Genomic DNA, 57,671 nt, shown 5'->3' on the forward strand with positions numbered 1-57,671 from the left:
CGACTATGATGCCGAGCTACTGGGAGCCGTGGAAGCGGTCAACAACCGCCAGAAGCAGACGCTGTTCACCAAGTTGTCGAATGCTTTCGATGGCAATCTGAAAGGGCGCACCATCGCCGTCTGGGGATTGTCATTCAAGCCCAATACCGATGATATGCGTGATGCCCCAAGCCGCACTCTGATGGAAGCCTTGTGGCAAGCGGGCGCGAAGGTTCAGGCCTATGACCCGGAAGCGATGCGCGAGTGCCGTCGTATCTATGGCGAGCGTGATGATCTTGTACTGGCCGGAGATCGCGTCCAGGCCGTCAAAGGCGCGGATGCCCTGGTGATCTGTACCGAGTGGAAGGAGTTCCGTTCCGTCGATTTCCATTGGCTCAAGGAGCAATTGGCCATGCCGGTGATCGTGGATGGACGCAACCTCTATGATACCGAGGCAGTTCGCGAAGCAGGGCTCATGTATTATGCCGTCGGCCGGGGAGATTCGTTAAGTATAGATGCCTGAGCATTAAATTAAGGCAGATATACGGGGCAAGATTATTAATTGATTCCTCCTTACCCTTTGGATGATGGTAAAGTTTATTATCTTGGCATGGACTCCAATGCAGGGTAAGGGGGAATATCACCATATGGCGTCTTAATTAATATCGGTTTTTTGGCAAGTCTCTAATTGATTGTTGATGAACCTATTATCGATATTAGAAATATACTGAATGTTGAGAGATTACCTATCTCTGGTTATCGTGGCATTTTCCTTTTTAGTATAGAAAATGCAGTTTGATGGAATATCTTTATTGACAAAGCTCATTGCTCCTATAGTTACATTATCGCCAATAAATAAATTGTTTCCGATTATACAAGAGTTGGCTCCTATGTCGACATTGTCTCCAATAGTAATACAATTTTTTTTCTTTATTGATGTGATGTCCTTTATTCCAATGGTGGTATTTTGTCGAATCAATAAATTCTTGCCTATTCTACAGTATTTTGCTATTACAATTCCATTGTAATGTATGATGCGAAGTCCCGGCTGTATCTGGGCTGTTAGTGGGATTTCTGTATTGTATTTTTTGATTAAATTTCTGTTTATTTTTTCAGCTATTTTCTTTACTTGACTATTTTTTTTGTATAAAGGTAGGATGCTATTCTCCACCAGAATAAAAAGCGACGTCTGGGATGCTTCCAAGCACGGGTAATGGTTCTTCCCCATGAAAATTTTTTATTTTTACTATTTATGACTTCAGAGAGAAGGCATTCTTTTAAAAACTCGAGACTCATGTTTCTACCTTGTTGAGTTGAGCTATCAGTTATGCTGATAGGTTTTAATGATCATTTGTATCTTCAACACTATCGGCGAAAGGAACTAACTCGTATGGGACTCTGGTATCATTGGATAGATTGAATACCTTCATTTTTGAAAAGGTTTTCATCCAGTTCAGGCCATCGAGAATGTTGTCCAGGTCTTCGTCCAGAGAAGTCTTCTCTAGTCGGGAGCCTTTCTGTTCATAGAAACGACCTTTCGAACCAGTCATGTCCAGGCCAGAAAAGCAGACAGTCTTGTAGCCTAGGGTTTCGGTCAGTTGGATACCTGCATAAGCGACCGTTCTAGTATGGAAATACCCCAGTCGTATATCTCGACTGTAGCCTTGGATGGTTCCTTTCTTACTGAGTGGAGCGGTGTAGCTGATCATGTCGCAATTTCGATACTTGAGCTTGAGTTTCAGGTAGTTCTTTAACCCGCCTTTCTTGCTCTTGCATGCTCGATGAATGATGATTGGCTGCAAAGCTGAAAGTCGTTCTGAATAGCGGTGTTTGGCGACATCATACAACTCCTTCGATACAACGACATGTCTAGCAGCCTTGGCTTGATGAAAGAACGACTCTGTATTTCGAATGAAGTAATTATGATCAGTTACTAAGTAAATGAATGGAGTGATATCATTAATTATCAGATAGTCCGCTGAACCATTTACACAGATAGTGTCATACTGTCTCAGTGTTGACAGCGGAGTGTTCAGAGAGGTAGGCCCAGAGAGAAAAATGATGGCCACATCTCCGTTCCTTGATGCAATCAGTCGATCGATCTGGTGTTGATTACCGGTATCCATTTTTTACGTTTGGTTGGAGAATAGCGACGTAATAGAGAGTCTTGTCGCGAAGAAGGAACAGTACGCTCTAAGACATGTCTGCATGAGCATTTTCACCCCATTGTCTCAGCGCTGAAAAGAGAATTATTGACCTGGGTCAATAGCCTGCTCGATTCGAGTTAGCCTGCCTGGCACCAATGCATCTTCAAGTGCTGTGATGCGTAGTACATGCCCGAGAGCAGGGTGGGCGGCACGCGCTACCAGTTTGCCTTCTTGCAGCAAATCGGCCTGTACCTGGGAGGCAAGGTCCGCATTTGCCAGGCGGATGCCAATAAAGTTAGTGGCACTGTCCAGGACGTTTCCACCGAGTCTGCGAAAGTGTGCTGCCAGCTTTTCACGGCGGTCCATGACATCTTGGATATGGCGGCGAGATTCTTCAGGATGGTCGAGTACCACTTCGGCGGCAGCCAGGCTGAGAGCAGATACCGCATAGTGAATGCGGACTTTCTGCAGCATGGCGATGACATCAGGCTGAGCGATGGCAAAACCGACACGCAAGCCGGCCAGGCCATGTGCCTTGGATAATGTTCGGCAGCGAATCACTCCGGGAAGTGCACGGCGAAAGTCGGGGTGATCTGCATCATCGCGGAAGTCATGGTAGGCCTCATCCAGCAACAACCAGCAGTCCTTTGGAAGCTCTCGGCGCAAGCATTCAATACTGTCCGGGGCATGCAGGTGGCCTGTGGGATTATCTGGATTGGCCAGATAGACGAGACGTGCCCGATGCTGATGAGCGGCCCGGGCCAGAGCATCGAGGTCGGGGGCCAGCTGTGAGGTGCTTTCCTGGTAATCCACTTCGACCAGCCGACAGCCTTGGCCCTTGGCGAAATAGCCAAAGGTAGGGTAAGTGCCTGCGGAACTGATCACTGTAGTACCGGCAGGCGCTGTTGCACGCAGAGTGAGGGCCAGGAGGCTATCGCAACCAGCATCGACCAGCAGGTTGTCCAGTTCAAAGCCATAGTGATGGACGAGTCGCTGGCGCAGGCCAAAGGCTTCAGCATCGCCATAACAGTAAGCATGTTCGACCATGACATCGCCGAAGTGCTGGCGAAGTGCCTGGTGGGGCATGTCCAGGCCCTCGTTGGATCCCAGACGATGGGGGATGGCATGACCAAGGCGTCGTTGCAGAGCCCAGATACCTGGGAAAGGGTTGTCGGGGCCTGGGTGATAAAGATGGTCTGCGAAGCGTGGCTTGGTTTCTCTTTGCATGGTCCTTGTCTGCCTGGCATCTCTTGACATGATGTCTCCTGTGGTTGCCGCCAAGATAACATTTTGCAGGCAGGCGTCGCTTGTTTGGAGCCGTTCCGGGCGGCGTGCTCAGGCCTTTAGATAGACCAGTGAACAGGTCATCAACCAGCGCCAGGCTAGGCCTGCCGTTGGCGCAAGAAGTCGACATGCTCCTGCACAAGGTGAACCATGTTGGCCAGTATTGGTGAATCGTTGTCCTTGCTCCAGGCAAAGCGCAGAGGCATATCGCAGGCATCCAATTCCGGAAGGCGCAGGAAGCATACTCCGGGGGCTGGGTTGGCACTGGCCGAGTCAGGTACGATGGCAAGCCCCAGACCGGCGGATACCATGCTGAGAATAGCGGAGTTATCAGCACCATACTGCACCACCTTGGGCTGAAATCCCAGGTGATGGAAGTGTTCTGTCATGCGGTCGTAATAGGAAGGTGAGGCCCAACGGAAGCCCCATACGAAGTCGGCATCACTGAGCTGAGAAAGGCTGTCGGGAGGGTTTGAAACCCACTCGGAATCCTCAGGCATCGCCAGTATCAAGGTGTCTCGATGTACTTCCATGCTACTGATGCCTGCTTCGTCATCATGGTGCAAGTACATCAGCCCTGCATCCAGGCCGTCATCACGCAGACGTTCCAGCTGGGGGCCGGAAAGGAGGGGAAATATCTCCAGCGCAATACCTGGATAGTCTCGGCGGAAGTGTCGCAGCAGAGTTGTTGCCCAGGATTGCCAAAGATACGTCGGCGTAATACCGATGCTTAACCGGCCAACAGTACCGCTCCCCAAAGACGCCAGGCGTCCGCGTAGTTCATCGCGCTTGGTGAGCAACTCCTTGGCTTCTTCGACCAGAGCGCGGCCAGCCATGGTCAGTACCATGCCGCGGGCATGACGTTCAAACAGTCGGGTATTCAGGTCCTCCTCAAGCAGCTTGATCTGTCGGGTCAGCGCTGGTTGCGCCACATGTATCCTGCGGCTGGCCGCAGATACCGAACCCGCTTCCACGATAGCGAGGAAGTAACGCAATTGACGGAATTCCATGGTGCCATACCAAAATGTTATCGATGTCATCGATTATAAATATTTTTGCTATGTGTGGAACGCCACCATAGTGATAGGACCCTTCTTCCAACTCCAATAACGTAATGGGGTAGCCTATGAGCAAGACGTATCACTTCGGTGTGGCGCTGCACTTCCTTGTCTGTGTGCTGGCCATGATCTGGCCGGGCGCATGGATCGCCAACCGCATCGAGCCCTATGTGCTCGGTCTGCCGTTTTTCTTCTTCTGGTATGTGCTGTGGATGCTGGTGCTGTTTGCCGGCATGTGGATCGCCTATGTGATTCGACATGGAGGCCAGCAGAATGACTGATTCCATCCTGGTCACGGCAATCACCCTGGCATATCTGGCCGTTGTGCTATGGGTGGGTGTGCGAGCCAAGAGTAAAGGGCCTTCCAATCTGGAAAACTACGTCGCCAGTGGTCGCCACGTCGGTGTGCTGATTCTGTTCTTTATTCTCGGAGCTGAAATTTTCTCTGCCTTTTCCTTTCTTGGGGCTCCTGGTTGGGCATACAGCAAGGGGGCACCATCGTTTTATATTCTGGCCTACCTGGGACTGGTGCCGATTACCATCTGGGCCTTGGGACCCAAGGTGGCACGCATTGGTCGTGAGCGTGGTTATCTGACCCAGGGGGACTTGATTGCGGATCATTATCGCAGTCGACCTCTGGGTATCCTGGCAGGTGTCATCGGTGTTCTGGCCATGGTGCCTTACCTGACCGTACAGATTGCCGGTGCAGGATTGTTGTTCCAGGCGGCGACAAATTCTCTGGTGCCATTCTGGCTGGGAGCATTGCTGGCTTTCGTCGTTGTGGCCATCTATGTATTCACCAGTGGTCTCAATGGCATTGGCTGGACCAACCTGGTACAGGGCGTGATGATGATCGTCGTGGCCTGGGGCCTGGGATTGGCAATTCCGACTCATGTCTACGGTGGCGTGCAACCGATGTTCGAGCAGATCGCCGCCAAGGCACCGGAATACCTGACCATGCCAGGTGCCAATGGCATGGGCTGGGGTGCCTTCAGTACGGCGATACTGGTCAGTGCCTTTGGTGGAGCCATGTGGCCCCATCTATTCATGAAGTTCTATTCGGCTGACAGTGGCAGGAGCCTGCGCAAGGTCAGCGTATTCTACCCGCTCTATGCCTATCTACTGGTGCCACTGCTGTTTATTGGTTTTGCCGGCATCTTGACATTCGCCGATGATCCGCTGGCGAGTCCCGACCGTGTCTTGCTGGAAATGGTCATCAACGTATCTGACTTCCCGGCATGGTTGGTTGGCCTGATGCTCTCTGGTGCGCTGGCTGCGGCCATGTCGACGGGAGCCAACCTTGCACATACCACGGCTGTTGTACTGGCCCGTGATGTACTGGGCCAGACAGTGATGCGCAATGCCAGCGATGCCTCCTCCGTGAAAACGACCAAGCTCTGTGTGTTGCTCGTTTGCCTGATTGCCTATGTCTGTGCGCTGGCCAATCCCACCTCATTGGTGACGTTGCTGCTGGGAGCATACGGCATGATCGTGCAATTGATGCCGATGGTGCTGGGGGCGCTGTTCTTCCCGGCCATGACACGACGTTCGACCTACCTGGGTGCCATCGCCGGCAGCCTGGTGTTCCTGCTGTTCCAGTTCGTCCTGCCGACGCCCCCATTTGGCTGGCATGCCGGTTTCTGGGGACTGCTGGTCAACGTGGCAGTACTGCTGCTGTGGCAAAGCATTCTCGATAGACACTCATCTCAGGCCAAGGCCGCTTGATTGGGACCACGATAAAGGAGAAATCTTCATGTCTCAGACCATTGCCGAAGACTCGCTGAAGGTGCTGCTCGACAAGGCAAGTGAAGCGCAGCTTGAGAGGGTGGCTGCTTTGTATCAGGACCTCCATGCTCATCCAGAGCTGCCGTTTCATGAGCACCGGACTAGTGCTCAGGTGGCGGATGCCATGGAAGCACTGGGGTTGGAGGTTGCTCGTGGCGTGGGAGGAACTGGCGTCGTCGCGGTTATAAAGAATGGTAACGGCCCTTGCGTGATGATGCGTAGTGACCTGGATGCCTTGCCGATCAAGGAGGAAACAGGTCTCGAATATGCCAGTACCAGAAAGGAAGAAACGGAGGATGGTCGCCAGGTTCCTGTCATGCATGCCTGCGGCCATGACCTGCACTCGAGCTGTCTGGTCGGGGCGGCAGGGGTCATGATGTCACTGCGTGAGCATTGGCAGGGTACGGCGATATTCATTGCCCAACCGGCAGAAGAGATTTTTGGTGGTGCTCAGGCAATGTTGGCGGATGGCTTGTATGAGCGCTTCGGGCGACCAGATGTTGTGCTGGGACAGCACAACATGCCGGCATTAGCCGGAACGGTAGGGCATATAGAAGGCAGTGCCATGGCAGCGGCCTCGACCCTGGCGGTAACCGTGCATGGTGCGGGCGGGCATGGCTCCATGCCCGCCCAGACAGTCGATCCTGTCGTTATCGCTGCCCATATCGTTACCCGTCTGCAGACCATCGTATCGCGTGAAATGCCCCCGACAGAAACCGTTGTGGTGACGGTTGGCAAGCTGCAGGCCGGTACCCAGGGCAACATTATCCCGCACTCGGCAGAGATGGAGATCAACATCCGCACCTTTGATGATGATATTCATGCCAAGGTGATCGAGGCGATCAAGCGTATCGTGAATGCCGAATGCGAAGCTGGGCGCTCTCCCAAGCCACCGGAGTTCAAGGTGCTGTCAGAAACCATCTCCCTGTACAACGACCCTGTCAGCACGGCCCGTGTCCGAGCCAGGCATGCAGAGTTGTTGGGAGAGGAGGCGCTGTATGACATGTTTCGCCTGGGGGGGAGTGAAGACTTCCCCTACTATGGCGATGCGACGGCGGGAGGCTTTGGTGGCGAAGATATTCCCTGCGTCTATTGGTTCGTCGGCGCGACGCCGGCTGAGCGCTGGGCACAGACACCTGGCACCAGCGTGAGTGAAAAGATGAGTCAACTGGAGATGCCGCATTCTCCTTACTATTTTCCGGGCAATCCGGTGACCATGCGTACCGGAGTCAAGGCGCTGGCAGCGGGGGCACTGGCCTGGCTATCTCGTTAATCGACTGTCCTGGTCGGTAGACACGGCCTGCATCAGTGCAGCCGATCATGAAAATAAAGGGCTCCGATTCATTCGTGGCCCTTTTTTGCCTGGGTGGACATCCCTGGCAGTGGTGTATCTGATGCCCTGGCGTGATGCAACTAGGGGCATGGCCAGGAGTAATAAGAAGGGTGATGAGCAGGAGGCTTTAATCTCGGCGTCGTAATCCGGCAAGGAAGATGGCAGTACAATTGCGCGCACGTTGATCACGGAGTTCGTCGGTCAACTCGGGAAAGCGGCCAGCAAGGCCGTCGATCAACCACTCGCCTGCGACCATGCCAGTGAACATGCCAGCGGCTTCCTTGGGGTTATCCACCTGCAGGACCCCGGTTGCGTGTTGAGTCCTGAGGTACTCGGCCAGTTCCCGGCGCGTTCGATCCGGACCGCGTTCCAGAAACATTTGACCCAGTTCTGGGGTGCGTTCGGCTTCGGCATTGATGCCGCGAATCAAGCGTATCTGGGGAACACTGATGACCAGGTCAATCAACCCTTGGGCAAGCTCGAACAGGACCTCTTCAGGTGGCTTCTGATGAGATTCCTCCAGGCGAGTCCAGACAGTGGATGCATGAGCTTCCAGAGCGGCAATGAATAAGCCTTCCTTGTTGCCGAATTGCTTGTAGAGCGTGCTCAGGGACCCTCCGGCCCGGGCAACGATGTCGCTGACACTGGCCCCTGCGTAGCCTTTCTCCAGAAAAACATCGCGAGCAGCGCAGAGCAGCCGTTGGCGGCGCGCTTGGCCTCTTGGGGTCAAGGAATTGGCTGTTGCATGGGGGTCGTTCATGAGTCTGGCTCGTGATGATATCTCTGTCACCGACACTTGCATGGCTTCATGGTACCAGTGTGACCGATGTGACGAGTAGGAATGGATGTGTAATTCACGGTAGTGTAGCATACATTACACTTTCTTGGATGAATACTCTCCAAGGTGCTCCGTGAAGAATATATGAGTAGCCCGTGGAGACTCTCCCGATACTCCTCATGAGGATGAAATGATGGCAAGCAGGAAAGCCATGGTGCTGGGTGGTGTGGTTGTCATTGCCATTGCGGCGGGCGTATGGGAAGGCGTTGACTGGTGGCGCCATGGCCGCTTTGTCGAAGAGACTGACAATGCCTATGTGCATACCGATAGTGTAACAGTGCGCTCGGAAATCTCCGCGCGTGTCATGTCAGTGCCTGTGGCTGATAACCAGCAGGTGGAGGCTGGTGAGTTATTGGTGCAGCTCGATGACAGCAGCGCACGTAACGAACTGGCTCAGGCTATAGCCGAACGCCGGGCGCAGGAAGCCAAGGTAGTGCAGGCTGAGCGGCAGATCGACAGCCATCAGGCAACGATTGCGCAAGCTCAAGCTGAGGTGACGGCTGGTGAAGCACAGGTTGCTCAGGCACAGTTCCATCTGGAGCGCTCCCGTTCCCTGGAATCACGTCAGTATGCCTCACAGCAGCAGCGCCAGGATGATGAAGCCACTCTGCGAGTTTCGCAGGCTAATCTGGCGGCCAGTCAGGCGGCTCTGGTCAGCGCCCAGCGACAGCTTGATGTGGCGCAGGCGGATGTGGACGCGGCAAAGGCCAACCTGGTATCTGCTCAGGCAGCGGAGGAGATTGCCCGTCACCACCTCAGCAAGACACAACTTGTTGCGCCGCGTGCCGGCGTGGTTGGAGCCATTGATGTTAAGGAAGGCGATGTGGCCCAGCCATCGCTCACACTGATGCATCTGGTGCCGGTGGAGTCCGCATATGTGATCGCCAATTACAAGGAAACCCAGACTGAGCGCATGCGTATCGGTCAACCGGTCAAGGTGCACGTGGACGCCTATCCCGGTGTCGAGTACGAGGGGAGGGTCGACAGCATTGCACCCGCAACGGGAGCGCAATTCAGCCTGTTGCCTCAGGATAATGCCACGGGCAACTTCAACAAGATTGTGCAGCGAGTCCCTGTCAAGATTCGTCTGACTGGTCCCGAGGAAGCCTTGGGAGCCTTGCGTGCAGGTCTCTCTGTCGAACCAGAAGTCGATACGCATGATCTTTCTGGTGACCCACTGGCGGCGCATGCCCGTGTCGCTGGAAACAATGATGCCCCCTCCAGACACACGGCATCCGTGAACATGAAGGCAGGCACTGAGCAATGAGCGGGGCGAGCCAGGAGGGCGTCATGCCGCCACAGGGCAACATGGAGGAACAGACGTTTCCTCCATGGCGGCAACGTATCGGCTTTATTGCAGCGGTATTCGGGATGTTCATGGCCATCCTGGATATTCAGATCGTGGCCAGCTCACTCAATGAAATCCAGGCCGGGGTTGCTGCCAGTGCCGAAGAGATTTCATGGGTACAGACATCCTATCTGATTGCGGAAATCGTCATGATTCCGTTGTCGGGCATGTTGACCCGAATTTTCTCGACTCGTACGGCATTTGTCATTTCGAGCGCAGGCTTCACGTTGGCCAGCCTGGGCTGTGCGATGGCCACTACGCTTGAGCAACTGGTCATTCTAAGGGCTATTCAAGGATTCATGGGTGGGGCCATGATCCCCATTACGCATGCCATCAGCTTTTCCATCTTTCCGCGTCGCTCCATGGGCGCCGTGCAGGCGGTGATTGGCATGGTGGTGACCATGGCACCATCCATCGGTCCTACGGTGGGCGGCTACATCACCGAGATGCTGAGCTGGCATTGGCTTTTCCTGGCCAATGTCGTGCCAGGCATCTTCGTGACCTGGGCCGTATGGAACTTCCTCGATATCGATAAGGGAGACCTGCGTGTTGCCAGGCGTCTGGATATCTTGGGACTGGCCCTGATGGCGGTATTTCTCGGCACCCTGGAATATGTGCTGGAAGAAGGGCCGGGCGATGACTGGTTTGATGATGATTTGATTCTGGGGCTGGCTCTGTTGTGTGCGGTATCGGCTGTGGGCTTTTTCTGGCGGACCCTGAAGCATGATCATCCCATCGTGGATTTGCGTGTCTTTACGGATCGCAACTTCTCTCTGGGGGCCTTGCAGGGGTTCGTACTCGGCATCGCCTTGTATGGGTTGGTCTACCTGATGCCACAGTTCTTCGGTTATGTGCGGGGCTTCTCGAGCTTGCAGATTGGTCAGGTGATGTTCGTTACGGGCGTGACCATGTTCTTTACCGCCCCCGTTGCCGGGCGCCTGACCAATATCGTCGACCTGCGCCTGTTGATGTTCATTGGTTTTATTCTGGTAGGCATTGGTTCGGCACTGAATGCTCAATTGACCTCCCAGTCGGGTTTCGATGAATTTTTCCTGCCTCAGATGATTCGTGGCGTGGGGCTGATTTTCTGCTTGATTCCTGCGTCACGCATTGCGCTGGGCACCTTGCCGCGGGAAGAAGTGGGCAATGCCAGTGGTCTGTTCAATGTGATGCGCAACCTTGGTGGTGCCCTGGGCTTGGCATTGATGGATACCATTCGGGACTGGCGCCAGGATTATCATTGGAACCAGTTGCTTCCGGCCATCAACCAGGGGCGGGAAGTGGTGCTGGAACGGTTGAGCGGCTACGAGTCCATGTTGACGGGACACGTGGCTGATCCGCAACAGAGTGCCTTGGTCATGCTGTCCCAGACCGTTGCCCGGGAAGCCATGGTGTTATCCTTCAATGATATCTTTCTGTGGCTGGGTCTGCTCTATCTGGTCTGCGCACCGATGGTGCTGCTGGTCAAGAAGATTGAAGCTTGAGCAAGGATGGCAGAGCTAGGACTTGACGACATATAGGCCAAGAGACGCGATGCTGACAAAGGCCAGGAAGGCAGCCAGTCCTAAGCGCCCCCAGGGAATGTGGCCGGCACCAAGGTGCATGACATGCGGATCTCTCGGTGAAATCCGTACTGTGATGATTTTCCCTACGGGATAAGCGGAAAGATAGGATTCGGCAGCTTCACGACTGGTGAAAGAAGGAACGCCATCAAAGCCTGAGTTGTCGGATGTGACAGTGACGCCTTCCACCGTGGCGGATAGCGCAACATAAGCCAGGTAGCGCTTCGTCTGTTGATCTCTTTCACGCTGGTGTTGCTGGGCCTGAGCCAAGCGTACCTCGTTGTGGGTGATGGTAGCCTCATGTGTGGGCCAGTCGTTCAGGTCCCGGACTTTCCAGGCACCTGCTGCAGCAAGAATGGCTCCGGCCAGGGCGACGATGGAAACGATCAACAGAGGGTGAGGCATGATAAAACCCTTGAGGAAACTGAGATGTCGATGATGGCTTCCCTGCAGCGCTGGATCAATGATGTCACCCAGTCAGACGTGCAGAGACAAGCACCCGATGTGGCATTGGCAACCGCCGTGCTGCTTTGCGAGGTCGTGCGTGCTGACTATCAATTGGATGATGCCGAGATCGCCTTGATGCGCAAGCAATTGCGTGAACGTTTTGATCTCGATGACAGTGCTCTGGATGAGCTGATGACACTGGCGCGCCAGGAAGCGGAAAGTGCCGTGGATCATCACCGTTTTGTACGTGAGTTGCGTGATCGTTGCAGTTATGACGATCGAGTGGCCCTGGTTCAGCAGATGTGGGCGTTAGCCTATGCGGATGGCGAAAAGGATGCGCTGGAAGAACATCGCATTCGGTCCCTGGCCGAACTGCTGCATGTCAGCCACTCTGACTTCGTACGCACTCGAATCCTGGAGCAACATCGTGTCGGGCAATGACAACCATTGCATGGAACGCTATGGTCACCACTGGCGGATCTATCCAGCCAGTCTCGATTGGGTATAGGATGATGAACTGGTCATCAGGCTGATGGCCTTCATATTTTTCTATTATATGGCTGCTTTTGCAGTCATCCCATCTGGGAGGAGCGAGATGTCGCGTCAAGTCGTGGTAGTGGGCGCTGGGATGGTCGGAGTTTCTGTAGCCTGGCACCTCAGGCAGCGAAACCATAAGGTGACCCTGGTCGATCGCCGCGAACCTGGACGTGAAACATCCTATGGCAATGCCGGCATCATCCAGCGTGAAGCCGTGAGGCCTTATCCCTTTCCCCGGGACCTCTCCAAACTGATGCGAGTCATGCCCAACCGCCAGGTGGATATCCGTTACCGCACCTCGGCAATGTTGGCCAATGCCGGGCCGCTATTCAAATACTGGCAAAACTCGGCACCTGCCCGATATGACCGCATCGTGCCGGAATATGCCGCGATCATTGGTGAGTGCCTGAAGGCCCATGGCCCGATGATTGAGGCTGCTGGTGCCGATCATCTGGTGCGCCGAGAAGGGTGGTTCGAGGTCTACCGTACCGAGGAGGCTCTGGCCGAGCGCCTGCAGACAGCACAGGAAAATGCCGAGCGATTTGGTGTGCGTTTTCAGCCATTGTCGGCCACCGATCTAGCACGTGAAGAACCGCATCTGTCGCGAGAGTTGGTGGGAGGGATTCATTGGCAGGACCCCTGGACAGTGGCCAGTCCCGGAGATCTGGTGGCAGCCTATGCCAAGGCCTATGAAAATGCAGGTGGCCAGATTCTGCAGGCTGACGTGCAGCATGTGCACAAGGAAAGCGAGGGTTGGTGTATCAAGACTTCCAGCGGAGATCTCCATGCCGACACTCTGATAATGGCTCTGGGCCCCTGGAGCCAGGATTGGATGAAGGACCTGGGGCTTTCCATTCCACTGTTCGTCAAGCGTGGCTATCACATGCACTATCGCAATCCCGAGGACAAGCGGCTGGGCCATTGGGTCATGGATGCGGAAGTCGGCTATCTTCTGGCGCCCATGCGTGATGGCATTCGCTTGACCACGGGAGCAGAACTGGAACACCTGGATGCTCCGCCTCATCCTGAGCAACTGGCTGCCGCCGAGCGCAAGGCTCGTGGCCTGTTTCCGTTGGGGGAACGGCTGGAGCAACAGCCGTGGAAGGGGGCTCGTCCCTGTACACCGGACATGAAGCCTGTGATTGGTCCAGTACCGGCCCAGAAAGGGTTATGGCTCGCTTGCGGGCATGGTCACCAGGGTTTCACTCTGGGGCCTGCTACCGGCAAGTTGCTGACGCAGATGATCGAAGGTGAAGCGACAGATATCGATATGGCGCCATATCGGGTGGATCGCTTTTAACCTCGGTGCATTACGCTAGTGCACAACAAACCCACCGATCATGATTCGGTGGGTTTGTTGTTTGATGCGCCATTGTCGCTTGATGAGCCATTGTTGCGGCGCTCAGCAATGGCACGAATGGCGAGCTTCATCAACAGGGTGACGACGAAAACCAGCCAGCTTGCCGTCGCCAGCACGTTGAACAGCAGCATTTTCTGTGCCCCGCTCATCGGTGTGATCAAGTGATCGATGGCAATGGCAAACAAGAATGCCAGGGTCAGGGGCAGGGCAAGAATATGCATCCACATTTCTGTACGACGCTTGCGCACGTGATAGCGGCTCAGCAATACGCGAATAGGACGGTGAACGAAACTGATGAGGATCATGCTGGCCAATCCCAGCAATGCCGCCATCGCTGGCTCCGGGCTGTCGATATACAATGAGATACTGATCGACCAGTACAGCGCGAGCCACATCAATCCGGCCAGACTGGCGACGAGATCGGCATAATGACGTACCTTAGGCATGAATTCCCCGCATGAAACGATAAGCGCCCCGATAATACGCGAAAATAGTCCTGGAGGGGCACTATCCTGTCCAACGGATCATTTTGTATTGGGGCATACGGTATACTGCGATGGCTGAATCTCTTCATGCATGCCGAGAGCTGCTGATTTAATGCTGCTGACAGCATTTCCGCAGTGTTTCTCTCCAAGGCCCTCCGTGGGCTGCAACCCAGACAACAGGACTGCTCGTGACTGCGATTTCCTTGACCCGGCCCGATGACTGGCACCTCCACCTGCGGGATGGCTTTGCTCTTCAGGCGGTGGCTGCCGATACTGCCCGCCAGATGGGGCGTGCCATTGTAATGCCGAATCTCAAGCCCCCGGTGACGAATCTTGAGCAAGCACTGTCCTACCGTGAAAGGATTCTGGCTGCATTGCCCCAAGGCACGCATTTCGAGCCGCTGATGACGTTGTATCTGACGGACCGGACGACTGTCGAGGATATCGAGACGGCATGGGCCAGTGGCAAGGTCCAGGCAGTCAAGCTGTATCCTGCGGGCGCCACGACCAACTCCGACTCTGGTGTCACTGATCTACGTCACTGCGACGCCGCTATCGCTGCCATGGCTCGGCTTGGTATGCCGCTGCTGGTTCATGGAGAAGTCACTGACACCGATATCGATATCTTCGACCGTGAAGCGGTGTTCATCGAGAAAGTCATGAAACCGCTGTTGTCACGCCACCCTTCTCTGAAAGTGGTGTTCGAGCATATCACCACTGCGGACGCGGCACGTTTCGTCAGCGAAGCGCCAGGCAATATAGGGGCAACCATCACGGCCCATCATCTGCTCTATAATCGCAATCACATGTTGGCCGGTGGCATCCGTCCACATTATTACTGCCTGCCGATTCTCAAGCGCGAGCGTCACCGGGAAGCGCTGGTTGAGGCTGCGGTTTCTGGTAACCCAAGTTTCTTCCTGGGTACCGATAGTGCACCTCATGCTCGTAACGACAAAGAGAGCAGTTGCGGCTGTGCTGGTGCCTATACGGCGTTTGCGGCCATCGAGTTGTATGCCACGGCCTTCGAACAAGCAGGCGCACTGGACAAGCTGGAAGGGTTTGCCAGTCACCATGGGCCGGATTTCTATGGTCTGCCGCGCAATGCCGATACCATCACCCTGGAAAAGGTCGAGTGGCAAGTGCCTGCAGAGCTACCGTTCGGAGAAGGGAACACCTTGGTTCCGCTGTGTGCTGGGGAGAAGCTTTCCTGGCGTATGCGTGATGCCTGATCCGCTCGATAGCGTATTCAGAGATTCCCAGGAATCTTTCTGAAGTGCTGCTTTTCTGAAGTGCTACCGGCCTCGCTGTGCCGTTGTCACAGCGAGGCCGGCGAGTGATTTACCGAGCTGCTGATGCGCAGTTGATCACCGGGTTGGCGTACTGACGCAGCCACCAGTGGTGCAATGCCTCGGGAACCGCTGCCAGGCGTTCATTGAAACGCGTGCGGTCAGCTTCAGTGACTTCCTTCATGTCGAGCAGTTCTGGGTGTTCTCCCAGGGCTTCCAGTGCCAGATAGTGGCTGGGGAACAGGTGGTAATCACTGAGTACCTGGCGGTCGATCTCTGCAGCAACAGCCTCTGGCGTGTCAAAGCTGGCGTCAAGCGGTGTGCCAAAGCGTAGATGGACACGACCCTTGTAGCCGGTAATCCCGGCGACAATGGAACTTATATCCTCGAATTCGCTTTTCTTGTAACCGCCTTCTTCGCAGGTGGCCTTCAACTCGCGGGCCTTCTGCACATCGCAGGGATCGTACTCATAACTGATCGATACCGGCACCAGACGCAATTCTTCTATGGCGGCTCCGAGGCCAGCATCACGATGATGCATGCGATGTGCCATGGTCATCATCTTGATGATGGCTGGGTCGGTACGGTCGATGCCGTCCTTGGCGCGTCCTTCGCGCTGGGCCATCCAGATGGAGTGATTATCGCTGCATATGGAGTGGCGAATATATCCAGATAGTTGCTGATAGGCGGCCAGCATTGCCCGTTTTCCTCGCGCGCTGCGGGGCACGATGAAGCTCTTGTTGAGGCGCATCAGATCAGTGACGTAAGGCTTCTTGAGCAGGTTGTCACCAATGGCGATGCGCACTGTGTCTCGCCCGGCCAGGTAAAGGGCATAGTTGACGAAGGCAGGATCCAGAGAAATGTCGCGGTGATTGCCAATGAACAGATAACCTGTATCGGGATCCAGGTTTTCCACGCCATCGACACGAAAATCGTCGGCAGAGTCGCGCAGCATGCGTTGCATGTAGCTGGCAATACGATTCTGGAAGCCGCGGATGGTATCGACTCCCTTGACCTCACGCTTGATCACCCAGCTGGCCAGGGTCCGCGACAGCCTCGGCATGAGCCGGGAAAGCCGCGGCAGCCGATAGCGGGTCAGTGCATCAAGCAATTCCGGATCCTCACTGAGGCGGGCCAGAGTGGCTGCCACCTCATGGTCCTGGTAGGGGCGAATATCGTGCCAGGGATCCAAGGTTGCGTCAGAAGTTGCAGTCATGAGGTGGTGGTCGCAAGATCAGGGGAAACAACGGAAGAGGGGCTCTGGGCTTCGCCGCCAAGCCAGTCGAGCAGGCGATCCACTGCATCACCAAGAGCCTGGGTCATCAACAGGAAATCGGTTTCCAGGCGGACTAGAGCATCGTCTCCATCCTCGCTCTGGTTGGCTTCTTCGACCAGCGCATCGTCGAAAGACAACGACTTCACTGCCAGGTCGTCGTGGAGCACGAAGCGCAGGCGGCCTTCTAACCCCAGAGCCAGCTTGCTGGCCTGGCGGTCATGCTCCAGCAGACGCTGGATGTCGTCGCTATCGAGGTCCACTTGCTTGGCCCGTAGCACGCCGTCATCGCCCTTGGCCTTGAGCTCGACCTGGTCTCCCATCACCATGTCAGAAGGGCGAGTTCCCGGGTCGGTCAGCCAGGTGGTCATGGCGCGGATCGGCAGGGTCTGGGCTGCCAAAGGCGTCACCTTGAGGCTGCCAAGGGTTTCGCGCAACAGGTCGAGGAGCTCTTCTGCACGCTTGCGACTTGAAGTATTGATGGCGATCAAGCCACGTCGGGTATCCCACCAGAGGTCCGTCTTCTGGCTACGTACGAAGGCGCGGGGTAGCAATTCCTCGTAGACCTGCTCCTTGATCTCCTGCTTCTCCTGCCGACGAAGCTTGCGGCCCTCCTGGGTCTCGATGGCTTCGCTGCGTTCCTCGACTTCTTCTTTTACCACCGATGCCGGCAAGATGCGCTCCTGGCGCAGAGCCGTCATCAGACGTTGCCCTTGCAGTTCGTGCAGATACTGCACGCCCGCACGACCCGCCGGAGTTGTCCAGCCGATGCGGCGTGCTTCAGCGCTTCCCAACGGGCGAAAAGCTTGTTCAGACAAGGCGGTTTCCAGCTGTCCAGCGTCGATGGACGGTCCGTCATGCAGGCGGTAAAGGTGCAAGTGCTTGAACCACATGAAGCAAATCCCAGGGTCAAAAAGGACGCACATTATGTCTAATGGCTGCTTCCGGTGCTAGTTGGACATTCAGGGAATACGTTCGAAGCAACGCACCTATCGCCGATTGGCCATTGAGGCTGTTATGTTAGATTTGATCTCGTTATATCGTTTCTGCATAGCTACTTCTACGCAGTCTTCTGTGTAATGTTCCGAATAATAGTGTTCCAAGTAGCTGTCGCGGCTCGATAGTTGTTGCGACTCGATAGTTGTTGCGGCTTGGCTGCTTTACCTGCACAAGGGAATGTTCATGAACACCACAAGCATTGATCTTCGAGTAAGAGGCTTTCACCTCGATGGCTATGGTCATGTCAATCACGCGCGCTATCTCGAGTTCCTCGAAGAGGGGCGCTGGGATTACTTTGATCGTCATGCTGGGCTGATGGGCGTGCTGTCGCGTGGTGATGTGGCCTTCGTCGTGGTCAATCTCAACATCGATTACCGCACGGCAGCGGTTGCCGGTGATGACCTTGAGGTTCGCACGCATCTTGCAGACCTTGGCTCACGCAGTGCGCGGATGTCCCAGCAGATCACTCGCAAAAGTGATGGGGCCTTGGTGGTTCGGGCAGTATTGACCTTTGTACTGCTCGATGTGGCCAACAACAAGGCGGCGAGCATAGAAGGCGAGCTGCGTGAGGCGCTGGAACCCCTGCTGGTTTCCTGACGTGTGTTAAACGCTGCGCGGGTAGTCCCTTAAGTGATATGCTAGTGCGCTGTATTTGTGTGCTCTGTCACGCTCCCTGCGGTTCAACAGAATAGTTCAATGGAATGGTTCATTGAAGAAGTTCGTCGGGAGTTTATCGTGACGTCAGTGACGCACTGCCTGCTGCTGTACCTATATCAGCTGTACCAAAGGATTTGACGACCCATGGGTGACATCGCCAGAGAGATTCTGCCAGTCAATATCGAGGACGAACTGAAACAGTCGTATCTCGATTACGCGATGAGCGTGATCATCGGCCGTGCACTGCCTGATGTGCGCGATGGCTTGAAGCCGGTTCATCGGCGTGTGCTGTTCGCGATGCACGAACTGGGCAATGACTGGAACAAGCCGTACAAGAAATCAGCCCGTGTGGTGGGCGACGTGATCGGTAAGTACCATCCTCACGGGGATAGTGCGGTCTATGACACCATCGTGCGTATGGCTCAGCACTTTTCCATGCGCCATGTGCTGGTGGATGGTCAGGGCAACTTCGGCTCCATTGATGGCGATAGTGCTGCTGCCATGCGTTATACCGAAGTGCGCATGGCCAAGCTGGCCCATGAACTGCTGGCGGATCTGGAGAAGGATACTGTCGACTGGGTCGACAACTATGACGGTACCGAGCGCATCCCGGATGTGCTGCCGACCAAGGTCCCCAACCTGCTGGTCAATGGTTCGTCGGGTATTGCCGTGGGCATGGCAACCAATATTCCGCCACACAACATGGTGGAAGTCATCAATGGCTGCCTGGCGCTGATCGACGATTACAGCCTCACCATCGATGACCTGATGGAATATATCCCGGGTCCGGATTTCCCCACCGGGGGCATCATCAATGGCCGGGCAGGTATCCTCGAGGCCTACCGCACCGGGCGTGGCCGTATCTATGTGCGTGCCTGTCATACCATCGAGCATGACGACAAGACTGGCCGCGACCATATCATCGTCACCGAACTGCCGTACCAGGTGAACAAGGCGCGTCTGATCGAGAAGATTGCCGAGCTGGTCAAGGACAAGAAGATCGAAGGCATCGCTGAGCTGCGCGATGAGTCCGACAAGGACGGCCTGCGGGTAGTGATCGAGGTCAAGCGCGGCGAAAGTGGCGATGTCGTGGTCAACAACCTGTTCGCCCAGACCCAGTTGCAGAGCGTCTTCGGCATCAACATGGTTGCCCTGGAAGATGGCGAACCGAAGATAATGAACCTCAAGCAGGTGCTTGAGGCGTTCATTCGCCACCGGCGCGAAGTGGTGACCCGGCGTACGCTGTTCGAACTCAAGAAGGCCCGCGAGCGTGGCCATATTCTTGAAGGCCTCGCCGTCGCCATCTCCAACATCGATGAGGTCATCGAGCTGATCAAGGCTTCACAAAGTGCTGCCGAGGCCAAGGAACGTCTTCTGGCCCGCTCCTGGCAGCCTGGTCAGGTTACCGGAATGCTTGAGCGTGCCGGGGCTACGTCGTGCAAGCCGGAAGATCTGGATGAAGGCTTCGGTCTGCTCGAAAGTGGCAGTGAGTACCGCCTGTCACCGGCTCAGGCCCAGGCCATCCTGGAACTGCGCCTGCATCGCCTGACAGGGCTCGAGACCGAGAAGCTGTTGGATGAATACCTTTCCATCCTCGAGCGCATCGCGGAATTGATGGCGATCCTGGCCTCTTCCGAGCGCTTGCTCGAAGTTATCCGCGAAGAGCTGGAGGCGGTTCGTGACCAATTTGGTGACGAGCGTCGCACGGAAATCCAGGTCAGTCGACTGGACTTGTCCATTGAGGATCTGATCGCCGAGGAAGACATGGTGGTGACCGTGTCGCGCAGCGGTTATGCCAAGACGCAGCCTCTGTCTGACTATCAGGCCCAGCGTCGTGGTGGGCGTGGAAAGTCGGCGACATCGATGAAGGACGAAGACGTTATCGAGCACCTGCTGGTTGCTTCGACTCACGATACCGTGCTGCTGTTCTCCAATAGGGGCAAGGTCTACTGGCTCAAGGTCTATGAGATGCCTGCGGCCAGCCGCGGCTCTCGCGGCAAGCCACTGGTCAATCTTCTGCCGCTGGATGAAGGCGAAGCGATCAATGCCATCATGCCGGTGCATGACTACGACCCGGATTGCTATATCTTCTTCGCCACTGCTCGCGGAACGGTGAAGCGTACCAGTCTTGAGCAGTTCTCCCGTCCACGTAGTGTGGGACTGATTGCCATCGACCTGGAAGAGGGTGATCGCCTGATCGGCGCCGCCATCACTTCTGGCAGTGACCATGTCATGCTGCTGTCGTCCAATGGCAAGGCAATTCGTTTCGAGGAGACTCAGGTTCGGGCCATGGGGCGTACGGCCCGTGGTGTACGCGGTATGCGTCTTCTCGATGAGGCGGAAGTGATCAGTCTGATCATTCCCAAGAGCCTCGAAGTGGATGCCGAAGAAGAAGACGGCGAGGTGGGTGGCGATGCAACGAATGTTGATGCTGTCGCCAAGGATGGTCAGATATACATCCTTACTGCCAGTGAGAATGGCTATGGCAAGCGCACTCGTCTCGAGGAATTTCCTCTGCGCGGTCGTGGCGGCCAGGGTGTGATCGCCATGCAGACCAGCGATCGTAATGGTGGCATGGTTGCCGCGATGCAGGTCTACTCGAGCGACGAGATGATGCTGATCACTGATCGCGGCACGCTGGTGCGGACCCGTGTCGACGAAGTTTCCATCAGCTCGCGTAATACTCAAGGTGTTACCTTGATTCGTCTGAGTGAAGAGGAATCACTGGTCAAGACCGTGCGTATCGAGGAACTGGAAGAAGACGACAGTGTCGTGGAGGAACTGGAGGATGGTGAAGGCGTCGATGTTGATGCTGCCACGGATGCCGCTTCCGAAGACGCTGCTTCTGGAGATAGCACCCCAGCTAATGATGCCCCTACTAGTGACCCAGAGGGCGGCAATGCTGACCCGGTCGGCGATGACGATGGCCAATAATGAACGGTTCTAGTCCTCGTAAGAAGGACATAGGCTGAGACCCCTGCCTGCGGCCCATCTAGTGTCGCAGGCTTCTTGCTTGAAGTGCTGGGTGCCTTCATGCCATGCGGGACATGATGGTGTGAAGGCCAAAGCAAAAGACGGATACTGGACACCAATGACACGTCACTTCAATTTCTGTGCAGGCCCTGCTGCCTTGCCTACTGTTGTTCTCGAACGTGCTCAGCAGGAAATGCTGGACTACCAGGGCCGCGGCCTCTCGGTGATGGAAATGAGCCACCGCTCCAGCGAATATGTGGCGATTGCCGAGAAGGCCGAAGCCGATCTGCGAAGCTTGCTGGCGGTGCCGGACAATTACCGCATATTGTTCACCCAGGGAGGAGCGACCCAACAATTTGCTGCTGTACCTTATAACCTGCTGGGTAACGGTGGCACGGGGAATTACTTCGAGACAGGTATCTGGGGCAAGAAAGCGGTCAAGGAAGCCCGGCACTTGTTTGGTGCTGCGCATGTTGCTGCATCCAGTGTCGACTCTGGTAATACCGAAGTGCCGCGAGAAGAGGATATCCAGCTCTCCGAGGATGCGGCTTACCTGCATATCACCACCAATGAAACCATTGGTGGCCTGGCCTTCGATTACACGCCTCGTGCTGTGCGCCCGGATGGCGTAGAAGTGCCGCTGGTAGCAGACATGTCATCCAATATTCTATCTGGACCGTTGGATGTATCCCGTTATGGGGTGATCTATGCCGGCGCTCAGAAGAATATTGGACCGGCCGGACTTGTCGTGGTGATTGTACGTGATGACCTTCTCGATCGTGCAAGAAGTGACATGCCGACACTGTTCAGCTATCGCGAGTTGGCCGAGGCGGGTTCCATGATCAACACGCCTGCCACTTATAGTTGGTATCTGGCCGGGTTGGTATTCGAATGGCTCAGGCAGGATATCGGTGGTCTCGAGGCCATGGCAGCCATCAATGCACGTAAAGCGGCCAAGCTTTATGCCACTATTGATGCAAGTGAGCTGTTTAGTAATCCAATCGTAGAGCGTAATCGCTCGCGGATGAATGTACCTTTTGTCCTGGCGGATGATCGTCTCGATGCGGATTTCCTGCGTGAAGCGGATGAGGCAGGGCTGTTGAACCTCAAGGGGCATCGCAGTGTTGGCGGTATGCGCGCTAGTCTCTATAACGCAGTGCCAGAGGAAGCGGTGGATGCCCTGGTCACCTTCATGAATGACTTTGAGCAGCGGCGCGGTTGAGTCAAGGCGCAGTTGAATCAGGAAGGAAGCGAGAGGCAAAGATGAGTGATTCCAGCAAGCAGGATCTATCCGCGTTGCGTGAGCGCATTGATGATATTGATGGTGAAATACTGCGCTTGATCAGCGAGCGTGCAGAGTGCGCGCGTGAAGTGGCAGAAACCAAGACCGCCAGTGACCCCAAGGCTGTGTTCTATCGTCCTGAACGTGAGGCGCAGGTATTGCGTCGAGTAATGGAACTGAACAAGGGACCTCTGGACAGCGAAGAGATGGCACGCTTGTTCCGAGAGATCATGTCAGCCTGTCTGGCGCTGGAGCAGCCGATCAAGGTGGCGTATCTGGGGCCGGAAGGGACCTTTACTCAGCAGGCGGCGCTCAAGCACTTTGGTGAAAGTGCCTTGACCCAGCCAATGGCTGCCATCGATGAAGTGTTCCGTGAAGTGGAAGCCGGGGCGGTAAATTATGGTGTGGTGCCGGTCGAGAATTCCACGGAGGGGGTGATCAACCATACCCTGGATTCGTTCATGGACTCTTCCTTGCACATTTGTGGCGAGGTGGTGCTGCGCATCCACCATCACTTGCTGGTGGCTGATAATACGCTGAAGGATAAGGTGTCGCGTATCTATTCCCATCCGCAGTCCTTTGCTCAGTGCCGCAAGTGGCTTGATGCCCACTTTCCACATGCGGAGCGCGTGCCGGTATCATCCAATGCCGAGGCCGCGCGCCTGGTCAAGTCCGAGTGGCACAGTGCTGCCATCGCGGGAGATATGGCGGCCAAGCTCTATGGGCTGAGTCACATTGCCGAGAAGATCGAGGATCGCCCGGACAATTCCACTCGTTTCCTGATCATCGGCAACCAGGAAGTCCCCATGTCCGGTACCGACAAGACTTCCCTTGTAGTGGCCATGCGTAACCAGCCAGGGGCGTTGCACGACCTGCTCGAGCCGTTCCACCGTCACCAGATCGACTTGACGCGCCTCGAAACTCGTCCATCCCGCACCGGGGTGTGGAACTATGTGTTCTTCATCGACTTTGCCGGCCATATCGACGAGCCGCGGGTATCGGCAGTGCTTGAGGAAGTGCGCTTGCGTGCTTCCGAAGTCAAAGTGCTTGGTTCATACCCGCAAGGGGTGCTGTGAGAGTGGGGGGGCATCAACAGGCTATACAGGAATCATCGTCTCACCAGTTGCCTCCGGCATTTCGACTGCCGCGAGCGTCGCGTATCGTGATCGTCGGTCTGGGCCTGATCGGTGGCTCTCTCGCTGCTGCTCTGCGCCAGGCGGGAGTGGGGCAGCAGGATGATGATAGTGTCATCCTGGCTTGTGATCCCGATGCTGGTGAAATTCGTCGTGGCATGGACATGGGCCTGATCGACAATGGCTCCACGTGCCTCGGCGATGTGCTGGACGGTGCCACGCTCGTGGTGCTGGCAGTGCCGGTGTTGGCCATGTCTTCAGTGATGAAGGCATTGGCAGGTTATCTGTCGCGCATGGCGCCGGATGTGGTCATCACTGATGTGGGCAGTACCAAGGCGACCATTCGTGAAGCTGCCATCGAGGCATTCGGTAAGTTGCCGGAGCGTCTTGTACTGGGCCATCCCATTGCCGGTTCCGAGAAAAGTGGTGTGGCAGCATCCAATCCCGATTTATACCGTGATCACAAGGTCATTCTGACGCCGGAACAGGATACGGACGAAAAGGCACAAAAGCTGGTCGAGACCATGTGGTGCATGACCGGCGCCGAGGTGCTGTACATGGGAGTGGAGCGCCACGACCAGGTTTTGGCCCGCACCAGTCATCTACCGCATCTGCTGGCCTTTTCTCTAGTGGATACTCTGGCGCGTCAGGACGAACGTCTGGAAATCTTCCGCTATGCCGCAGGAGGGTTTCGCGACTTTACCCGAATTGCTGGCAGCGACCCGGTCATGTGGCGCGATATCTTTCAGGCCAATCGTGATGCGGTGCTCGATGCTCTCGATGACTTCGAGAACGGCCTGGCGCTATTGCGCGAGGCCGTGATACAGGGCGATGGCGATGGCATGCTCGCTACTTTCGACCGAGCTCGTCATGCACGGCACTATTTCGAATCCTTGCTCAATCAGACCAGTTATCAGGCGGAATACCAAATGCAAGAAACAGCCAAGCTGCGTTACCGGGTCGCCCCTGGCGGTAGTGTGACCGGCCGTATTCGTGTACCGGGAGACAAGTCCATTTCCCATCGCTCGATCATGCTCGGCGCCCTTGGTGAAGGGGTGACAGAAGTTTCCGGTTTCCTTGAGGGCGAAGACAGTCTGGCCACACTGCAGGCCTTTCGTGAGATGGGGGTGGCCATTGAAGGTCCGCACCAGGGGCGAGTGACGATTCATGGTGTTGGCATGCGCGGGTTGAAGAAGCCAGCGGGCCCACTTTACGTAGGTAATGCTGGCACGGCGATGCGTTTGTTTGCCGGACTTCTGGCGGGGCAGGATTTTGATACCGAACTGACGGGAGATACTTCCCTCACTCGTCGTCCGATGGGGCGTGTGGCTGATCCGCTGCGCCTGATGGGAGCGGTCATCGAGACCAGTGAAGGCGGGCGTCCTCCGCTCAAGATCAAAGGGGGACAGCGCCTCAATGGCATTACATACGATATGCCCATGGCCAGTGCCCAGGTGAAGTCTTGCCTGTTGTTGGCCGGCATGTATGCGGATGGAGAAACCCGAGTCCGTGAACCGGCACCTACCCGTGATCATACCGAGCGCATGCTGAATGGCTTTGGCTATCCCGTCGAGCGGGAAGGTGACACCTGCTGGTTGCAGGGCGGTGGTAAATTGGTGGCAGCGCCTATCGATGTGCCTTCCGATATTTCTTCGGCGACCTTTTTCCTGGTTGCTGCGGCCATTACTCCGGGATCCGATCTGCTGCTCGAACATGTGGGGATCAACCCGACGCGTATCGGCGTGATCAATATTCTCAAGGCCATGGGGGCCGATCTGCAATTGGAAAACCCGCGTGAAGTTGGTGGGGAGCCTGTCGCAGATCTGCATATCCGCTATGCGCCGCTTAAAGGTATCGATATTCCGCAGGACCAGGTGCCATTGGCCATTGATGAGTTTCCGGCACTATTCATTGCTGCTGCCAATGCGCAGGGCACCACCCGTTTGCGCGGAGCTGAAGAGTTGCGTGTCAAGGAGTCCGACCGCTTGCAGTCGATGGCAGATGGCATGACGATCATTGGTATCGATAATACGCTTTATGATGATGGCATCGATATTGTCGGCAAGGGAGGCGAGGGTGCCAACTATGGCGGCGGCCGTGTCGACAGTCATGAAGATCATCGCATTGCCATGGCCTTTACGATTGCCGGTCTGCGGGCCAGCGCTCCAATAGAGATCGATGACTGTGCCAATGTGGCGACGTCGTTCCCGACCTTTGTCGAATTAACCCAGAAGGTAGGGTTGAGCCTCGAAGAGGTTCGCTATGACTGATACCCGATCCTCCATTCCAGTGCTGACCATTGATGGTCCGGGGGGGGCAGGCAAGGGCACCATCAGCCGCTTGATTGCCGAGCGTCTTGGCTGGCATCTGCTGGATAGCGGCTGTCTGTATCGTCTTACGGCACTGGCTGCGCTACGCAAGAACGTTGCCCTGGACGATGAGGCGATGCTGGCACAGCTCGCTACTGGCCTGGATGTGGAATTTCGGGTGGCAGGAGCGGTGACCGAGGTATTGCTTGAAGGAGATGAGGTCGGCCAGGACATTCGCACGGAAAAGGTGGGTGACTGTGCTTCTCGAGTTGCTGCTTTGCCGGCAGTGCGTACAGCGCTGCTGCAACGCCAGCGCGACTTCCGCCTCTCTCCAGGACTGGTGGCAGATGGGCGTGATATGGGGACCGTAGTGTTCACCGACGCCACGCTGAAAATCTTCCTGACAGCCAGTGCCGAGGAAAGGGCCCGTCGCCGCCATCTCCAGTTGCGAGAAGCCGGCGTGGATGCTAGTCTATCGAGTCTTTTAAGGGAGATTCAGGCCCGCGATATGCGTGATACACAACGCAGCGTGGCTCCTTTGGTAGCAGCCGATGATGCCATCGAGCTGGATACCACTAGCCTGAGCATACCGGAAGTGGTTGATCGGCTTGAGGAATTGCTGGCCCAGAAAGGGCTGGTCTCGAGCACCTGACAACCCTTGCGGAGTCCCCGGTCAGATGTCACGGCGTGCCCGAGTCCTTGGATAGTCGGAAAGCTCGGTCAGGTCCAACCAGCGTCAACGTCCCCGGGGGTTATCGGAAAATGGCCCGCACTCGCTGGTGGTGCGGAGAAGCGGCCCTGCCGCACTCAACGTTGATCTCGTAGGAACATCATGAGCGAAAGCTTTGCTGAACTGTTTGAACAATCTCTCCAGGACATCAACATGGAGCCGGGCGCCATCGTCGCGGCTACTGTTGTCGATATTGAAGGTGACTGGGTTACCGTCAATGCCGGCCTGAAGTCCGAAGGTCAGATCCCTGCTGCGCAATTCCGTGACGACAGTGGTGAGCTGACTATTGCCGTTGGCGACGAAGTGCATGTTGCGCTCGAAGCTGTGGAAGACGGCTTTGGTGAAACCCGCCTGTCTCGCGAGAAGGCCAAGCGTGCCGAAGCGTGGAAGGTGCTGGAAGCTGCCTTCGAGAAGGAAGAGATCGTCAAGGGCGTGATCAACGGCAAGGTCAAGGGCGGCTTCACTGTTGATGTCGACTCCATCCGTGCTTTCCTGCCGGGTTCCCTGGTCGACGTTCGTCCGGTTCGCGATACTGCGCATCTGGAGAACAAAGAGCTGGACTTCAAGGTCATTAAGCTTGATCCGAAGCGCAACAACGTCGTGGTTTCCCGCCGCGCGGTTCTCGAAGCCGAGAACAGTGCCGAGCGCGAAGCGCTGCTGGCAACTCTGCAGGAAGGTCAGCAGATCACCGGTATCGTCAAGAACCTGACTGACTACGGTGCCTTCGTTGATCTGGGCGGTGTCGATGGCCTGCTGCACATCACCGACATGGCTTGGAAGCGTATCAAGCATCCGAGCGAAATCGTTGCCGTTGGCGATGAGATCAATGTCAAGGTGCTGAAGTTCGACCGTGAGCGCAACCGCGTTTCTCTGGGCCTGAAGCAGCTGGGCGAAGATCCGTGGGTCAACATCAAGGATCGTTACCCGGAAGGCACCAAGGTGCACGCTCGTGTCACCAACCTCACCGACTACGGCTGCTTCGCCGAACTGGAAGAAGGTGTCGAGGGTCTGGTTCACGTCTCCGAAATGGACTGGACCAACAAGAACATCCATCCGTCCAAGGTTGTCCAGGTTGGCGACGATGTGGACGTCATGGTTCTGGATATCGACGAAGAGCGTCGTCGTATCTCCCTGGGTATCAAGCAGTGCACTGCTAATCCGTGGGAAACCTTCAACGGCCAATTCAACAAGGGCGACCGCGTTGCTGGTACCATCAAGTCCATTACCGACTTTGGTATCTTCATCGGCCTGGACGGTGGCATCGATGGCCTGGTTCATCTGTCCGACATCTCCTGGACCGAGACTGGTGAAGAGGCTGTGCGTTCCTTCAAGAAGGGCGACGAAGCTGAAGCCGTCATTCTGTCCATCGACCCGGAGCGTGAGCGCATCTCCCTGGGCATCAAGCAGCTCGACAGCGATCCGGTCGCAGAGTTCCTGGCTGTAAATGACAAGGGTGCCATCGTGACTGGCCGTGTTGTCGAAGTTGATGCCAAGGAAGCTCACGTCGAGCTGGCGACTGACGTCATCGCAGTGCTGAAGGCTTCTGAAATCAGCGCCGACCGCGTTGAAGATGCCCGTAACGTGCTGAACGAAGGTGATAGCGTTGAAGCTCGCATTGTTGGCGTCGATCGCAAGAATCGCCAGATCACCTTGTCTGTCAAGGCCAAGGATCAGGACGATACTCGCCGCAACATGAGTAAACTGCGTGAGCAGGAAGTCGAAGTTGGTGGTCCGACCACTATCGGTGACCTGATCAAGCAGCAGATGGGTCAGGACTAAGTCATGACTCTCTGAGGTAGAAAGTATGGGTTGGAAGTGCAAGTAGCATTCTTCGACTCGTAGTTCTGCCTGAAGATTAAAACGCCGCTCCTCTTGGGGCGGCGTTTTTGTATGTTATCAACTTGTTCATGGTATATAGTCCTGGCACATATTCGAACGCTTTTTCAGGAACAAATACTTCTCCTCATAGTCATACAGTTGCCGAAAATACTAACAATGGTTATTGTTAGTTGAGATTGTCTGGATGTATGAGGTTGCCAATATTAACATTAGAGGCAATAATACTTATGCATTCCTGAATAAATTCTAAGGTTGAGTAATATGTCGTCACTTCTGAATGATTACATGCAGATGGAGCAGCAGCTCGAGCAGCTCAGAACGCGTCTCGAGAAACTGCAGAATGATGATCGCTTGAAGGCCGAGCTTGAGTTTAAGGATAAGCTTGAGTCTTTGATGAGCGAATTTGGCAAAAGCACTGCTGATGTCATTGCGCTGCTTGATCCATCTTCCCGCTCTACATCTAGCAAAGCCGCGCCTGCCTCTGATGGCCGTCGTAAGCGCAAGCTGAAGATCTACAAGAACCCGAATAGCGGTGAAGTCGTGGAAACCCGTGGCGGTAACCATAAGACCCTGAAAGCCTGGAAGGAAGAACACGGTGCTGATACCGTAGAGTCTTGGCTGGTGCGCGTAGAAGAGTAATTCGCACCTGGCCTCCAGGAAGTGGTAAAATGGCCGCGCCCCGCGGCCATTTTGATTTGCCCCTGTCAGACCCCTGCACAACTCGTATCATCTGCGAGCGACGTGTGCCTCTCTAGGGCATTTCTAGCGTATAAATAATCAGGCTGCATATGGTTTGTAATGCTGATATGGCACTTCGGCTATTTTTTCAGGCGTGCTCTCTTGGGCATTAGTATGTTCCCAATTGACGACATGTCGTTAACGGCAAGTAACAAATGAAATCACAGAGCTTTCAGAAGCCTATGGATGAGCGTGAAAAACTGCGTCGGTTCCGTGAACTGGACGATGCCTTTGCGGAAGCGCTGCGTAGTCTAGATAACCCTTCTCAAGCTGCCAAGATTCCGACCGGCCCTCCCGTACGTTCGCTGGCAGACCTGGAAGCAGAAGAAACGCAGCGTGTGGAAGAAGAAGCCAATCGCCGCTTCGAGGAGCGCCTGCGTACTCTGATGCAAGAGTATTCGCTGCAGCCTGAAGATGTTGCGCGTTTGCTTGAGACATTGAAAAGCCAGGGGCGTGTTGCCTGATACATCTCAAGGGGTGTCACTGTCGGTAGCGATAGACTCGCAGGCTTGGTAGAAACATTTCGTCTTCCAGGCGCTCGTCGCTGCGCCGAGCCCTTTTTCGTTCCACTGGCGGGGATGTTGGAGGGGTATTGTAGTCAGGTAGTTTTCCTGAAGGGCAGGGGACCAGCAGGGGTAGCGCCACATTGAGCGCGCGCCGGGTCTTGCCATTGGTCAAAGGCTCGGTAAAAAATAGATTGGCTCGCATGAGTGGTGCCTGGCGTTGTACCTGCGCCAAGGGCTCTTGTGACGGAATGCCTGCCAAGCGTTTCAATTGAATGCGGATGTGGTCGGCTGTATTGTCCAGTGCCATCAAGCGACGTTCAGCCTCTGCCACGCTCAGGCGTGTGATGGAGCGCCCACTGCTATACCAGGCCAGACGGACTTTCGCCACCGGAGCTTCGGCGATAGGCAGTGCACGCCAACACTGCTTGAGATGCAGGCGCGCCAAGCCGGTACCCTTGAGATGGGTGTGAAGTTCGGGGTGGCGAAAAGGAATCACCGCTTTGATTTCGGGAACGAGAGTCGGTGCTTCCTTGCGGATATCAGCCAGTACCTTGGCAAAATCTGCCTTGGCTGCATTGACTGCGCAGGCCTTCATCAAGGTGGTTTCATTTGCTGCAACCAGGCCGATATGGCTATGGGTCGCACGTCCATCCTGGCCATCTTCATACCAGACGTCACTCAAGACATGCTTGAGCCATTTCGCGTCGGCGTTCTGTGGCTGGTCAAAGGACCAAGCAGGCAGCCCTGAGGCTTGCCATGCGTCGACCATTTCCTCCACACCTTCAACGATGCGATCGAAGTGGCGTTCCAACTCCGCCAGAAGGCGATACGCAGGTGTGGCAATATGAGCGCTCATGGCGTCTTCAGTCATTGAGATGCTGGTCCCGCTCTGCTTGCGCTACCCATTCATCTATGCTGGTTTCATCCATCGCTGGTTCTCCGGCAATGCGATGTGTGCCATCTGCCCAGGCGCCAAGGTCCAGCAAGCGGCAGCGTTTGCTGCAGAAGGGACGGTAGGGATTGTCCTGGCTCCAGGCGACGCGTTTCTTGCATTGCGGGCAGGCGACTTCCAAGGGGCGCTTTCCGCTCTCATGACTCATCAGAGATTTTTTTCCTTTGTCAGGTTGCTGATATAGGAGGTATGCCTAGTGTGCTTGCTCGACACCGGGTATTCCGTGCCAGACGATTGGTGCTTGCACTGCCAATGCTGGAGGGCATGCCTATTAGGATGATCCATCACCGGCGATTGGGCAAAACGTTGTCGCTAGCCAATTGGCGATAGCGTTGGTCGAGTATCCTGACCTGTGTCTCAAGACTTGCGAGGTCGCCATCATTGTCAATGACATCATCAGCTCGGGACAAGCGTTCCTGACGCGACATCTGGGCAGCAAGAATGGCCTTGGCTTGTGCCTCATCGACATTGTCTCGGGCGATAGTACGAGAGATCTGGAGTCTTTCGGGAATGTCGATGACGAGGGTGCGATCGACCAGTGCCGATTGACCGGACTCAAACAGAAGTGGCGATACCAGCAGCACATAGGGGCTGCCTTGATGCTGGAGCTCGTGCAGGTGTGATACTATGCATGCACGAATACGTGGATGTGTCACGCTTTCCAGCCAACGGCGCTGTTCTGGGTCTGCGAAAACGATGGTACGTAGAGCGGCCCTGTCGAGGCTGCCATCACTGTTGAGGATGTGCGGGCCATAGCGTGCGACGATGTCTGCCAGCGCCGGTGTTCCTGGCTTGACGATTTCTCGAGCAACATCGTCGGCATCCACCCAGCCAATGCCCAGTTGGCCGAAGGCTCTGGCAACCGTCGATTTCCCCGAAGCAATTCCTCCTGTCATTCCTATGATCATGCATGCTGTTCCACTGCTGGGGCCTGCTGTTGAGGCGCTCTGGATTAAGCGTTATGAAGAAACGGGAACATTTCAACAATAACGGCTTGATAGCAGATCATTATCTCATTGCCTGCAAGCAGTTCCAGCCATCCGGCAAATGCGAGCCAGGGGCCGAAGGGAAAAGGTTTGCCCCGTGACTGCGGCACCATGAATTGCACGAGAAGGGCACAGCATATGCCGCCAAGAGCCGCCATTGTCATGAGGAGAGGAAGGCTTTGCCAGCCTGTCCAGGCGCCTAATGCAGCAAACAGCTTGACGTCCCCCAGCCCCAGCCCATCATGGCCATTGAGCCAACGATAAGACGCTGCGAAGCACCATGTTACTCCATAGCCCACCAGGACTGCGATAATGGCAGAGGGGAGTGCTTCTGGATGGAAAGTGTTCTGAAAGGCGAGACCTGCTCCCAACAATGGCAATGTCAGAAGGTTAGGCAGCAGCAAGGTATAAAGATCAATGATTGCCAGTGCCAGGAGTATGAGTTCTGCTGCGTATCGCCATGCAGCTTCCAGGGAAGCTCCTTGGGTCATGACGGTGGCCACTGCCAGGCTGCAGGCTCCCACCATGCTCAATGACCATATCGGAAAATAGGGGGGGCGGCCGGGAGCATGTTTGCCAATCCAATATTGGGTGCCAAGCGCGACCATTACTCCGCATGGCAGTCCGCACATGGCGATAAGCGTCATGTTATCTGGCGCCATGTTTCTAACGCTGTGTTTTCTAGTTTGAGGATGTTCAGGCTGAAATTTTTCAGGCCGCAGTATTTCAAGCCGCAGTATTCCAGGCCTAAGTTTTCAGCGTTACGTTGCTGTAGGTGGAGTGCTATCACTATGGGCGTCCTTGGTGTGATAGGGCCATTATTGAGTGGTAGGGTGTCACGAGCACTGACTTTGGTCTAAACTCATCCCCTTTTTTCCGATCAGGTAGGCGACATGACTCAGACGCTCGGACCAGTGATGCTCGACCTTGATGGCCCGGAATTGACGGCTGAAGAGTGCGAGCTGCTCCAGCACCCGGCGGTGGGCGGCGTGATTCTGTTTGCACGCAATACTCTTGAAGCGGCCCAGGTCAGAGAACTGTGTAGTTCGATTCGTGAAGCAAGGCCTGGCCTGCTGCTGGGCATCGACCAGGAGGGAGGGCGGGTACAGCGCCTCAAGGATGGCGTGACTCGCATTCCTCCGATGGCTCGCCTTGGCCAGGAATATCGTGCGGCACCTGAAGTGGCTGTGCGCCTGTGCCAGGACGCAGGTTGGTTGCTGGGAATGGAAATGGCGGCCTGCGGTCTTGATCTGAGCTTTGCCCCGGTGCTGGATGTTGACGTAGGACTATCGTCAGTGATTGGTAATCGCAGCTTTGCTGATTGTCCCGAAACAGTAGCGACGCTGGCTGGTGCTTTCCTGGATGGCTTGCACGAAGCCGGCATGGTAGGTGTTGGCAAGCATTTTCCGGGACATGGCGGTGTTGCTACGGATACTCATCACGAGATGGCAGTGGATGAGCGTGATCTTGATGCATTGCGTTCCAGTGACCTGCTGCCGTTCACGAAGCTTGCCTCGCGTCTGGATGCCGTGATGCCGGCACATGTCGTGTATCCCGCCTTTGACTCGCGTCCGGCAGGATTCTCGCCTTCCTGGCTAGGTATGCTGCGCGAAAGCCTGGGATTCAAGGGAGTGATCTTTTCTGATGATCTGACCATGGCGGGGGCCCATGTGGCTGGCGGGCCGGCCGAGCGTGCCCATGCAGCTCTGGATGCTGGTTGTGATATGGTGCTGATCTGCAATGATCGACCTGCTGCCCGTGAAGTGCTGGCTGCCTGTGAAGGCATGACGTCGAAACGAGCCTCTCGCCTGCGCTATGGCCGGGCACGCCCTGATCTGGACGCCTTGTCCGCACTTGGCCGTTGGAGACGTATCCATGCGCGACTGGAAGCGATGAACGCTTCCTGATTGACCTGCAGGGAAATCCGCTACTCATTCGCACTTTATATGTTGGCTGTCTGGATACGTTAGCCGCTGGTCTGTCAAACGTGTATACCTGTGGAGGAATGGCCATTTGGGTATCGAGTGCGGGAGTAGTCGGAGAGTTCCCCTGTTTCTGATGATTGATTGATGAATGAGCTGCCTTTATGCCGAAACTCGATCCCGTGTACAGTGCATCCCTTGATGACATGCGCGATGTCATGGATAACGCTGACTGCTTGATCAGTCACGATGAAGTTGAGCGTGCCCTTGACCGCATGGCGGATGAGATTACGCGTGATCTGGGCGACAAGCTGCCTGTGTTCTATTGCGTCATGAATGGCGGTTTGATCACGACAGGACACTTGATGCCGCGTCTGGGCTTCCCGTTGGAAGTCGACTATCTGCATGCCACCCGCTATCGAGGCAAGACTCGTGGTGGAGAGCTGTTCTGGCGCGTGTCTCCAGAAATTCCCATGGCCGGCCGCCATGTCGTGATTGTCGATGACATTCTGGATGAAGGTGCCACTTTGGCCGCGATTCTCGAATATTGCCGCGAGGCTGGCGCTCAGAGCGTGTCCACTGCGGTACTGGTGGACAAGAGCCATGACCGCAAGGCTGTGCCTGGGCTCAAGGCGGATTATTGCAGCCTTGAAGTCGCGGATCGTTATGTCTTCGGCTTTGGCATGGATTACAAGGGATACTGGCGGAATGCTCCTGGCATATTCGCACCGAAGGGAATGTAGGCGAGTCTGACTACGATCCATAAGCCATAAGCCATAAGCCATAAGCTTTAAGCTTTAAGCTTTAAGCCGTAAGCCATAAGCTTGAAGCGATAAGTGAAAGCCCCTGCACAGTGAAACGTCAGGGGCTTTCTTGTGTTGTTGCATGGGCTTGGCCCTGGAGGAACACTGCTGGCTTACCGCTTACCGCTTACCGCTTACCGCTTACCGCTTACCGCTTACCGCTTACCGCTTACCGCTTACCGCTTACCGCTTACCGCTTACCGCTTACCGCTTACCGCTTACCGCTTACCGCTGGCTACAACCCCAGTTCGTCACTGGCCTGCTGGCGCATCTTGAATTTCTGGATCTTTCCCGTCACCGTCATCGGGAAGGTCTCGACGAATTTTATATAGCGTGGGATCTTGTAGTGAGCAATCCTGCCTTGGCAGAAGGCCTTGAGCTCTTCTTCGGTCAGATAGCTCCCTTCGGCCAGCTTGACCCAGGCCATCACTTCCTCACCGTACTTCTGGTCAGGCACTCCAATGACCTGGACATCGGAGATTGCCTCGTGGGTATAAAGGAAATCCTCGATTTCCCGGGGATAGATATTCTCGCCACCACGAATGATCATATCCTTGATACGCCCGACGATAGAGACATAACCTTCATCGTCCATGGTGGCCAGATCTCCGGTATGCATCCAGCCCGACCCGTCAATGGCTTTGTCCGTTGCTTCCCTGTTGTTCCAATAGCCGACCATGACGCTATAGCCACGGGTGCATAATTCACCGGTCTGTCCCCGGGGAACAACGGCGCCTGTTTCCGGGCTGATCAGCTTCACTTCAAGGTGAGGGTGGATGGTGCCCACTGTCGTCACGCGTTTTTCGAGTGTTGCTTCAGTGGTGGTCTGGAGGCTCACAGGGCTGGTTTCGGTCATGCCATAGCAGATAGTGACGTCCTTCATGTGCATACGCTCAATGACCTTGCGCATCACTTCGATGGGGCAGATGGAGCCTGCCATGATACCGGTCCTCAGTGTAGACAGGTCGCATGTGTCGAAACTGGGGTGCTCGAGTTCGGCGATGAACATGGTAGGGACACCGTACAGGGCGGTGGCCTTTTCCTCGCAAACGCTTAGCAAGGTAGCTTCAGGGTCAAAGCCATCGCCGGGATAGATCATGCAGGTGCCATGGGTGACGCAGCCGAGATTCCCCATGACCATGCCAAAGCAGTGATAGAGAGGAACGGGAATGACCATACGGTCCTGTTCACTCAGATTCATGGTCCTGCCCACGAACAGTCCATTGTTGAGGATGTTGTGGTGTGACAGCGTTGCGCCTTTTGGGGCTCCGGTAGTACCTGAAGTGTATTGAATGTTGATCGGGTCATCGAACTGGAGCGTGTCCTGCAAGTTGGCCAGATCCTCTTCATTGATCTCGTGGCCGCGTTCCAGCATCTTGTCCCATACGTTCATGCCGGGAAGTGCACGGGTGGTATCGAGACAGATGACCCGTTTGAGCTCGGGTAGTCTGGCCAGTTTCAATGGTGCCGCATCCTGTATTTCATTCAGTTCCGGGGCCAACTCGGCAAGAATGGCGACATAGTCGGAAGTCTTGAAAGTACCCTGCAGGATGAGTGTGGATGTGCCTGACTGGTTGAGCGCATATTCCAGCTCGTGAGAGCGATAACTGGGGTTGATGTTGACCAATATGGCACCGATCTTGGCAGTGGCGAATTGAGTGATGGTCCATTCAGCGCAATTGGGAGACCAGATACCTACGCGATCGCCTTTCTTTACCCCCATGGCCAGCAGCCCTCGGGCAGCCTGGTTGACGGTGCTCTGCAATTCGCGCCAGGTATACCTGAGCCCCTGGTGACGACTGATCAAGGCGTCTCGATCTGGAAAGCGCGCAACCGTGTCATCGAAGCAGTCGCCAATGGTTTGGCCCTTGAGTGGAAGATCACTGATGCCGCTGACGTAACTGAGCGAGGGGGTCTGGCGTGTCATCTTGGTTCTCGTCTTGTTGTTGCTGATCATGTAAGGGAGGTTGTTGTTATTCTCAATCGTGTGTCGAGCGTGTTGCCGGCTCTTCAGTCACTGACATGGACGTTGGCAAATCTCTTCACCGGGATGACCCATGGGGCTGCTGACAAACTACTCTGCTCGACCATGCGGCGTTGGACCGGAGCGAAGCGGAGATAACAGCCAAGGCTGGCCCGAAGGGCGAGCGAAGCGAGTCAATTCGCCTCAAAATGCTCATTTACACCTTATAAACTGCGCTTGCTCGGCGGATTCCGCCTTGTCTGGCCATCGCTCGTAACCTTTGTCAGCAGCCTCCTATATCTGTTCCTGTTTTTCCTGTTTTTCCTGTTGTCCGAGTTGACTCAGGGCTTCTTGGGCACGTTGGACAACATGGTCCATTTCCAGTCGCATCAGACGAATGTCCTCAAGCTGACGGTCCAGTTCAGAGCGTTTTTCGGCAATGATCTCAAGCAGGCGTTTGAGCTGGAGGGCATCGCCACCCGGCATGGCGTCATACATCAGCACCACTTCGCGTATTTCAGCCAGTGAAAATCCCAGGCGCTTTCCCCGCAGTGTGAGCTTCAGGCGCACACGGTCCTTGTCTCTATAAATACGTTTCTGTCCCTGGCGCAGTGGTGATACCAGGCCTTCTTGTTCATAAAAGCGGATGGTGCGCGGTGTTACCTCGAACATCTTGGCCAACTCACCAATCGTGTAGGTGCGCTGATTGCCCTGCAGGCTGCCGCGGTCGAGAGCATCGTTCATGGTGAAGTGTCCTTGAGTCGGTGGCCTTCCCGGAACCGGACCTTTGGGTTCCGGGAAGGCCTTGTCAGTGAAAACACTAGACGACGTTTACGTAAACGTAAAGCCGCATTAGCATCATCATAAGCGTGAAGAGAGCATGAGAGAAAAATGATGTATCCGGGCATCACAGCCGCTGGTGGCGGAGTGTGCAAGAGCTACTGATGTCATAAGTACGACCATGGAGTGATATGGCATAAACCAAGCAAGTGCTAGGTTGGGCGTATCACGCTGATAGCGCATCATCTTTGCTTGAAGCATGGCATCCATGAGGCTTCTATCAGTGCTGTCACTACTCATCAAAGAGGTTGAACCATGGATTTTACTCTGAGTGATGACCAGAGGGCGCTTGTTGCCGCAGCTGCGGACTTCGCCCGGGTCGAGCTTGTTGATCATGCTGCCGACTGGGACAAGGCGTCACATTTCCCTCTTGATGTCATTCGTCGTGCAGGGGAAGCCGGTTTCCTTGGCATCTATACCCCTGAAGAACAAGGTGGTCTCGGTCTTTCCCGGCTAGATGCTTCGCTCATTTTTGAGCAGCTCTCTCAGGGCTGTATCGCTACCACGGCTTATCTGACTATTCACAATATGGTCACCTGGATGATCGCCAACTGGGGAAGCGATAGCGTCAAGGAGCGTTATTCAGGAGCGATGGTCAGCGGGCAACTGCTGGGCTCATACTGCCTGACGGAGCCGGGCGCGGGGTCGGATGCCGCCAACCTTCGCACCAAGGCGGAACGTGATGGTGACGATTATGTGTTGCACGGCGCTAAGATGTTCATTTCGGGAGCCGGCTCCACGGAGGTGTTGGTGGTGATGGCACGTACTGGTGCAGCGGATAGCGGTGCCAGCGGGGTGTCTGCTTTCGTCGTTCCCGCCGACGCTGAGGGCATCAGCTACGGCAAGAAAGAAGAGAAGATGGGGTGGAAAAGCCAACCCACCCGACTGATCAGTTTTGATGGAGTGCGTGTCCCTGGGGAATATCGACTAGGTGAGGAAGGCGAAGGCTTCAAGTTTGCCATGAAGGGGCTCGATGGCGGACGGCTCAATATCGCCAGTTGTTCCCTGGGCGCAGCTCAGCAGGCCCTGACCCTGGCACGTAACTATATGGGAGAGCGCAAGCAGTTTGGCAAGGAGCTATCGGCGTTTCAGGCGTTGCAGTTCAAGCTCGCTGACATGGCCACTGAATTGATGGCGGCGCGTCTGATGGTACGTCAGGCTGCCTGGCGTCTGGACAACAAGGATCCTGAGGCGACTGCGCACTGTGCGATGGCCAAGCGCTTTGCTACTGATGTGGGATTCCGAGTGTGCAATGAGGCGCTGCAACTGCATGGGGGCTATGGCTACATTTGCGAATACCCTCTGGAAAGGCTGGTCCGTGATACGCGAGTACATCAGATACTGGAAGGCACCAACGAAATCATGCGCCTGATTGTGGCTCGCCGTCTGCTGCAGAATGGTGTGATCGAGTCGCTGCAGTAACTGGACATGTCAATGAACAAGGAGAAGGTGATGACGGAATCTGTCGTCGTTTTCGAGGAACGCACTACCGCGGATGGCGGACGGATTGGCCTGGCTACTCTGAATGCACCGCGAAGCCTCAATGCATTGAGCCTGGAAATGATTCAACTGCTTGATACCCGGTTGCGGCAGTGGGCAGAGGATCCAGCCATCCATGCCGTATGGCTGGATGGGGCAGGAGGCAAGGCCTTTTGTGCGGGGGGAGATGTGGTTTCCCTGGTCAAGGCGCTCAAGCAGGAAGAAGATGAAGGTGGTGTACGAGGCAGTCATGCCCAGGAATATTTCACCCACGAATATCGTCTTGACTACTTCCTGCATACTTATCCGAAACCCGTGCTGGTCTGGGCCGATGGCATCGTGATGGGAGGAGGCCTGGGCCTCACCGCTGGAGCGAACCATCGTCTGGTCACGGAAACGACTCGTATTGCCATGCCGGAAATCACCATTGGCCTATATCCTGATATTGGTGCCAGCTGGTTTCTCAATCGCATGCTGCCAGGCATCGGTGCCTATCTGGGCCTGACTGGGGCCAACCTGAACGCCAGGGATGCTCTTGATCTGGGCCTGGCCGATCATTTCATCCCCAGAGAGAGCAAGGATGAGTTGCTCGCGGCCATTTGTGACAGTCATATGGTGGAAGGCAGTGAGGATAGCGCTGAAGCCGTCATCATGCGCATTGTCGCTGAGCTTGAGCGTCGGGATCTGGCACCGTCAGCCCAGGTACGCCCGTTGCTTGATCATCTGCAATCTCTGACGCGCAAGGCCCGGGTGGAAGATGCGATAGCGGCCATACTGGAAGATACCAATGAAGACAATTGGCTGGCTGCCAACCGCAAGAGGCTGGCGGCAGGTTGCCCACTTTCGGCCCGGTTGGCTTGGGAAATGCTGGAACGCCACCGCCACGGCTCTCTGGCCGATGCCTTCCGCGATGAACTGGTGGCATCCATACAATGCAATGTGCTTGGTGATTTCGCCGAGGGGGTCAGAGCCCTGTTGATCGACAAGGATCAGTCCCCACGTTGGCGTCATCAGGATGTTTCTAGCATTTCGGACGCAGACCTTGAGGCCATGTTCAGCCCTCCCTGGCATCAGCAACCTGGACCACTGGACGACCTCTGATCCCGGCCATGACATTTTCATTTCAGTCATGGCGCTTCTATACCAACAAAAAGAGCGGATATACCAACAAGGCGAACTGGCAGAGATGTGATGACATCTTTTTTAGCGGCCATTTTTCCCTGCACAACCATTTCTTGCACAGATATTTTTTGCACATAACAACAGGAGTCACGCCATGAACATTGCTTTTATCGGGTTGGGCAACATGGGGTTGCCGATGGCGAAGAACCTCGTCAAGGCCGGCCACAGTGTGCGTGTTTTCGATCTTGTCGACAGTGCGATGGTGGCACTTGAGTCCGAAGGTGCTGAGCGTGCCCCCAGTGCACTGGATGCTGCCGAAGGGGCAGATGTAGTGATTTCCATGCTGCCTGCGGGCCAGCATGTGCGAGGCTTGTACCTGGGGCGCGGTGAGTCATCTGGGTTGCTGGATGACCTGGCTTCCCGTCCTTTGATCATCGACGCATCAACGATTTCTCCTCAGGATGCGCAGGCAGTGGGAAGCGTGGCAGCCGAGCGTGGTTTCACGTTTCTGGATGCGCCCGTTTCTGGTGGTATCGGGGGAGCGGAAGCAGGTACCTTGACGTTCATTGTCGGTGGCGACAGTGCGGGCTTTGAACAGGCGCGTCCTGTACTCGAAGTCATGGGGAAGAACCTGTTTCATGCTGGTGCGGCAGGCAGTGGGCAGATTGCCAAGATATGCAACAACATGCTGCTCGGGATTCTGATGAGCGGCACGGCCGAGGCATTGGCGCTGGGGGTGCGCAATGGGCTCGACCCCGCGGTACTCTCGGAAATCATGAAACAGAGCAGTGGCGGTAACTGGGCATTGAATGTCTACAACCCTTGGCCGGGCGTGATGGAAGGATCCGCTGCATCGCGGGAATATCAAGGTGGCTTCTTGACGGATCTGATGGCCAAGGACCTTGGTCTGGCATGGGAGTTGGCGTTGGCTTCCAAGGCTCCGGTACCCATGGGTTCCGAAGCGCGCAATCTGTTTGCCCTGCACAGCGCCCAGGGTGGTGGCAGGTTGGATTTCTCCAGTATCCAGAAGCTCTATCGCCCGAAAGACGAGTAGAAAATATCTCGAAGAAAGTCGTGCAAGGGGGTTGGCAATTACTCTCAATTCACCTACATTTTATAAAAATGTAGATATTTTGAGAGAGGCTGCCGTGAGTCAAATTACCCCTGTCACCTGGGAAGACCCGTTCCGTCTGGTGGATCAGCTCAGTGAAGAAGAGCGCATGGTTCACCAGACAGCCCATGATTATTGCCAGGAAAAGCTGTTACCTCGGGTGCTTGAAGCCAACCGTCACGAGCGTTTTGATCGTGAGATCATGAACGAGATGGGCGAGTTGGGATTGTTGGGTGTCACCATCGATGGTTATGGGTGTGCTGGCATGAACTATGTCAGCTACGGCCTGATTGCACGTGAAGTGGAGCGTGTCGATTCCGGCTATCGCAGCGCCATGAGTGTGCAGTCCAGTCTGGTCATGTATCCCATCCATGCATTTGGTAGCGAAGCGCAGCGCGACAAGTATCTGCCTCGTCTGGCCAGCGGTGAGTGGGTCGGCTGCTTTGGCCTGACAGAACCGGACTACGGCTCGGATCCAGGTGGTATGGTCACGCGGGCGACTCGCACAGATTCTGGATGGCGTCTCAATGGCACCAAGACCTGGATCACCAATTCCCCCATTGCCGATGTCTTCGTGGTCTGGGCGAAGGATGATGAAGGTGTCATTCGTGGTTTTATCCTTGAAAAGGGCATGCCTGGTCTGTCTGCTCCCAAGATCGAAGGCAAGTTCAGTCTGCGTGCTTCCATCACGGGGCAGATTGCCATGCAGGATGTAGAAGTGCCGGATGGCCAGCGTCTGCCAGGTGTGCAAGGGCTCAAAGGACCTTTTTCCTGTCTCAATCGTGCACGTTACGGCATTAGCTGGGGCAGCATGGGCGCGGCGGAAGCCTGTTGGCATGCTGCTCGCAGCTACACCATGGAGCGCAAGCAATTTGGTCGCCCACTGGCAGCCAACCAGTTGATACAAAAGAAACTTGCTGACATGCAGACCGAAATCGCACTTGGTCTGCAGGCATCGCTGCGGGTAGGGCGGATGATCGACGAAGGGCAGCTGGTTCCCGAAGCCATTTCGCTGATCAAGCGCAACAACTGCGGCAAGGCGCTGGATATTGCCCGGGTTGCCCGGGACATGCACGGCGGCAATGGTATCAGCGATGAATATCATGTCATTCGACATGTTATGAATCTCGAGGCGGTAAATACTTACGAAGGCACTCACGACGTTCATGCATTGATTCTTGGTCGTGCTCAGACGGGTATTCAGGCCTTTACCGGCTGATGCGCCTTACCTGACCGAACCATGGAGAAAAAAACAGAATGACAAGTGACAGCATGGCGGCCAGCAAGCCTTTGTCCGGGGTGACGGTGCTGGATATGTCACGAGTGCTGGCCGGCCCATGGGCCGGTCAACTCCTGGCCGACCTGGGGGCACGAGTGATCAAGATCGAGCACCCGACCCGGGGAGATGATACTCGTAGTTGGGGGCCTCCCTGGTACTTTGCTGCAGGCCGCGATGCCCAGGGGGAAACGCTGCGAGAGGCGGCCTATTTTCTGTGTGCCAACCGCGGCAAGCAGTCGTTGGCGGTGGACATGGCGTCCAGCGAAGGGCAGTCCTTGATACGTGATCTGGCCAGGCAGGCGGATATCGTGCTGGAGAACTTCAAGGTGGGCGGGCTCAAGCGGTACGGCCTTGATGCCGAGAGCTTGAGGGCGTTGAACCCAGAGCTGATCGTATGTTCGATCACAGGGTTTGGTCAGACCGGCCCCTACGCGCACCGAGCGGGTTATGACTTCATGATCCAGGCCATGGGAGGCCTGATGAGTCTCACTGGCGAAGCCGATGGCATGCCAATGAAAACAGGCGTGGCCATTACTGATGTGATGACAGGATTGTACGCGACCATTGGCGTACTGGCCGCGCTTCATCGTCGTCGCGAAACCGGGCAGGGCACTCACATCGATCTGGCACTACTCGATGTACAGGTAGCGACATTGGCCAACCAAGCACTCAATACCCTGGTCAGTGGAAAAGCTCCTGCCCGTTACGGCAATGCCCATCCCAATATCGTGCCGTACCAGGCGTTTGCCTGTGCTGATGGGCACTTGGTGCTGACTGTCGGCAACGATGGGCAATTCTCTCGTCTGGCAGGGTTGCTGGGTCATCCTGAGTGGGCCGATGGCCCTTGGTCGACCAATGAAGGGCGGGTGGCTCACCGAGACGAACTGGTGGCCGAGATCCAGAACGCGCTTATGCAAGATGAGCGTGATGTGTGGCTGGCAAAGTTCGAAGCGTTGGGGATTCCCGCAGGCCCCATTCATAAGCTCCCGGAGGTCTTTGCTGATCCCCAGGTATGTCATCGAGGCATGGCAAGGAACATAGGTGGCGTTCCCCAGGTGGCCAACCCTCTTCGCTTCGATGGGGAAAGTGCCACGGGTGATCAGCCTCCACCGGCTCTGGGGGAGCATAGCGACAGAGTGCTGGCGGAAATGGGACTATCGGCGGAGAACATTGCACGGTTGCGGGCCGAGGGCATTGTGCGCTGATAAGCCATGGCATCGGCCAAAGACCCTAGGTAAGGTGGTTGTCCCAGCGCAATGGCAGTTTCGCCAGCTGCGTGAGTTCACCTTGTGCAGAGACCTGGTAGAGCCCGCCATTGCCGGTAGTGACAATATATCCCCCTTGGCCATCACAGCGGGTGCCTGCGGCATCCGCGAGTTCGGGAGCGGCGATGATTTCTCCACTTTGCTGGTCGAGCATGACGATACGTCCCCCTCGGGGAGCCGTGATCAAGGCGCTGCTGGAAGAGCCGCTCTGTGACTGGCTGACAGCCACACTGGCAGTATATTGAGCCAGCTTCGGCTGCAGCCCGCCGAGATCGAATTCGTGAAACTTGCCTTGAGGGTCAAGGCGGGCGACCAGTGGGTGGTGTGTTTCCCAGATCGGGCCTTCGAACTGATAGCCGACGATCACGCCGCCATTTTCTGCCACATCGAGGTGGCGAACGCTGAGCTGATGATGGGACGGCCTGTGGCGGGCTTGAATTTCGCCGCTGTGACGGTTGACCAGCAGCAAGGCTGGGTCCATGTCATCGAGGTTCAGCTTGATTCGGCCGCTGTCTGGATGTGTCTTGATCCCGCCCAGAGCGATGACAAGAGTGTCACCATCCGGCATCAGCTTGAGCTCGTGGGGGCCAATGCCCTCCAGCTCGATGTCATGGTGATGGGCGTAATTGGCGTCGGCATCATAGACCCTTGCCAGGCCCATGGCATCCTCGAGGCGGTTGGCCGTCACGTAGAGCCAGCGCCCGGAGGGATCGAATACACCATGGCCGTAGAAGTGGTATCCCGGGCCTGCATCGATGCTTTGCAGTTCGCGATGGTGGCGTGCATCGAGAACGTGGAAATGGCGGCCCGGGCGGCGTGCGAAGAGTATTGCCTGAGGCTGGTGAGGGTGCAGGCAGCCACCGTGGCAGCGCTCGGGGGCCGGCAGTAGAAAGTGTTCGCTGCCGTCGCGATGGATACCCGCCAGATGGTGGTTCCCCTCGAGATCATCGACAGCGCTGAAGAACCATTGGCGCCGGTTTTCCTGATTGTCTAAAACCCACTGTGCCGTTGCCAGGTTCGTACCGCCTATAGCCAGGCTTGCCCCTAGGCTGCCAAGTCCCCATTTGAAAAGACCAAGCTTCAGTATCTTCCGACGTTGTCTGTCCAATGCCACGGTGCTGTACCTCAATCAATCGCCATCACTGGAGTTGAACCCGCGCACTACCCCAAGGGCACTGGCGATCTGTTCGTTGAGCAGTTGGCGTAACTGAGCGACTTTCATGTAGAGCGTGGTCAAGCCCGCCTGGGCATCGGCATGTTCCAGCCCGCTGGTGATGCCGCCATCAAGTTCCTGTGCCTGCTTGATCGTCTTGTTGAGCTGGCTGTCGAAGGCTTGTGCAAGATCACTGCGATCAATGTTGTCGAGGCTCACCATCAGGCCTGGCAGAAATCCTTCCTTCAGGCCCTGCAGGCTGGCCTCGATCAGGCTGATCGAAGCATCGCTGCGCCAGGCTTCTGCGCGATAGGCATTGGCGGGGCTGCCCATCATTCCGATGGGCTCACCGAGACGCTTGTCTTCAATGGTCTCCAGCGTCTGCATGGCAGCGTGAAGCGTGGCTTGCGTCATGCTGTCGGTAGACTGGTAGTAATCCCCGAAAGCCTCCCAGTCCGTCACCAACGTCATGCTCGTCTCGTTCAGGTGAGTCGAGATAGCTTGCAATAGAGCACAGGGTTGCTCTGCAGAGAGCGTTAAATCAGCCATTCCGTCGTCATACAGCAGGACTTCCAATGCAGGAAACCCTTGCTCTGCGACACCCGCCTCATCGATGTCAGCCTTAGAGATTTGCGTGTCCTGATGCAGTCGGGTCTTGACCCGACTGCCAACCAGGTTCTTCTTGTCAGGCCAGAACTGCAGCTGCCAGGCACGGCTATTGACTTCGATGGGGCCGAAGTCGACAAAGCGCACGGCTTGCCAGGCGCGGTAGGCAGAAAGCCAGTCCGAGCGCAATTGGTGCTCGCTGTTGGCTTCTGGCGCCGAGCACAAGGCAGTGGCGTCTTCCTGCAATTGGCCGGTGGCCTCAGCTAGCTTGGTGTAGAGCGCACCAATATCCTGATACCACTGCTGGCGTGGAGTAACGGATGTATCGGCGGCCTGGGAAGATAACGAGATTAACGACAGGCAGGCGATAGCGACGGCTCTAGGGCAGTTCAGGGAAATCATACTGTTCATGGAAACCACGCCGTTCATGGAAATCACAGTGAATTCAGGAACTCGATCAATTGGGAACGCTGTTCCGCGGAAAGATCACGATAGGCCTGAGTGCTGTCTTCTGCTTCACCACCGTGCCATAGAATGGCCTCTTCCAGGGTTCGTGCACGGCCGTCATGCAGAAATCCGGCACGCTCGTTGATGCTTTGTGCCAGGCCGACTCCCCAGAGCGGAGGTGTACGCCATTCCTGCCCATTGGCTTCATACTCGGGGCGGCCATCCGCCAGTGCTTCCCCCATGTCATGCAGCAGCAGGTCGCTGTAAGGCCACAACGTCTGATTGGCCATTTCCGGGCGGGGTGTCTTGTCGGCCGTGGTCAAGCTGGGGCGGTGACAACTGCTGCAGCCAATGTCGTTGAAGAGCCTGGCACCGGCTTGTACAGCAGGTTCATCCATGCTGCGTCGCTGAGGGACTGCCAGGCTCTGAGCATAGAAGGTCACGAAACTGGCGACCTTGTCGGATACTTCCGGGGTTCCGCCGCTGGCGAACTCATTGCAATCTTGCTCTGGCATGCAGTCCGTGACAGGCGCCAGGCTGGAAGTCAAGCCCATGTCGCCAGCAAAGGCATGCAAGCTCTGCTGTTCGATGGTGGGTTCCCCGGCTTTCCAGCCGAAACGGCCGAGAACCGTGTTTTCCTTGCGCGCGTCCCAGACATGATTGGGGCGGCCGGAAATGCCATCTCCGTCACTATCATCAGGATCTGCATATTCCAGAATCTGCTGCTCCGGTACCGCTTCGAGCAGGCCCAGGCCGATCATCGGCGGGGCGACCCGAGGGGAAATCAACATGTCTGCCGGCAGGGGACCATAAGCAGGTTTTTCGATGCGATAGTCCGGCACCTGAAGTGATACTTCAGTGCCATCGGATAGCGCCACTTTTGTATCGGAATAGCTGAGCACCATATCGGCTTCGGGCCTGGCTCCGGGGATCGCCGCCGTTTGCAGCTGGCGCCCATAATGGGGCACAGGCAATACGCCGGTCATGCGCACCACTTCGCTATCCTTGTCGGTGGCTGGCATCGACAAGCGCAGGAAGAGTGAGACCGGGCGCTGGTCAGGAGTCGGTGGATGGCCTCGCCCATCCTTGATATGGCATCCCTGGCAGCTGTTGGTATTGATCAACGGGCCCAGTCCATCACGTGCATCTGTGCTGGACGGTGCTACTACCCAAGGATTGCGGAAGAAACTGTTGCCGACACTGAAGTCCAGGCGTCCGGTCATGGGCAGGTTTTTCAGTGGCAGTGAATAAGCGTTATGGTCGAATTGCTCGACGGAACCTTCACCTCCACTCATGGGGGTGTCCTGAATGGAAGCGCTCAATACAGGAGAGACCAACGTGAATGTCATGCACAGTGGCAACACACCCAGTGTTGCCAGCTGTGAGATAGTGAGGCGCATCATCAGAAGTTGTGTCCTGCATCATCGGACTGCAGGTCGTCGACCCCAAGGTCGATGGCGGCTTTCTCAATGCTGCCTGTCTGGGTCACCAGTGCCAGGATGGCATTGTTGACCAAGGTGGCACCTTCCTCATTACCCGGGGCGATCATCATGTCGAATGTCATGGGGTCGTCATTGGACTCTGCCCGGGATTTCAACTCACCAAGTGCACTCATTGACGCATCGATTTCCTGGCTCAACGTCGCAGATAGTTTAGGATCGCTCTGCTTGAGCAAGTCTTCCACGGAGGGGCCGTCGAAATTGGTGCCGTCCATGCGCTCGAAATGGCCGGTGTAAGCATTCTGGATGCCCTGGCCATTGTAGTAGTGAGAGTTGTGGGTATTGTCGCTGAAACAGTCATGTTCGTCCTCGTAGGAGTTGGCTTCCAGAGCAACCTTCATGCGCTCTCCTGCCAGTTCTCCCAGTGATAGCGACCCCATGCCGAACAAGATACGGCGCAGGCCCTCCTGCGGAGATGCAGCCAGCAATTCACTACGATAATTGTCGTCGTTACCGGGAGCCCACTGATCCACCATCCATTCCAGGTCAGAGACCAGCAGGTCGGTGACGGCGTCCAGATAGGCTCGACGCCGATCACAGTGACCATTGGTGCAGGTATCGTCTTGCGCAAAGTCCGTGGCTTCGCGTTCTCCTGCACCAGGATCATAACCATGGAGATCCTGCCCCCAGAGTAGAAACTCGATGGCGTGATATCCCGTGGCGACATTGGCCTCGGAGCCCCCGACTTCATTCAGACTGGCCAGCAATTCTGGAGTAAGCTCGGAAACGTCCACCTCCTCGCCGCCCACGGTAATGCTTTCCGAGGCGATGATATTGGCGGTGGCTCCGGCATTGCCCAATTCGTGCTCGTAGCGGTCTTCAGCGACGTAGTCGATCAGGCCTTCATCCAGAGGCCAGGCATTGAGCTGGCCTTCCCAGTCGTCCACCACCGGGTTACCGAAGCGGAACACTTCGCTTTGCTGATAGCTCACCCGAGCCTGGCGCCAGGCCTGACGGGCCGAGGCCAATGCTTCTGGTGTAGGGGAGGCAAGCAGGGTGTCGACGGCTTCATTGAGCTGCTTGGCACTCTTCAGGGCATCGATGTAGGTGTTGTGTGCCAGATCAGCGTAGTGGGAGACCACCTGCTGCGGTGTGACATCCTCTCCTTCCGTGGCATTGGCAGTGGTTGTTAAGGGAATGGAGAACATGCAGGTTGCGATGAGTGCGGATAACGGACGAGGAGCGAAATGCTGGGCCATGATGGAATCCTTGTTATTGCTGAGCCGTGATGAAAATAGTAACGAGAGACAATCTCATTGCAAAGAGTAGGCTACCTACCCTTGTCCCAGGTCAGCACAATTATTGAGGATTCCACATTGGCCCGGCGAAGTACCTCTGGCTTCAGCGAGGCGAAACTCGTCGATTGATGCCTGTCTCTGCGATCATCCGGGTGGAGATTTCTTCCACCGAGAAGCGTGTCGTATCGATGAAAGGAATATGCAGTTGACGATATAACGCTTCAGCCTGCGAAACTTCCTGCATGCACTGGTCCATGGAACTGTAACGGCTGTTGGGGCGGCGTTCGTGGCGGATGGCGGCCAGGCGGCGTGGGTCGATGGTCAGTCCGAACAGCTTGTGGCGATGTTTGGCCAATACGGGAGGCAGTTTCAGGGTGCCATCCTCATCCTGGTCATCCTCGGTCAATGGGTAGTTGGCAGCACGGATGCCAAATTGCAAGGCCAGGTACAACGATGTCGGCGTCTTGCCGCAGCGAGATACACCGACGAGGATGACATCAGCCTGGTCGTACTGATGGGTGCGGGCCCCATCGTCATTGTCGAGAGCGAAATGCACAGAGTGGATGCGATCCATGTAGGCGGCATCACTGGCAATGGCGTGGGTGCGCCCGACACTATAAGAGGAGTGAGTTTCCAGTTCCCTCTCCAGGGGCTCGAGGAAAGTCGAGAAGATATCGACCTTGAAGCCTGGTGCAGCCCGAATCACGTCGCGAATCTTCTGGTCGACGATGGTATCGATGATGATGGGTTGGACACCATCACGCACGGCGGTGGCCTCAATGATACCGACCAGGGAGTGCGCTTTTTCAATGGTGTCGATGTAGGGTTTGGTCAGTTTGCGAATCTCAACATTCTCGAACTGAGCCAGCAGACTACGGCCGAGGCTTTCGGCAGTGATGCCAGTACCATCGGAAATGAAGAAAGCAGTACGTGTCATGAGGGTGCTCTTTGCTCATTTTTTGTAGTGGCCTGCCCAGACAGGCCATATGCCCGCATTGTCACCGCCAGAGCCGGCTGCGGCAAGTGACGGCATGTCAGGCAAAATACGTGAAACTACATAAATCCCGATAAATGCCCCGAGTGTTGTAAAAATCCTCCAGTGACTACGCCCCTATACTGATAGCGCTTGGTGGACAGCGCTGTTAGAGTCGCCTGCATCCAATTCATGATGCCTTGAGATGAACCTGAACGGGATGGATCCGAGGCACTGAATAGCCAAGAAAGGGGGCTAAGGTGGAAAAGTACATTCTGTGGTTCGATCAGTTGGGCATGAATGACGTCGAGCGCGTGGGCGGCAAGAATGCATCACTGGGTGAAATGATCTCCCATCTGTCTGGCGCGGGTGTGACAGTCCCCGGTGGTTTTGCCACTACGGCTGATGCTTATCGTGAGTTTCTTGCTCATGAAGGGCTCAACGATCGTATCAATGCTGAATTGGCTCGCCTGGATGTCGACGACGTCGCTGCTCTGGCGGAAGCAGGCGCCAAGATCCGTCAATGGATCATCGATACGCCACTCCCCCCGGCTTTCGAGTCTGCGCTGGGTGAAGCCTATGAGCTCATGCTCAGCAAGCACCCGAACCTCAAGGTCGCTGTGCGCAGCTCTGCTACCGCAGAAGACCTTCCGGATGCTTCCTTTGCTGGTCAGCAGGAGACCTTCCTCAACATTGAAGGCTACGACAACATCAAGCGTGCCGTGCACGAGGTGTTTGCTTCCCTGTTCAATGACCGTGCCATTTCCTACCGTGTCCACCGCGGTTATGCGCATGAGAACGTAGCGCTGTCCGCCGGTGTACAGAAGATGGTGCGTTCCGAGACTGGCGCCAGTGGCGTCATGTTCACCCTGGATACGGAATCAGGTTTCCGTGATGCTGTTTTCGTCACTGCTTCCTGGGGACTGGGTGAGACCGTGGTTCAGGGGGCGGTCAACCCCGATGAGTTTTACGTGCATAAGCCGACGCTGGCAGCAGGGCGCCCAGCAGTGCTGCGCCGCAACCTTGGTTCCAAGCTGATCAAGATGATCTATACCGAGGACGCAAGTGCAGGCAAATCCGTTGCCACGGTAGATGTTCCTCTTGCTGACCGGGGGGTGTTCTCGATCAATGATGAGCAGGTCATGGCACTGGCGCGTCAGGCCGTCATCATCGAGAAGCACTATGGTCGCCCGATGGATATCGAGTGGGCGCTGGACGGCGATGATAACGAGTTATACATCGTTCAGGCTCGCCCTGAGACCGTGGTTTCCCAGCAGGAAGGTGGCTCCCTGGAGCGTTTCCAGCTCAAGGAAAAGGGTCGCACTTTGGTCAATGGTCGTGCCATAGGCCAACGTATCGGCCAAGGGACGGTCAAGGTGATCATGTCTCCCGACGAGATGGATAAAGTGCAGGCTGGGGATGTGCTGGTCACCGACATGACCGATCCGGACTGGGAGCCGATCATGAAGCGGGCTTCCGCCATCGTTACCAATCGTGGTGGACGTACCTGCCACGCTGCCATCATCGCCCGGGAGCTGGGTATCCCCGCTGTCGTAGGATGTGGCGATGCGACTGACGTTCTCTCTGATGGCCGTGATGTCACGGTTTCCTGTGCCGAAGGCGATACAGGGCATGTCTACGACGGCCTGCTGGCGTTTGATCGCAGTGTGACCAGTGTCAATGCGATGCCGGACATTCCGTTCAAGATCATGATGAACGTGGGTAACCCGGACCGAGCTTTCAGCTTTGCATCGCTGCCCAATTCTGGTGTCGGTCTGGCGCGTCTTGAGTTCATCATCAACCGGATGATCGGTGTTCACCCCAAGGCGTTGCTCGATTATGCGACCTTGCCTGCTGAGCTGCAGCAGACCATTGATCTTCGCGTCGCTGGCTATGCCGACCCAGTCAGCTTTTATGTCGACAAGTTGGTCGAGGGTATTTCCACATTGGCGGCTGCCTTCTATCCGCAGCGTGTCATCGTGCGTATGTCGGACTTCAAGTCCAACGAGTACGAGAACCTGATTGGCGGCAAGCTCTATGAGCCGGGCGAAGAGAACCCCATGCTGGGCTTCCGCGGTGCCTCTCGTTACATCTCCGAGAGCTTCCGTCCTTGCTTCGAGCTGGAATGCCAGGCCATGAAGCGTGTGCGTGACGAAATGGGCCTGGACAATGTCGAACTGATGGTGCCCTTCGTTCGTACTACCGATGAAGCCCGGGAAGTTGTCGATCTGCTTGCTGCCAATGGTCTCAAGCGCGGCGAGAATGGTCTCAAGGTCATCATGATGTGCGAGTTGCCGGCCAATGCTCTGCTGGCGGATGAGTTCCTTGAGTATTTCGATGGCTTCTCAATCGGCTCCAATGACTTGACTCAGCTGACTCTGGGACTTGATCGTGATTCAGGTATTGTTGCCCACCTGTTTGACGAGCGTAACCCAGCCGTCAAGAAACTGCTGGCCATGGCCATCCAGGCCTGCAAGGCCAAGGGCAAGTACGTGGGTATCTGTGGCCAAGGGCCATCAGATCACCCTGAGCTGGCCAAATGGCTGATGGAGCAGGGAATCGACTCGGTCTCCCTGAACCCGGACGCTGTATTGGAAACCTGGTTCATGCTGGCAGGTGAGAGCCTGTCCTGAACCTGAAGGTTTTTCTGCTACACCACCAACGCCGCAGCTTTGCTGCGGCGTTGGTGTTTCTGACTGACGAGAGGTTCTGACTGGCGAGAGGTTTCTGACTGAATAGGAGTTTTTGGCTGTCTGGTATGCGACTGTCGCTGATCGACTACAGTGGTGCAAATGTCGGGGAGTCTTGTGCAAGCGGGCTGTTTCATTGCGCTCAATGGGTAAACTGGTGCCATCTAGCAAGCCCATGGAGGACCTTGTCATGAACAAACTGCAAGTTGCCACGTGCCAGGGCAAGAAGCATCACAGCAGAATCCTGGCAACTGTGCTGGCTGCTATGCTGATATTTCCCACTGGCATGGTGTGGGCGGATTCCTGGAAGAATGAGTCCGGGCACGGCCGTTACTACAGTCATCATCACGACGACGATCGCGATGACGATTATTGGGAAGCTCGGGAAGACTATCTGGAAGCTCGCGAAGAGTACCAGGAGGCTCGCGAAGAGTATCTCGAAGAACGTCGCGGAGATGACAGGTACGAGTACCATGAACGTTACGGCCGGGATCACTATGATGATTTTGACCGTGAAGGGCTGAGTTACGATAGTCGTGAAATAGATAATATTGCCAATCAGGTGATCAATGAAGTCGCTCGCCAGCTGCTCAACTGATGGCCTCGACATTAGCAGAAGAAGCAGAGGGTACCGATTATCCGGGGTCTAGATGCAAACCCCGTAGCGAGAGGAAAATACCATGTGCCGAGACAATGATATGCCGCTGAACAACAGAGTTTCAGGTGTCTGGAAGCCGGCGCTTCTGGTACTTGCACTGGCGACGTTCAGTGCCACGGCGGTTGCTGCTAATAATGGCCATGGTAATAGCCAAGGCCATGGTCCGGACAAGGCCCAGCAACAGGGTCATGGTGGCGGCCAGGGCAACCATGGTCCAGACAAGCTCCAGGACAAGGGGCGTGGTGTCGACTCATCCTATCGCCATGACAGCAACCGGTCTGATTCGGACTTCGATCGCGATCATCGTGATTTCGATCATGGTCGTGACTTCGATTTCGATGATAATCATATTCGCAATATCTTCCATGATCATCGCGACTGGCATGCTGGCAACTATCAGGCACTTCCACCTGGCATTCGCCAGAACCTTCAGCGCGGCAAGCCGCTACCTCCGGGAATTGCCAAGCAGCGCTTTGATAACCGTTTCTATGACGTGCTGCCTCGTTACGATGGGTATGAGTGGCTTCAGATCGGTACAGCTGCAGTACTGATCAATGCTGCCAATGATGTGGTAGAACATATTATCTGGGACATTTTCGACTGATTCTGGTCATGTGTATCCATTTGGCCTGTTTCTGACTTTTTTACCGGTCAGTGCCAAAATAGCGCCCTCGAGTGTTCAAGTGCACTTGAGGGCGTTGTTTTGTGCATCTATGCTCATTGATGTTGCCAATGCTTGTCTCAGCCGCTTCAATGGAGGTCCCGGTAGCGACATAAAAGCGACATGCCCAAGATCTACCATTTCAACCTGTCATATGGATGACTGGACAGTGGTATGGGTTCAACAGGATGTTAAAAACTCAGGAGGGTGTTATGGGAATTTTCTCGTGGATCATATTGGGACTAATTGCCGGCATACTGGCGAAATGGATCATGCCGGGCAAGGACCCTGGTGGCTTTATTGTCACTACATTGATTGGTATCGCCGGTGCGTTCGTGGGTGGCTTTCTGGGCTCCCTCGTCGGTATTGGTGGTCCCGTCAGCGAAATCAGCATTGGTAGCATCATTACGGCGGTGATTGGCGCTCTGGTGCTGCTTTTCATCTATCGCAAAGTCAAGGGGTAACAGCGTCTTGTGCTGCTATCCTTTATAGCGTTGTTGGTATAAATGGCATATTTGCTGGTAATGGGCAGCGTCATGCTGTCCATTGTCGTTTGTCTGGGGTGGGCTGCATGGGCATTAGGCCGCTGGTGCATTCAGCGGCTGACGCCGGCCCATACTCCCAGGACGGCAAAATCTCGAGTGTCGCCATCAAAAAAGGTCACACCCAAGCCAAGGGCGTCGGCGGCAAAGCGCACTTCTTCAACGGCCAAGCCCACGCGGGCTTCCGACAAGGCCAAGCCGATAAAGGTTGAGAAAGCCCCGCTTGCTCCCCCCAATCTGTTGACTCGTTTTCTGGCCAAGTGTCGTTCGACACTACCTTTGGGGCTATTTGCCCTGTTTCTCTTCGGTGTTATCAAGCTGGCACAGATAGGCATGCAAGCCCGCTCTGAGGATGTGCCTGTGGGGTATCATCAATTGGTGACAGTGGTGGGGTGGGCTGCTGTCGTATTGCTGGTGCTGGCAGTGTTGTCCTTTCTCGCTTTATGGCGGGTTTCACGATACGAACAAAAGGAACTGTGATGACCCCTGACAATATCTTTTCGCGCCAACGGCTCGCACGAGCCATTGCATTCAGTACTTGTGCGGGTATGACGCTATGGTTGAGCGGTGCGGCTGTGGCCCAGGACGGGTTCCACTACACTGCGCCGGCCGTAGCCCCTGAGTCTGGCTCGGGTTATGAAGAAAAACCGGGGTGGACGACATCGACCTTTGCTGTGGCTGCGGCGAACCCACTGGCGACTGACGCAGGTTACCAGGTGCTCAAGGCGGGCGGTTCGGCGATCGATGCTGCCATTGCAGTGCAAATGGTACTCACCCTGGTGGAACCTCAATCCAGTGGCATCGGGGGCGGTGCTTTCCTGATGCTGTTCGATGGCAACCAAGTGCATGCCTACGATGGTCGTGAAAAGGCGCCTATGGGCGCCGGGCAAGACCTGTTCCTCGATCAGGAAGGCAATCCGCTGGATTTCACGGAAGCAGTGGAAAGTGGCCGTGCAGTGGGAGTGCCGGGGACTGTCAAGATGCTGGAGGCTGCTCATCAGGCCTATGGGAAGCTCGCCTGGAAGGATCTGTTCGAACCGGCCATCACTCTGGCAACCGAAGGTTTCCCGGTGAGCCCCCGGTTATATCAGAGCCTGGTATCGACGCCGTCGCTGGCCGAAGATGCCATTGCCCGGGATTACTATTTCGATGATGCCGGTAACCCGCTGGCCGTTGGTACTGTACTGAAAAACCCTGCTCTGGCCGAGATACTGACCCGCATCAGTGAAGAAGGCAGCGGCGCTTTTTACCAGGGAGACATTGCCGAAGACTTGGTTGCCAGGGTTCAAGGGCATGAATCTCCCGGCAGCATGACCCTGGATGACCTGTCTTCCTATGAGGCAGTAGAGCGGGATGCGTTGTGTACACCATGGCGCGAGTACAAGGTGTGTGGTTTTCCACCGCCTTCTTCTGGACACCTGACCATGATGCAGACGCTGGGCATCATGGCTGCACTACCTGAAGTCGAAGTGCCGGTGCATGATGGAGTGCCTACGGTGGATTGGCTGCATCCTTTCCTGGAAGCATCGCGTCTGGCCTTTGCCGACCGTGGTCGATACATCGGCGACCCGGATTTCGTCGAGGCACCTGGTGGCGACTGGAATACCATGCTGGCGCCAGATTACCTGGCCAGTCGTGCAGCTCTTGTCTCGGAACAAAGCATGGGCAGTGGAGGAGCCAAGCCGGGTAATCCTGGAGAAGTGCAGACAGCCTGGGCATCTCAACCGAATCAGCCAGAACATGGTACCAGCCATATCAGCATCATCGATGCGGATGGTCAGGCCATCGCCATGACAACGACCATCGAGCAGGCCTTTGGGTCGCGCATCATGGCCAATGGTGGCAGTGAGCTGGCGGGAGGCTATCTGCTGAACAACGAGATGACGGATTTCTCCTTCACTGCGCAGGATGAACAAGGCAACCCCATTGCCAATCGAGTGGAGCCTGGAAAGCGGCCTCGCTCAAGCATGAGTCCAACCCTGGTGTTCGATAACGCCAGCGGTGACCTGGTCGCTAGTCTGGGCTCTCCTGGTGGAGCTGCGATCATCCACTATACTGGCGAGGCCATGGACGCCATGCTGCACTGGGGGCTGTCGCCACAGGAGGCCTTGAATCTGCCACATGCCGTGACCCTTGGAGATGATGTGTATCTGGAGGAAGGGCGTTTCCCGCAATCCACCATCAATGACCTCGAAGGTCTGGGACATGAAGTCGAGACCCGGGAGCTGGTGAGTGGCCTACAGGCATTGCGGGTTACAGAAGAAGGTATCCAGGGGGGAGCCGACCCTCGTCGTGAAGGTGTCGTGATGGGAGACTGACATCGTTGGCGAGAGCATTCGTGCTGAATGAAAACAAGCGCCATCCCTTGTCACGGGATGGCGCCTTTGCGATGGAAGGTTTCGACAAGCAAGATGCTGACACATCAGATAGCTGGCTTGGTCAACTGGACAACCAGTGGCGCAATTTCAATAACAATAGCTCTCCATCGCCCATCCTCTGTCTTTCTACGAGCAGGTGGCGGAGCAGGTCTGGGCGATCGGTGATGATGCCATCGACACCCATGTCGATCAGCCGGGCCATGCGGCTTTGGTCATTGACTGTCCAGGCGTATAGCTTGTTGCCGGCAAAGTGGGCGCGCTCGATCTCCTCAGTGTCGATGCGCGCATGATTCAGGCCTAGTGCCTGGAAACGATGGCGTGGCAGCCCCCCTGGCAAGGCCCATTCGGCCAGCAGCAGGGTTCGAGCCTCTGGAGCCTGGTGGTTGATCTGGATGAGCTGATGGTAGGAAAGCGTGGCGAGCCAGACATCTTCGAAGATGGCAGGGTTGCCACAGATATGTCTGGCCAGAAAGTCTTCTCCCCGGTTGCGACAGCGTCTTCTCCAGTCTCGCTCGGCATGGAGCGTCTTCATTACAGCATTGAGCAACAGGCGTTCATTGCCGCCGCTGGGCTTGAGTTCGATGATCAATCCTGCCTTGCCTCTCACTTCAGCCAGGGCTTGATCCAGGCGTGCCAACGGCTCTCCCATGAAGGTGTGGTTGAAGCTGGAACCGATATCCATTCTTGCCAGAGTCCGCCAATCGAGGTCGGCGATGCGTCGTTCATCACCGGTCAGGCGACGTAGACTGGAATCATGGCTGAGCACGGCGACACCGTCAGCACTCAGGCGAACATCGACTTCAACCTGATCAGCACCTTCGTCAGCGGCCAGACGTACTGCCGACAGGCTGTTTTCCGGAGCGCTCCAGGAGCTGCCACGATGGGCGATGACGCTGACATCATCATTGATCTCATGGCTCTCCAGCATCAGCCAGGCCTGGGAAAGAGCAAAGATAACAGCCGCTGCCTCGACGCTCCAGGCCAGACGCCCCGGATGAGCATCCCGAGGCGGTGGTTGCAGGTGCGGCAGGCTATGAGCCCGATCAAGGTAAAGGCAGGTTGCCAACAAGGCATTAAGGGCAATGGCGGCGAAAGCTACCGCAAGGGTGATCAGAGTGACGAGCGTCACCACTATCAGCATCACGCCGACGATCAGACTGTGATTTTCCGGCAACTGTGCCAGCAGTGGAGACAGCATGCTGCCGAAGGCGAAGGA

At 55.8% G+C, this 57,671-nt stretch carries 51 protein-coding genes (1 of these 51 running past the window's edge); 31 read left to right on the forward strand and 20 right to left on the reverse strand.

Annotation, left to right across the window (positions count from 1 at the left end; all coding sequences use genetic code 11):
• Positions 1–502, forward strand: a 502-nt coding sequence (locus Q1K07_RS14780; RefSeq protein WP_300312385.1) for a UDP binding domain-containing protein, incomplete at its 5' end; no start/stop codon positions are given.
• A gap of 817 nt (positions 503–1,319) precedes the next feature.
• Here Q1K07_RS14780 and waaZ read toward each other — a convergent pair.
• The 3 genes from waaZ to Q1K07_RS14795 all read right to left on the reverse strand — a co-directional run bounded on the left by waaZ (position 1,320) and on the right by Q1K07_RS14795 (position 4,420).
• Positions 1,320–2,105, reverse strand: coding sequence for a 3-deoxy-D-manno-oct-2-ulosonate III transferase WaaZ (gene waaZ / locus Q1K07_RS14785; RefSeq protein ID WP_300312388.1), 786 nt, complete (start codon positions 2,103–2,105; stop codon positions 1,320–1,322).
• Positions 2,106–2,228: 123 nt separating this feature from the next.
• On the reverse strand, positions 2,229–3,383 hold the full coding sequence (locus Q1K07_RS14790) for an aminotransferase class I/II-fold pyridoxal phosphate-dependent enzyme (protein WP_300312391.1): 1,155 nt from the start codon (positions 3,381–3,383) through the stop codon (positions 2,229–2,231).
• Between the two features lie 125 nt (positions 3,384–3,508).
• The gene (locus Q1K07_RS14795; protein WP_300312394.1) at positions 3,509–4,420 is read right to left on the reverse strand and encodes a LysR family transcriptional regulator; all 912 of its coding nucleotides are present in this window, start codon (positions 4,418–4,420) and stop codon (positions 3,509–3,511) included.
• A 116-nt stretch (positions 4,421–4,536) separates the two neighbouring features.
• Between Q1K07_RS14795 and Q1K07_RS14800 the strand changes: the two genes are divergently transcribed.
• Genes Q1K07_RS14800 through Q1K07_RS14810 form a run of 3 tightly spaced genes read left to right on the forward strand, consistent with a single transcriptional unit; the run spans position 4,537 to position 7,526 of the window.
• Positions 4,537–4,749, forward strand: a complete 213-nt coding sequence (locus Q1K07_RS14800; RefSeq protein WP_300312396.1) for a DUF3311 domain-containing protein — start codon at positions 4,537–4,539, stop codon at positions 4,747–4,749.
• On the forward strand, positions 4,742–6,193 hold the full coding sequence (locus tag Q1K07_RS14805; RefSeq protein ID WP_300312399.1) for a sodium:solute symporter: 1,452 nt from the start codon (positions 4,742–4,744) through the stop codon (positions 6,191–6,193). Before Q1K07_RS14800 ends, Q1K07_RS14805 begins: the two co-directional genes overlap by 8 nt.
• A gap of 28 nt (positions 6,194–6,221) precedes the next feature.
• Positions 6,222–7,526: an amidohydrolase gene (locus tag Q1K07_RS14810; protein ID WP_300312422.1), complete on the forward strand. Its 1,305-nt coding sequence runs from the start codon at positions 6,222–6,224 to the stop codon at positions 7,524–7,526.
• A gap of 187 nt (positions 7,527–7,713) precedes the next feature.
• Here the strand turns inward: Q1K07_RS14810 and Q1K07_RS14815 are convergent, their stop codons facing one another.
• Positions 7,714–8,346: a TetR/AcrR family transcriptional regulator gene (locus tag Q1K07_RS14815; protein ID WP_300312424.1), complete on the reverse strand. Its 633-nt coding sequence runs from the start codon at positions 8,344–8,346 to the stop codon at positions 7,714–7,716.
• A gap of 211 nt (positions 8,347–8,557) precedes the next feature.
• On the opposite strand from Q1K07_RS14815, the gene Q1K07_RS14820 reads away from it, so the two are divergent.
• Both Q1K07_RS14820 and Q1K07_RS14825 read left to right on the forward strand, forming a co-directional pair.
• On the forward strand, positions 8,558–9,691 hold the full coding sequence (locus Q1K07_RS14820) for an HlyD family secretion protein (RefSeq protein WP_300312426.1): 1,134 nt from the start codon (positions 8,558–8,560) through the stop codon (positions 9,689–9,691).
• Between the two features lie 23 nt (positions 9,692–9,714).
• Entirely contained in the window at positions 9,715–11,256 is a 1,542-nt protein-coding gene (locus Q1K07_RS14825; protein ID WP_300312429.1) for a DHA2 family efflux MFS transporter permease subunit, read from the forward strand.
• A 15-nt stretch (positions 11,257–11,271) separates the two neighbouring features.
• Here Q1K07_RS14825 and Q1K07_RS14830 read toward each other — a convergent pair whose 3' ends face one another.
• Positions 11,272–11,739: a DUF3592 domain-containing protein gene (locus Q1K07_RS14830; RefSeq protein ID WP_300312431.1), complete on the reverse strand. Its 468-nt coding sequence runs from the start codon at positions 11,737–11,739 to the stop codon at positions 11,272–11,274.
• A gap of 24 nt (positions 11,740–11,763) precedes the next feature.
• Here Q1K07_RS14830 and Q1K07_RS14835 point away from each other — a divergent pair, with 24 nt between their 5' ends.
• Positions 11,764–12,222 carry a TerB family tellurite resistance protein gene (locus Q1K07_RS14835; RefSeq protein ID WP_300312433.1) on the forward strand — a complete coding sequence of 153 codons (459 nt, stop codon included), beginning with the start codon at positions 11,764–11,766 and terminating at the stop codon, positions 12,220–12,222.
• 154 nt (positions 12,223–12,376) lie between these two features.
• Positions 12,377–13,618 carry an FAD-binding oxidoreductase gene (locus Q1K07_RS14840; RefSeq protein WP_300312435.1) on the forward strand — a complete coding sequence of 414 codons (1,242 nt, stop codon included), beginning with the start codon at positions 12,377–12,379 and terminating at the stop codon, positions 13,616–13,618.
• Positions 13,619–13,656: 38 nt separating this feature from the next.
• Here Q1K07_RS14840 and Q1K07_RS14845 read toward each other — a convergent pair whose 3' ends face one another.
• Positions 13,657–14,124, reverse strand: coding sequence for a hypothetical protein (locus tag Q1K07_RS14845; protein WP_300312437.1), 468 nt, complete (start codon positions 14,122–14,124; stop codon positions 13,657–13,659).
• Positions 14,125–14,351: 227 nt separating this feature from the next.
• On the opposite strand from Q1K07_RS14845, the gene pyrC reads away from it, so the two are divergent.
• Positions 14,352–15,392: a dihydroorotase gene (gene pyrC, locus Q1K07_RS14850; protein WP_300312440.1), complete on the forward strand. Its 1,041-nt coding sequence runs from the start codon at positions 14,352–14,354 to the stop codon at positions 15,390–15,392.
• 109 nt (positions 15,393–15,501) lie between these two features.
• On the opposite strand, the gene Q1K07_RS14855 is transcribed toward pyrC, so the two are convergent.
• Both Q1K07_RS14855 and Q1K07_RS14860 read right to left on the reverse strand, forming a co-directional pair.
• Positions 15,502–16,665 (reverse strand): 1-acyl-sn-glycerol-3-phosphate acyltransferase, encoded by a 1,164-nt coding sequence (locus tag Q1K07_RS14855; RefSeq protein ID WP_300312443.1) that lies wholly within the window; start codon positions 16,663–16,665, stop codon positions 15,502–15,504.
• A complete protein-coding gene (locus tag Q1K07_RS14860) occupies positions 16,662–17,615 on the reverse strand; it encodes a recombination-associated protein RdgC (RefSeq protein ID WP_300312445.1) in 954 nt (317 codons plus the stop codon). The genes Q1K07_RS14855 and Q1K07_RS14860 overlap by 4 nt, the downstream gene beginning before the upstream one ends.
• Before the next feature lie 283 nt (positions 17,616–17,898).
• On the opposite strand from Q1K07_RS14860, the gene Q1K07_RS14865 reads away from it, so the two are divergent.
• From Q1K07_RS14865 to Q1K07_RS14905, 9 genes are all read left to right on the forward strand, one after another.
• Positions 17,899–18,318, forward strand: coding sequence for a thioesterase family protein (locus Q1K07_RS14865; RefSeq protein ID WP_300312447.1), 420 nt, complete (start codon positions 17,899–17,901; stop codon positions 18,316–18,318).
• 204 nt (positions 18,319–18,522) lie between these two features.
• On the forward strand, positions 18,523–21,312 hold the full coding sequence (gyrA, locus tag Q1K07_RS14870; RefSeq protein ID WP_300312450.1) for a DNA gyrase subunit A: 2,790 nt from the start codon (positions 18,523–18,525) through the stop codon (positions 21,310–21,312).
• 157 nt (positions 21,313–21,469) lie between these two features.
• Positions 21,470–22,573 (forward strand): 3-phosphoserine/phosphohydroxythreonine transaminase, encoded by a 1,104-nt coding sequence (serC, locus tag Q1K07_RS14875; protein ID WP_300312453.1) that lies wholly within the window; start codon positions 21,470–21,472, stop codon positions 22,571–22,573.
• A gap of 41 nt (positions 22,574–22,614) precedes the next feature.
• Positions 22,615–23,709: a prephenate dehydratase gene (pheA, locus tag Q1K07_RS14880; RefSeq protein WP_149285026.1), complete on the forward strand. Its 1,095-nt coding sequence runs from the start codon at positions 22,615–22,617 to the stop codon at positions 23,707–23,709.
• A 47-nt stretch (positions 23,710–23,756) separates the two neighbouring features.
• The gene (locus Q1K07_RS14885; protein ID WP_300312457.1) at positions 23,757–26,036 is read left to right on the forward strand and encodes a bifunctional prephenate dehydrogenase/3-phosphoshikimate 1-carboxyvinyltransferase; all 2,280 of its coding nucleotides are present in this window, start codon (positions 23,757–23,759) and stop codon (positions 26,034–26,036) included.
• Positions 26,029–26,727, forward strand: coding sequence for a (d)CMP kinase (gene cmk / locus Q1K07_RS14890; RefSeq protein WP_300312459.1), 699 nt, complete (start codon positions 26,029–26,031; stop codon positions 26,725–26,727). Before Q1K07_RS14885 ends, cmk begins: the two co-directional genes overlap by 8 nt.
• Positions 26,728–26,907: 180 nt before the next feature.
• Positions 26,908–28,584, forward strand: a complete 1,677-nt coding sequence (gene rpsA / locus Q1K07_RS14895; protein ID WP_300312460.1) for a 30S ribosomal protein S1 — start codon at positions 26,908–26,910, stop codon at positions 28,582–28,584.
• A 321-nt stretch (positions 28,585–28,905) separates the two neighbouring features.
• The gene (locus Q1K07_RS14900; protein WP_300312462.1) at positions 28,906–29,283 is read left to right on the forward strand and encodes a histone-like nucleoid-structuring protein, MvaT/MvaU family; all 378 of its coding nucleotides are present in this window, start codon (positions 28,906–28,908) and stop codon (positions 29,281–29,283) included.
• Positions 29,284–29,537: 254 nt separating this feature from the next.
• On the forward strand, positions 29,538–29,846 hold the full coding sequence (locus Q1K07_RS14905) for a hypothetical protein (RefSeq protein ID WP_300312466.1): 309 nt from the start codon (positions 29,538–29,540) through the stop codon (positions 29,844–29,846).
• 16 nt (positions 29,847–29,862) lie between these two features.
• Here Q1K07_RS14905 and Q1K07_RS14910 read toward each other — a convergent pair whose 3' ends face one another.
• The 4 genes from Q1K07_RS14910 to Q1K07_RS14925 form a co-directional block, all read right to left on the reverse strand.
• Positions 29,863–30,744: a DNA replication terminus site-binding protein gene (locus tag Q1K07_RS14910; RefSeq protein WP_300312469.1), complete on the reverse strand. Its 882-nt coding sequence runs from the start codon at positions 30,742–30,744 to the stop codon at positions 29,863–29,865.
• Positions 30,745–30,751: 7 nt separating this feature from the next.
• A complete protein-coding gene (gene yacG / locus Q1K07_RS14915) occupies positions 30,752–30,988 on the reverse strand; it encodes a DNA gyrase inhibitor YacG (protein ID WP_149285020.1) in 237 nt (78 codons plus the stop codon).
• Positions 30,989–31,124: 136 nt separating this feature from the next.
• Positions 31,125–31,748 (reverse strand): dephospho-CoA kinase, encoded by a 624-nt coding sequence (gene coaE / locus Q1K07_RS14920; protein ID WP_300312473.1) that lies wholly within the window; start codon positions 31,746–31,748, stop codon positions 31,125–31,127.
• 44 nt (positions 31,749–31,792) lie between these two features.
• The gene (locus Q1K07_RS14925) at positions 31,793–32,473 is read right to left on the reverse strand and encodes an A24 family peptidase (RefSeq protein ID WP_300312475.1); all 681 of its coding nucleotides are present in this window, start codon (positions 32,471–32,473) and stop codon (positions 31,793–31,795) included.
• A gap of 246 nt (positions 32,474–32,719) precedes the next feature.
• Here Q1K07_RS14925 and nagZ point away from each other — a divergent pair, with 246 nt between their 5' ends.
• Both nagZ and Q1K07_RS14935 read left to right on the forward strand, forming a co-directional pair.
• Complete coding sequence (gene nagZ, locus Q1K07_RS14930) at positions 32,720–33,733, forward strand: beta-N-acetylhexosaminidase (RefSeq protein ID WP_300312478.1); 1,014 nt, start codon at positions 32,720–32,722, stop codon at positions 33,731–33,733.
• Between the two features lie 179 nt (positions 33,734–33,912).
• Entirely contained in the window at positions 33,913–34,491 is a 579-nt protein-coding gene (locus tag Q1K07_RS14935; protein WP_300312480.1) for a hypoxanthine-guanine phosphoribosyltransferase, read from the forward strand.
• 295 nt (positions 34,492–34,786) lie between these two features.
• On the opposite strand, the gene Q1K07_RS14940 is transcribed toward Q1K07_RS14935, so the two are convergent.
• Both Q1K07_RS14940 and Q1K07_RS14945 read right to left on the reverse strand, forming a co-directional pair.
• Entirely contained in the window at positions 34,787–36,478 is a 1,692-nt protein-coding gene (locus Q1K07_RS14940) for an AMP-binding protein (protein ID WP_300312483.1), read from the reverse strand.
• Positions 36,479–36,808: 330 nt separating this feature from the next.
• A complete protein-coding gene (locus tag Q1K07_RS14945; protein WP_300312485.1) occupies positions 36,809–37,258 on the reverse strand; it encodes a MerR family DNA-binding transcriptional regulator in 450 nt (149 codons plus the stop codon).
• 351 nt (positions 37,259–37,609) lie between these two features.
• Here Q1K07_RS14945 and Q1K07_RS14950 point away from each other — a divergent pair, with 351 nt between their 5' ends.
• The 5 genes from Q1K07_RS14950 (at position 37,610) to Q1K07_RS14970 (ending at position 43,550) form a co-directional block, all read left to right on the forward strand.
• Positions 37,610–38,776 (forward strand): acyl-CoA dehydrogenase family protein, encoded by a 1,167-nt coding sequence (locus Q1K07_RS14950; RefSeq protein WP_300312488.1) that lies wholly within the window; start codon positions 37,610–37,612, stop codon positions 38,774–38,776.
• A gap of 30 nt (positions 38,777–38,806) precedes the next feature.
• A complete protein-coding gene (locus Q1K07_RS14955) occupies positions 38,807–39,934 on the forward strand; it encodes an enoyl-CoA hydratase/isomerase family protein (protein WP_300312491.1) in 1,128 nt (375 codons plus the stop codon).
• 175 nt (positions 39,935–40,109) lie between these two features.
• Positions 40,110–41,009 (forward strand): 3-hydroxyisobutyrate dehydrogenase, encoded by a 900-nt coding sequence (mmsB, locus tag Q1K07_RS14960; protein ID WP_300312494.1) that lies wholly within the window; start codon positions 40,110–40,112, stop codon positions 41,007–41,009.
• 94 nt (positions 41,010–41,103) lie between these two features.
• A complete protein-coding gene (locus tag Q1K07_RS14965) occupies positions 41,104–42,285 on the forward strand; it encodes an acyl-CoA dehydrogenase (RefSeq protein WP_300312497.1) in 1,182 nt (393 codons plus the stop codon).
• A gap of 38 nt (positions 42,286–42,323) precedes the next feature.
• Positions 42,324–43,550, forward strand: coding sequence for a CaiB/BaiF CoA-transferase family protein (locus Q1K07_RS14970; protein ID WP_300312499.1), 1,227 nt, complete (start codon positions 42,324–42,326; stop codon positions 43,548–43,550).
• A gap of 25 nt (positions 43,551–43,575) precedes the next feature.
• Here Q1K07_RS14970 and Q1K07_RS14975 read toward each other — a convergent pair whose 3' ends face one another.
• From Q1K07_RS14975 to Q1K07_RS14995, 5 genes are all read right to left on the reverse strand, one after another.
• Entirely contained in the window at positions 43,576–44,724 is a 1,149-nt protein-coding gene (locus Q1K07_RS14975) for a DUF1513 domain-containing protein (RefSeq protein WP_300312501.1), read from the reverse strand.
• Between the two features lie 15 nt (positions 44,725–44,739).
• Positions 44,740–45,780, reverse strand: a complete 1,041-nt coding sequence (locus tag Q1K07_RS14980; RefSeq protein ID WP_300312504.1) for an imelysin family protein — start codon at positions 45,778–45,780, stop codon at positions 44,740–44,742.
• 23 nt (positions 45,781–45,803) lie between these two features.
• Complete coding sequence (locus Q1K07_RS14985; RefSeq protein WP_300312506.1) at positions 45,804–47,219, reverse strand: di-heme oxidoredictase family protein; 1,416 nt, start codon at positions 47,217–47,219, stop codon at positions 45,804–45,806.
• Entirely contained in the window at positions 47,219–48,463 is a 1,245-nt protein-coding gene (locus Q1K07_RS14990; protein WP_300312611.1) for an imelysin family protein, read from the reverse strand. The genes Q1K07_RS14985 and Q1K07_RS14990 overlap by 1 nt, the downstream gene beginning before the upstream one ends.
• Before the next feature lie 193 nt (positions 48,464–48,656).
• Positions 48,657–49,490, reverse strand: a complete 834-nt coding sequence (locus Q1K07_RS14995) for a pyruvate, water dikinase regulatory protein (protein ID WP_300312509.1) — start codon at positions 49,488–49,490, stop codon at positions 48,657–48,659.
• 296 nt (positions 49,491–49,786) lie between these two features.
• Between Q1K07_RS14995 and ppsA the strand changes: the two genes are divergently transcribed.
• From ppsA to ggt, 6 genes are all read left to right on the forward strand, one after another.
• Entirely contained in the window at positions 49,787–52,159 is a 2,373-nt protein-coding gene (ppsA, locus tag Q1K07_RS15000; RefSeq protein ID WP_300312512.1) for a phosphoenolpyruvate synthase, read from the forward strand.
• A gap of 247 nt (positions 52,160–52,406) precedes the next feature.
• Positions 52,407–52,814 (forward strand): hypothetical protein, encoded by a 408-nt coding sequence (locus tag Q1K07_RS15005; RefSeq protein WP_300312515.1) that lies wholly within the window; start codon positions 52,407–52,409, stop codon positions 52,812–52,814.
• 82 nt (positions 52,815–52,896) lie between these two features.
• Positions 52,897–53,478 (forward strand): anti-virulence regulator CigR family protein, encoded by a 582-nt coding sequence (locus Q1K07_RS15010; protein ID WP_300312518.1) that lies wholly within the window; start codon positions 52,897–52,899, stop codon positions 53,476–53,478.
• A gap of 269 nt (positions 53,479–53,747) precedes the next feature.
• Entirely contained in the window at positions 53,748–53,999 is a 252-nt protein-coding gene (locus Q1K07_RS15015) for a GlsB/YeaQ/YmgE family stress response membrane protein (RefSeq protein WP_149285003.1), read from the forward strand.
• 177 nt (positions 54,000–54,176) lie between these two features.
• A complete protein-coding gene (locus Q1K07_RS15020; protein ID WP_300312522.1) occupies positions 54,177–54,557 on the forward strand; it encodes a hypothetical protein in 381 nt (126 codons plus the stop codon).
• The gene (gene ggt / locus Q1K07_RS15025) at positions 54,557–56,395 is read left to right on the forward strand and encodes a gamma-glutamyltransferase (protein WP_300312524.1); all 1,839 of its coding nucleotides are present in this window, start codon (positions 54,557–54,559) and stop codon (positions 56,393–56,395) included. The genes Q1K07_RS15020 and ggt overlap by 1 nt, the downstream gene beginning before the upstream one ends.
• A gap of 121 nt (positions 56,396–56,516) precedes the next feature.
• Here ggt and Q1K07_RS15030 read toward each other — a convergent pair whose 3' ends face one another.
• Positions 56,517–57,671, reverse strand: the 3' portion of a protein-coding gene (locus Q1K07_RS15030) for a glycerophosphodiester phosphodiesterase family protein (protein WP_300312526.1). It continues 720 nt past the right edge of the window; 1,155 of the gene's 1,875 nt are visible here — the last part of the coding sequence; its start codon lies off the right edge, out of view — the gene reads right to left on this strand; the stop codon is at positions 56,517–56,519.

Origin of the sequence: Halomonas sp. (assembly GCF_029263665.1) — a bacterium.
GTDB lineage: Bacteria > Pseudomonadota > Gammaproteobacteria > Pseudomonadales > Halomonadaceae > Halomonas.

Excerpts from the sequence above, each read along its gene's own strand:
- Q1K07_RS14855 (WP_300312443.1), bottom strand. The coding sequence starts at position 16,665 with ATGACTGCAACTTCTGACGCAACCTTGGATCCCTGGCACGATATTCGC.
- Q1K07_RS14950 (WP_300312488.1), top strand. The coding sequence starts at position 37,610 with ATGGATTTTACTCTGAGTGATGACCAGAGGGCGCTTGTTGCCGCAGCT.
- Q1K07_RS14810 (WP_300312422.1), top strand. The coding sequence starts at position 6,222 with ATGTCTCAGACCATTGCCGAAGACTCGCTGAAGGTGCTGCTCGACAAG.
- gyrA (WP_300312450.1), top strand. The coding sequence starts at position 18,523 with ATGGGTGACATCGCCAGAGAGATTCTGCCAGTCAATATCGAGGACGAA.
- nagZ (WP_300312478.1), top strand. The coding sequence starts at position 32,720 with ATGACTCAGACGCTCGGACCAGTGATGCTCGACCTTGATGGCCCGGAA.
- yacG (WP_149285020.1), bottom strand. The coding sequence starts at position 30,988 with ATGAGTCATGAGAGCGGAAAGCGCCCCTTGGAAGTCGCCTGCCCGCAA.
- Q1K07_RS14790 (WP_300312391.1), bottom strand. The coding sequence starts at position 3,383 with ATGTCAAGAGATGCCAGGCAGACAAGGACCATGCAAAGAGAAACCAAG.
- Q1K07_RS14865 (WP_300312447.1), top strand. The coding sequence starts at position 17,899 with ATGTTCATGAACACCACAAGCATTGATCTTCGAGTAAGAGGCTTTCAC.
- coaE (WP_300312473.1), bottom strand. The coding sequence starts at position 31,748 with ATGATCATAGGAATGACAGGAGGAATTGCTTCGGGGAAATCGACGGTT.
- Q1K07_RS14830 (WP_300312431.1), bottom strand. The coding sequence starts at position 11,739 with ATGCCTCACCCTCTGTTGATCGTTTCCATCGTCGCCCTGGCCGGAGCC.
- rpsA (WP_300312460.1), top strand. The coding sequence starts at position 26,908 with ATGAGCGAAAGCTTTGCTGAACTGTTTGAACAATCTCTCCAGGACATC.
- Q1K07_RS14795 (WP_300312394.1), bottom strand. The coding sequence starts at position 4,420 with ATGGAATTCCGTCAATTGCGTTACTTCCTCGCTATCGTGGAAGCGGGT.
- Q1K07_RS14935 (WP_300312480.1), top strand. The coding sequence starts at position 33,913 with ATGCCGAAACTCGATCCCGTGTACAGTGCATCCCTTGATGACATGCGC.
- Q1K07_RS14860 (WP_300312445.1), bottom strand. The coding sequence starts at position 17,615 with ATGTGGTTCAAGCACTTGCACCTTTACCGCCTGCATGACGGACCGTCC.
- Q1K07_RS14945 (WP_300312485.1), bottom strand. The coding sequence starts at position 37,258 with ATGAACGATGCTCTCGACCGCGGCAGCCTGCAGGGCAATCAGCGCACC.
- Q1K07_RS14970 (WP_300312499.1), top strand. The coding sequence starts at position 42,324 with ATGACAAGTGACAGCATGGCGGCCAGCAAGCCTTTGTCCGGGGTGACG.
- ggt (WP_300312524.1), top strand. The coding sequence starts at position 54,557 with ATGACCCCTGACAATATCTTTTCGCGCCAACGGCTCGCACGAGCCATT.
- Q1K07_RS14800 (WP_300312396.1), top strand. The coding sequence starts at position 4,537 with ATGAGCAAGACGTATCACTTCGGTGTGGCGCTGCACTTCCTTGTCTGT.
- Q1K07_RS14995 (WP_300312509.1), bottom strand. The coding sequence starts at position 49,490 with ATGACACGTACTGCTTTCTTCATTTCCGATGGTACTGGCATCACTGCC.
- Q1K07_RS14805 (WP_300312399.1), top strand. The coding sequence starts at position 4,742 with ATGACTGATTCCATCCTGGTCACGGCAATCACCCTGGCATATCTGGCC.
- Q1K07_RS14955 (WP_300312491.1), top strand. The coding sequence starts at position 38,807 with ATGACGGAATCTGTCGTCGTTTTCGAGGAACGCACTACCGCGGATGGC.
- Q1K07_RS14925 (WP_300312475.1), bottom strand. The coding sequence starts at position 32,473 with ATGACGCTTATCGCCATGTGCGGACTGCCATGCGGAGTAATGGTCGCG.
- Q1K07_RS14900 (WP_300312462.1), top strand. The coding sequence starts at position 28,906 with ATGTCGTCACTTCTGAATGATTACATGCAGATGGAGCAGCAGCTCGAG.
- Q1K07_RS14980 (WP_300312504.1), bottom strand. The coding sequence starts at position 45,780 with ATGAACAGTATGATTTCCCTGAACTGCCCTAGAGCCGTCGCTATCGCC.
- Q1K07_RS14815 (WP_300312424.1), bottom strand. The coding sequence starts at position 8,346 with ATGAACGACCCCCATGCAACAGCCAATTCCTTGACCCCAAGAGGCCAA.
- mmsB (WP_300312494.1), top strand. The coding sequence starts at position 40,110 with ATGAACATTGCTTTTATCGGGTTGGGCAACATGGGGTTGCCGATGGCG.
- Q1K07_RS14840 (WP_300312435.1), top strand. The coding sequence starts at position 12,377 with ATGTCGCGTCAAGTCGTGGTAGTGGGCGCTGGGATGGTCGGAGTTTCT.
- Q1K07_RS14905 (WP_300312466.1), top strand. The coding sequence starts at position 29,538 with ATGAAATCACAGAGCTTTCAGAAGCCTATGGATGAGCGTGAAAAACTG.
- Q1K07_RS14910 (WP_300312469.1), bottom strand. The coding sequence starts at position 30,744 with ATGAGCGCTCATATTGCCACACCTGCGTATCGCCTTCTGGCGGAGTTG.
- Q1K07_RS14820 (WP_300312426.1), top strand. The coding sequence starts at position 8,558 with ATGGCAAGCAGGAAAGCCATGGTGCTGGGTGGTGTGGTTGTCATTGCC.
- pheA (WP_149285026.1), top strand. The coding sequence starts at position 22,615 with ATGAGTGATTCCAGCAAGCAGGATCTATCCGCGTTGCGTGAGCGCATT.
- Q1K07_RS14825 (WP_300312429.1), top strand. The coding sequence starts at position 9,715 with ATGCCGCCACAGGGCAACATGGAGGAACAGACGTTTCCTCCATGGCGG.
- Q1K07_RS15005 (WP_300312515.1), top strand. The coding sequence starts at position 52,407 with ATGAACAAACTGCAAGTTGCCACGTGCCAGGGCAAGAAGCATCACAGC.
- waaZ (WP_300312388.1), bottom strand. The coding sequence starts at position 2,105 with ATGGATACCGGTAATCAACACCAGATCGATCGACTGATTGCATCAAGG.
- Q1K07_RS14845 (WP_300312437.1), bottom strand. The coding sequence starts at position 14,124 with ATGCCTAAGGTACGTCATTATGCCGATCTCGTCGCCAGTCTGGCCGGA.
- Q1K07_RS15010 (WP_300312518.1), top strand. The coding sequence starts at position 52,897 with ATGTGCCGAGACAATGATATGCCGCTGAACAACAGAGTTTCAGGTGTC.
- cmk (WP_300312459.1), top strand. The coding sequence starts at position 26,029 with ATGACTGATACCCGATCCTCCATTCCAGTGCTGACCATTGATGGTCCG.
- Q1K07_RS15015 (WP_149285003.1), top strand. The coding sequence starts at position 53,748 with ATGGGAATTTTCTCGTGGATCATATTGGGACTAATTGCCGGCATACTG.
- Q1K07_RS14940 (WP_300312483.1), bottom strand. The coding sequence starts at position 36,478 with ATGACACGCCAGACCCCCTCGCTCAGTTACGTCAGCGGCATCAGTGAT.
- Q1K07_RS14985 (WP_300312506.1), bottom strand. The coding sequence starts at position 47,219 with ATGATGCGCCTCACTATCTCACAGCTGGCAACACTGGGTGTGTTGCCA.
- Q1K07_RS14990 (WP_300312611.1), bottom strand. The coding sequence starts at position 48,463 with ATGTTCTCCATTCCCTTAACAACCACTGCCAATGCCACGGAAGGAGAG.
- Q1K07_RS14835 (WP_300312433.1), top strand. The coding sequence starts at position 11,764 with ATGTCGATGATGGCTTCCCTGCAGCGCTGGATCAATGATGTCACCCAG.
- serC (WP_300312453.1), top strand. The coding sequence starts at position 21,470 with ATGACACGTCACTTCAATTTCTGTGCAGGCCCTGCTGCCTTGCCTACT.